The organism is Wenzhouxiangella sp. XN24 (genome assembly GCF_011064545.1).
In the GTDB taxonomy this organism is placed as follows: Bacteria; Pseudomonadota; Gammaproteobacteria; order Steroidobacterales; family XN24; genus XN24.
Genome location: NZ_JAAMFG010000032.1, coordinates 1 through 45,253 on the forward strand (window position 1 = coordinate 1; position 45,253 = coordinate 45,253).

At 67.9% G+C, this 45,253-nt stretch carries 50 protein-coding genes; 41 read left to right on the plus strand and 9 right to left on the minus strand.

Features of this window, described 5'->3' with window-relative positions:
- The 9 genes from G6032_RS07490 to flgA all read right to left on the minus strand — a co-directional run.
- A partial coding sequence (locus G6032_RS07490) for a Tar ligand binding domain-containing protein (protein WP_165281528.1) occupies positions 1-1,418 on the minus strand: 1,418 nt, incomplete at its 3' end.
- Between the two features lie 42 nt (positions 1,419-1,460).
- Positions 1,461-1,952, minus strand: a complete 492-nt coding sequence (locus tag G6032_RS07495) for a chemotaxis protein CheW (protein WP_165281529.1) — start codon at positions 1,950-1,952, stop codon at positions 1,461-1,463.
- A 34-nt stretch (positions 1,953-1,986) separates the two neighbouring features.
- Positions 1,987-3,990: a chemotaxis protein CheA gene (locus G6032_RS07500; protein WP_165281530.1), complete on the minus strand. Its 2,004-nt coding sequence runs from the start codon at positions 3,988-3,990 to the stop codon at positions 1,987-1,989.
- 4 nt (positions 3,991-3,994) lie between these two features.
- Positions 3,995-4,357 (minus strand): response regulator, encoded by a 363-nt coding sequence (locus tag G6032_RS07505; RefSeq protein ID WP_165281531.1) that lies wholly within the window; start codon positions 4,355-4,357, stop codon positions 3,995-3,997.
- Complete coding sequence (locus tag G6032_RS07510; protein ID WP_165281532.1) at positions 4,357-4,665, minus strand: STAS domain-containing protein; 309 nt, start codon at positions 4,663-4,665, stop codon at positions 4,357-4,359. The genes G6032_RS07505 and G6032_RS07510 overlap by 1 nt, the downstream gene beginning before the upstream one ends.
- 73 nt (positions 4,666-4,738) lie before the next feature.
- On the minus strand, positions 4,739-5,518 hold the full coding sequence (locus G6032_RS07515) for a flagellar brake protein (protein ID WP_165281533.1): 780 nt from the start codon (positions 5,516-5,518) through the stop codon (positions 4,739-4,741).
- 46 nt (positions 5,519-5,564) lie between these two features.
- Positions 5,565-5,993, minus strand: coding sequence for a flagellar protein FlgN (locus G6032_RS07520; RefSeq protein ID WP_165281534.1), 429 nt, complete (start codon positions 5,991-5,993; stop codon positions 5,565-5,567).
- Positions 5,994-6,012: 19 nt separating this feature from the next.
- On the minus strand, positions 6,013-6,318 hold the full coding sequence (flgM, locus tag G6032_RS07525; protein WP_165281535.1) for a flagellar biosynthesis anti-sigma factor FlgM: 306 nt from the start codon (positions 6,316-6,318) through the stop codon (positions 6,013-6,015).
- 82 nt (positions 6,319-6,400) lie between these two features.
- Positions 6,401-7,144 carry a flagellar basal body P-ring formation chaperone FlgA gene (gene flgA, locus G6032_RS07530; RefSeq protein ID WP_165281536.1) on the minus strand — a complete coding sequence of 248 codons (744 nt, stop codon included), beginning with the start codon at positions 7,142-7,144 and terminating at the stop codon, positions 6,401-6,403.
- Between the two features lie 158 nt (positions 7,145-7,302).
- Here flgA and G6032_RS07535 point away from each other — a divergent pair, with 158 nt between their 5' ends.
- The 41 genes from G6032_RS07535 to G6032_RS07735 all read left to right on the plus strand — a co-directional run.
- Entirely contained in the window at positions 7,303-8,217 is a 915-nt protein-coding gene (locus G6032_RS07535; protein WP_165281537.1) for a chemotaxis protein, read from the plus strand.
- 234 nt (positions 8,218-8,451) lie between these two features.
- Positions 8,452-8,856, plus strand: coding sequence for a flagellar basal body rod protein FlgB (gene flgB, locus G6032_RS07540; RefSeq protein ID WP_165281538.1), 405 nt, complete (start codon positions 8,452-8,454; stop codon positions 8,854-8,856).
- A gap of 3 nt (positions 8,857-8,859) precedes the next feature.
- Positions 8,860-9,291 (plus strand): flagellar basal body rod protein FlgC, encoded by a 432-nt coding sequence (flgC, locus tag G6032_RS07545; protein WP_165281539.1) that lies wholly within the window; start codon positions 8,860-8,862, stop codon positions 9,289-9,291.
- 5 nt (positions 9,292-9,296) lie between these two features.
- On the plus strand, positions 9,297-9,968 hold the full coding sequence (locus tag G6032_RS07550) for a flagellar hook assembly protein FlgD (RefSeq protein WP_165281540.1): 672 nt from the start codon (positions 9,297-9,299) through the stop codon (positions 9,966-9,968).
- Between the two features lie 57 nt (positions 9,969-10,025).
- Positions 10,026-11,243, plus strand: a complete 1,218-nt coding sequence (gene flgE, locus G6032_RS07555; RefSeq protein WP_165281541.1) for a flagellar hook protein FlgE — start codon at positions 10,026-10,028, stop codon at positions 11,241-11,243.
- A gap of 9 nt (positions 11,244-11,252) precedes the next feature.
- Complete coding sequence (locus tag G6032_RS07560) at positions 11,253-11,993, plus strand: flagellar basal body rod protein FlgF (protein ID WP_165281542.1); 741 nt, start codon at positions 11,253-11,255, stop codon at positions 11,991-11,993.
- A gap of 28 nt (positions 11,994-12,021) precedes the next feature.
- Positions 12,022-12,813 (plus strand): flagellar basal-body rod protein FlgG, encoded by a 792-nt coding sequence (gene flgG, locus G6032_RS07565; RefSeq protein ID WP_165281543.1) that lies wholly within the window; start codon positions 12,022-12,024, stop codon positions 12,811-12,813.
- 2 nt (positions 12,814-12,815) lie between these two features.
- The gene (gene flgH, locus G6032_RS07570) at positions 12,816-13,514 is read left to right on the plus strand and encodes a flagellar basal body L-ring protein FlgH (RefSeq protein WP_165281544.1); all 699 of its coding nucleotides are present in this window, start codon (positions 12,816-12,818) and stop codon (positions 13,512-13,514) included.
- A 17-nt stretch (positions 13,515-13,531) separates the two neighbouring features.
- Entirely contained in the window at positions 13,532-14,647 is a 1,116-nt protein-coding gene (locus G6032_RS07575) for a flagellar basal body P-ring protein FlgI (protein WP_165281545.1), read from the plus strand.
- Between the two features lie 13 nt (positions 14,648-14,660).
- Positions 14,661-15,647 (plus strand): flagellar assembly peptidoglycan hydrolase FlgJ, encoded by a 987-nt coding sequence (gene flgJ / locus G6032_RS07580; protein ID WP_165281546.1) that lies wholly within the window; start codon positions 14,661-14,663, stop codon positions 15,645-15,647.
- Positions 15,647-17,302: a flagellar hook-associated protein FlgK gene (gene flgK, locus G6032_RS07585; protein WP_165281547.1), complete on the plus strand. Its 1,656-nt coding sequence runs from the start codon at positions 15,647-15,649 to the stop codon at positions 17,300-17,302. Before flgJ ends, flgK begins: the two co-directional genes overlap by 1 nt.
- A gap of 4 nt (positions 17,303-17,306) precedes the next feature.
- Positions 17,307-18,551, plus strand: a complete 1,245-nt coding sequence (gene flgL / locus G6032_RS07590; protein ID WP_165281548.1) for a flagellar hook-associated protein FlgL — start codon at positions 17,307-17,309, stop codon at positions 18,549-18,551.
- 239 nt (positions 18,552-18,790) lie between these two features.
- Positions 18,791-20,272: a flagellin gene (locus G6032_RS15930; RefSeq protein WP_165281549.1), complete on the plus strand. Its 1,482-nt coding sequence runs from the start codon at positions 18,791-18,793 to the stop codon at positions 20,270-20,272.
- A gap of 114 nt (positions 20,273-20,386) precedes the next feature.
- Positions 20,387-21,727 carry a flagellar filament capping protein FliD gene (gene fliD / locus G6032_RS07600; protein ID WP_165281550.1) on the plus strand — a complete coding sequence of 447 codons (1,341 nt, stop codon included), beginning with the start codon at positions 20,387-20,389 and terminating at the stop codon, positions 21,725-21,727.
- A 36-nt stretch (positions 21,728-21,763) separates the two neighbouring features.
- Positions 21,764-22,171 (plus strand): flagellar export chaperone FliS, encoded by a 408-nt coding sequence (gene fliS, locus G6032_RS07605; protein ID WP_240902080.1) that lies wholly within the window; start codon positions 21,764-21,766, stop codon positions 22,169-22,171.
- On the plus strand, positions 22,168-22,503 hold the full coding sequence (gene fliT, locus G6032_RS07610; protein ID WP_165281551.1) for a flagellar protein FliT: 336 nt from the start codon (positions 22,168-22,170) through the stop codon (positions 22,501-22,503). Before fliS ends, fliT begins: the two co-directional genes overlap by 4 nt.
- The gene (locus G6032_RS07615; RefSeq protein ID WP_165281552.1) at positions 22,500-23,054 is read left to right on the plus strand and encodes a PilZ domain-containing protein; all 555 of its coding nucleotides are present in this window, start codon (positions 22,500-22,502) and stop codon (positions 23,052-23,054) included. The genes fliT and G6032_RS07615 overlap by 4 nt, the downstream gene beginning before the upstream one ends.
- 170 nt (positions 23,055-23,224) lie before the next feature.
- A complete protein-coding gene (locus G6032_RS07620; protein WP_206211877.1) occupies positions 23,225-24,709 on the plus strand; it encodes a sigma-54 dependent transcriptional regulator in 1,485 nt (494 codons plus the stop codon).
- Positions 24,710-24,840: 131 nt separating this feature from the next.
- Positions 24,841-25,818, plus strand: coding sequence for a sigma-54 dependent transcriptional regulator (locus G6032_RS07625; protein ID WP_165281553.1), 978 nt, complete (start codon positions 24,841-24,843; stop codon positions 25,816-25,818).
- A gap of 15 nt (positions 25,819-25,833) precedes the next feature.
- Positions 25,834-26,151, plus strand: coding sequence for a flagellar hook-basal body complex protein FliE (gene fliE / locus G6032_RS07630; protein ID WP_165281554.1), 318 nt, complete (start codon positions 25,834-25,836; stop codon positions 26,149-26,151).
- 64 nt (positions 26,152-26,215) lie between these two features.
- A complete protein-coding gene (gene fliF, locus G6032_RS07635; RefSeq protein WP_165281555.1) occupies positions 26,216-27,871 on the plus strand; it encodes a flagellar basal-body MS-ring/collar protein FliF in 1,656 nt (551 codons plus the stop codon).
- On the plus strand, positions 27,861-28,877 hold the full coding sequence (gene fliG / locus G6032_RS07640; protein WP_165281556.1) for a flagellar motor switch protein FliG: 1,017 nt from the start codon (positions 27,861-27,863) through the stop codon (positions 28,875-28,877). Before fliF ends, fliG begins: the two co-directional genes overlap by 11 nt.
- On the plus strand, positions 28,870-29,529 hold the full coding sequence (locus tag G6032_RS07645) for a flagellar assembly protein FliH (RefSeq protein ID WP_165281557.1): 660 nt from the start codon (positions 28,870-28,872) through the stop codon (positions 29,527-29,529). The genes fliG and G6032_RS07645 overlap by 8 nt, the downstream gene beginning before the upstream one ends.
- Complete coding sequence (gene fliI / locus G6032_RS07650) at positions 29,526-30,905, plus strand: flagellar protein export ATPase FliI (RefSeq protein WP_165281558.1); 1,380 nt, start codon at positions 29,526-29,528, stop codon at positions 30,903-30,905. The genes G6032_RS07645 and fliI overlap by 4 nt, the downstream gene beginning before the upstream one ends.
- A gap of 4 nt (positions 30,906-30,909) precedes the next feature.
- On the plus strand, positions 30,910-31,353 hold the full coding sequence (gene fliJ / locus G6032_RS07655; RefSeq protein ID WP_165281559.1) for a flagellar export protein FliJ: 444 nt from the start codon (positions 30,910-30,912) through the stop codon (positions 31,351-31,353).
- 172 nt (positions 31,354-31,525) lie between these two features.
- The gene (locus tag G6032_RS07660; RefSeq protein WP_165281560.1) at positions 31,526-32,848 is read left to right on the plus strand and encodes a flagellar hook-length control protein FliK; all 1,323 of its coding nucleotides are present in this window, start codon (positions 31,526-31,528) and stop codon (positions 32,846-32,848) included.
- Between the two features lie 203 nt (positions 32,849-33,051).
- Entirely contained in the window at positions 33,052-33,639 is a 588-nt protein-coding gene (locus G6032_RS07665) for a flagellar basal body-associated FliL family protein (RefSeq protein ID WP_165281561.1), read from the plus strand.
- Position 33,640: 1 nt separating this feature from the next.
- On the plus strand, positions 33,641-34,666 hold the full coding sequence (gene fliM, locus G6032_RS07670) for a flagellar motor switch protein FliM (RefSeq protein ID WP_165281562.1): 1,026 nt from the start codon (positions 33,641-33,643) through the stop codon (positions 34,664-34,666).
- Positions 34,663-35,103: a flagellar motor switch protein FliN gene (gene fliN / locus G6032_RS07675; RefSeq protein ID WP_165281563.1), complete on the plus strand. Its 441-nt coding sequence runs from the start codon at positions 34,663-34,665 to the stop codon at positions 35,101-35,103. The genes fliM and fliN overlap by 4 nt, the downstream gene beginning before the upstream one ends.
- A gap of 8 nt (positions 35,104-35,111) precedes the next feature.
- A complete protein-coding gene (locus G6032_RS07680; protein ID WP_165281564.1) occupies positions 35,112-35,546 on the plus strand; it encodes a flagellar biosynthetic protein FliO in 435 nt (144 codons plus the stop codon).
- A gap of 14 nt (positions 35,547-35,560) precedes the next feature.
- The gene (gene fliP / locus G6032_RS07685) at positions 35,561-36,295 is read left to right on the plus strand and encodes a flagellar type III secretion system pore protein FliP (RefSeq protein WP_346763778.1); all 735 of its coding nucleotides are present in this window, start codon (positions 35,561-35,563) and stop codon (positions 36,293-36,295) included.
- Between the two features lie 3 nt (positions 36,296-36,298).
- A complete protein-coding gene (fliQ, locus tag G6032_RS07690; protein ID WP_165281566.1) occupies positions 36,299-36,571 on the plus strand; it encodes a flagellar biosynthesis protein FliQ in 273 nt (90 codons plus the stop codon).
- A gap of 2 nt (positions 36,572-36,573) precedes the next feature.
- On the plus strand, positions 36,574-37,356 hold the full coding sequence (gene fliR / locus G6032_RS07695; RefSeq protein WP_165281567.1) for a flagellar biosynthetic protein FliR: 783 nt from the start codon (positions 36,574-36,576) through the stop codon (positions 37,354-37,356).
- A 4-nt stretch (positions 37,357-37,360) separates the two neighbouring features.
- The gene (gene flhB / locus G6032_RS07700; RefSeq protein WP_165281568.1) at positions 37,361-38,506 is read left to right on the plus strand and encodes a flagellar biosynthesis protein FlhB; all 1,146 of its coding nucleotides are present in this window, start codon (positions 37,361-37,363) and stop codon (positions 38,504-38,506) included.
- A gap of 2 nt (positions 38,507-38,508) precedes the next feature.
- Positions 38,509-40,605 (plus strand): flagellar biosynthesis protein FlhA, encoded by a 2,097-nt coding sequence (gene flhA, locus G6032_RS07705; protein WP_165281569.1) that lies wholly within the window; start codon positions 38,509-38,511, stop codon positions 40,603-40,605.
- Between the two features lie 24 nt (positions 40,606-40,629).
- Positions 40,630-42,015, plus strand: a complete 1,386-nt coding sequence (gene flhF, locus G6032_RS07710) for a flagellar biosynthesis protein FlhF (protein ID WP_165281570.1) — start codon at positions 40,630-40,632, stop codon at positions 42,013-42,015.
- Positions 42,002-42,892, plus strand: a complete 891-nt coding sequence (locus G6032_RS07715; RefSeq protein ID WP_165281571.1) for a MinD/ParA family protein — start codon at positions 42,002-42,004, stop codon at positions 42,890-42,892. Before flhF ends, G6032_RS07715 begins: the two co-directional genes overlap by 14 nt.
- Complete coding sequence (locus G6032_RS07720; protein WP_165281572.1) at positions 42,889-43,617, plus strand: RNA polymerase sigma factor FliA; 729 nt, start codon at positions 42,889-42,891, stop codon at positions 43,615-43,617. Before G6032_RS07715 ends, G6032_RS07720 begins: the two co-directional genes overlap by 4 nt.
- Before the next feature lie 50 nt (positions 43,618-43,667).
- Positions 43,668-44,075, plus strand: coding sequence for a chemotaxis response regulator CheY (cheY, locus tag G6032_RS07725; RefSeq protein WP_346763777.1), 408 nt, complete (start codon positions 43,668-43,670; stop codon positions 44,073-44,075).
- A complete protein-coding gene (locus tag G6032_RS07730) occupies positions 44,072-44,674 on the plus strand; it encodes a protein phosphatase CheZ (RefSeq protein WP_165281573.1) in 603 nt (200 codons plus the stop codon). The genes cheY and G6032_RS07730 overlap by 4 nt, the downstream gene beginning before the upstream one ends.
- A 6-nt stretch (positions 44,675-44,680) precedes the next feature.
- A partial coding sequence (locus G6032_RS07735) for an Hpt domain-containing protein (protein ID WP_240902081.1) occupies positions 44,681-45,253 on the plus strand: 573 nt, incomplete at its 3' end.

The window sequence follows — 45,253 nt, forward strand, 5'->3', positions numbered from 1 at the left end:
ATCTCCTTGGCGGCGGTGTTGATCGCATCTGCCGAGCCCTTGATGCCGGAGATCAGGCTGTTGAGCTTGTCGATGGAGTCATCGACGGCTTCCTGCAGGACCTTGAAGTCGCCCTGGTAGTTGCCCTGGATCTTCTGCGTGAGGTCGCCCTCACTGAGCGCCACCATGACGCGCTTGACCTCGTTGACCGGCACGACGACCGCATCGAGGGTAGCGTTGACGCCTTCGACGATCTTGCGGAAGTCGCCTTCATGGCGCTTGGCATCGGCACGCGTCGCGAGCTTGCCGGCCAGGGCGGCCTCGGAGAGCATGTTGGCATCGACGATCAGCGCCTTGAGGTTCTCGCGGACCTTCTCGATGGTGTCGTTGATGAAGCGCTTCTTGCCGGGGAACTTCTCCAGCTCGGCTTCAAAGTTGCCGCGGCCGAACTCGGCGACGCAGGCCATGGCCTTCTTCTTCACGGCGATGTGGCCGTTGACCATGCCGTTCACGCCTTCGGCCATGGTGCGGTAGTCGCCCTCGAAGTCCTCGGCCGCGATCATCACGTCGATGTCGCCCTTGTCGTGCTCGGACGACATGTGGGACATCTGGCCGATGAAGCCCTGCACACTGTGCTGTACCGAGTTCACCGCGGTGACGAGCTTGCCGACCTCGTCCTCGCTGTTGGCCGCGTGGACCTCGAAGTCGAAGTCACCTGCGGCCATCTTGTTGGCCGCCGCCACGACTTCGTTCACGGGACGGGCAAAGGACCGGGCGATCACGACCCAGCCGAGGAAGCCGGCCAGCAGCACGCCGATCGTGATGGCGATGATGGTGAACCAGCGTTGCGCCTGGTATTCCTCCAGCGCATGCTCGTACTGATCGCCCGCGTATACCGCTTTTTGCTCGACCATGGCGTCGATCCTGGGAACGACCTCGCCGCGGAATGCCGGCAGCGTGCGTGCAATGAGGGCCCGGGAGGCGCGATCGTAGTCACCGTTCTCCATCATGGTGACCAGGGGCGCCATGTGCTCGTTGACGAATGCCTGGCGTGCGGCGTCGAGTTCCGCGGCGGCCTGGCGACCCGCGTCAGTTGCGACCATCTCCCGCACGTAGGTGTCGAAGATCTGGTTGATCTCGGCCGTTCGCGCTTCCATTCTGCCGACGTGGCGGTCGACGCCGTGGCCGTCTGCAAAGGTCTGCGCGAGTCTCGGATCATGCTGCATGCCGTCGAATATCTCGATGATGTTCTGGTTCAGCAAGACTTCGATCTCTCCGAGGCTCGCGGAGCCCTTGAGATTCAATTGATACATGTCTTCCATGTCGACCGTGAGCTTCTGCATGCCGTTGATGCCGGCCATGCCGACCCCGATAAGCGTCAGCGAGAGAATGCCCATCAAGCCGTAGAGGCGGGCGCTTATGGTCAGCTTCCTAAACATCGGATAATCCTCTTTATTACTTTTTATTCCCTGAGCGATTGTTCAGGCGGCTGCCTGGTCGACGAGGCCCATGTCCTCGGCGGTCATGAGTTTTTCGATATCGATGACGATGATCATGCGTTCATCGACGGTGGCGAGGCCGTCGATGTAGGCCGTGTCGAGCACGCTGCCGAAGTCGGGCGCCGGGCGGACCTGGTCGGCCTTGAGCGAGGTCACGTCGGAGACGGCATCGACGACCATGCCGATGACGCGACTGCCGATGTTGAGGATGATCACGACGGTGAACTCGTTGTAGGTGGCTTCACCGAGGTTGAAACGGATGCGCATGTCGATGATCGGGACGATGACCCCGCGCATGTTGATGACGCCCTTGAGGAAGGCTGGCGAGTTGGCGATCTTCGTCACAGCGTCGTAGCCGCGGATCTCCTGCACGTTCAGGATATTGAGGCCGTACTCTTCCTGGCCGAGCCGGAACGTGAGGTACTCGCGGGCATCATCGGTGGCAGCAATATTCGGGTTCAGATCCTGGCTCATCGTGGTCTTCCTTGCGTTCGGGTCCATCGGGTTTCTAGTGCATCCGCCGCAGGCGCAACAGCATGTCGACGTCGAGGATCAGGGCGACCTTGCCGTCTCCCATGATCGTCGCGCCGGACACGCCGGGCACCTTGCGGTAATTCGTTTCCAGGCTCTTGATGACGACCTGGTGCTGGGCGACCAGCTCGTCCACGAGCAATGCCGCGCGACCGTCGCTGGTGGCCACGACGATGACGATGCCGTCCTCGGCGCGTTGGGCCCTGGCATCGATGTTGAACGCCTCGTGCAGGGCCATCAGCGGCAGGTAGTCGCCGCGCAGGTGTACGACGCGGCCTTTGCCGGCAATGCTCGAAAGCTGCTCCGGTTTCGGCTGGATGCTTTCGAGGATCGCAGTCATCGGCAGGATGTAGGTCTCGTCGCCGACCCGCACGGACATGCCGTCCAGGATGGCGAGCGTCAGGGGCAGGCGCAGGATGATGCGCGTCCCCTTGCCGTAGGTGGATTCGATTTCCACCCGGCCGTTCACCGCCTCGATGTTCCGGCGCACCACGTCCATGCCGACCCCGCGGCCGGAGATGTCGGTGACCTTGTCAGCGGTCGAGAAGCCGGCGGCGAAAATCAGCGCCCACACTTCGCGGTCGCTCATATTCTCGCTGACCGCCATGCCCTGGCTTTCGGCCTTGGCCAGCAGCCTGGCGCGGTCCAGCCCGGCGCCATCGTCGGCGACCTCCACCACGATGTTGCCGCCCTGGTGGTAGGCCTTGAGCGAAATCTGCCCGGCGGCCGGCTTGCCTGCCGCCTTGCGCTGTTCCGTGGACTCCACGCCGTGATCGATGGCGTTGCGCACCAGGTGCGTCAGCGGGTCGGCGAGCTTCTCGATCAGGCCCTTGTCGAGCTCGGTCTCCTCGCCTTCCATGCGCAGTTCCACGCTCTTGCCGAGCGCCCCCGCCATGTCGCGCACCACGCGCGGGAAGCGGCTGAAGATGAAACTGATGGGCAGCATGCGGATGCCCATCACGCCTTCCTGCAGCTCGCGCGTCTGGCGTTCGAGTTGCCCCAAGCCTTCGCGCAACTGCTCGAGACGCAGCAGGTCGAACTCCCCCGGATCGTTGCCCATTTGGGTGAGCATCGACTGGGTGATGACGAGTTCGCCGACGAGGTTCACGAGCGAATCGACTTTCTCGACGGCGACGCGAATCGACCCGGCATCGGGGCGCTTGCCGCTCTCGCCGGCTGCGCCGTTCTTCGCGGCCGGCGGCTTGCCGTCGCCGTTGGCGCTGCCGCCCGCGGCCCCGCCCGGAGGCGGCGCGGATTCCTGTTTCGTCGCCTCGCCCGCGGTGGGCGAGAGCGGCGTCACGCTGAGCTCGCACTCGTCTTCCACCCACTCGAACACCGCCCGCACCTCTGCCTCGGTGACGGGGGCGGATAATTCGATATCCCAGTTCAGGTAACAGGCTTCGGGATCCAGTTCGCCCAGGGGCGGCAGGGCCGCGGCGTCCGCGACCACTTTCACCGGCCCGAGGCGCTCGAGCTCCGTCAGCAGCCGCAGCGGGTCGTTGCCGGTCTTCATTAACTCCGGGTTCGGCTTGAAGCCGACACGCCAGCCGGCGTTGGCGGCCGGCGCTGTCGCCGTCTCGCCGGCCGCAGCATCGGGCGTCTTGCCGAGCATGTTCTCGATCGCGGCCCGCGTGGTGACCACTTTCTCGGTATCGAGATCGCCGCCCTCGCTGGAGGCGCGCAGCAGTTCGCGGATGCAGTCCACGGCGGCCAGCAGGGTGTCGCCGGTCTCGGTGTTCATGCGTCGCTCGCCCTGGCGGATCTGGTCGAGCAGGGTTTCGGCGCCGTGGGTGAAGTCGCTCACCTCCCGGAAACCGAAGGTGCCGGCGCCACCCTTGATCGAGTGCGCGGCACGGAAAATCACGTTGACGGCCTCGGGGTCGTCTTCGCGGAAATCGATGAGGCCGGCTTCCATGATGTCGAGGCCCTCGAAGCTCTCCTCGAGGAACACGCCGACGAATTGCGAGACGTCGAGGCTCATGGCATCAACCCAGTACCCTTTGCACGGTGGCGAGCAGCTGTTCCGGGTTGAACGGCTTGACGATCCAGCCGGTCGCGCCCGCCGTCTTGCCTTCCATCTTCTTTTCGGGCGAGGCCTCGGTGGTCAGCAACAGGATCGGGGTGAAGCGGAAGTCGGGCAGCGCACGCAACGACTTGACGAGCGTGATGCCGTCCATGACCGGCATGTTCACGTCCGAGATGACCAGGTCCATGGCGGTCGTCTTGGCGAGATCCAGTGCCGCCTGGCCGTCACCGGCCTCGTGCACTTCGTGGCCGGCGTGTTGCAGCGTGAACGCGAGCATCTGTCGCATCGAGGTGGAATCGTCTACGGCGAGAATCGTTGCCATCAGTTTTTACCCTGCGACCGCGCACGGCCGCCTTGCTTGTCCGAATGGGAGAAAAAATCGTCGAGACCCAGGCGTTCGAGCCCTTCGGCCAGCGGGGCGCTCGGCGCCGCGAGGCGCAATTCGCGCCCCCGCCGTGTGGCCTCCTGTGCCGCGGCGGCCAGCAATTGGAGGCCCGCGGTGTCCAGCCGTGCCACGGCGCCGCCTTGCAAACGCAGGGGCCCGCTCCCTTCGAGCGCCACCGACAACCGGTCGCGCAACGCCGTTGCCGACTGGATGCGGAGGTCTGCCGGGAGCTTGAGGGACTTCATGCCGGGGAATCCAATGTACGGGTTCCTTAGACCTATCGGCATGGCGCGCCATCTCTTTAGGGTTGGCGTGTATCTACCCGGGCAGGCGGTGGCGCAGCTGCTCGCGCTGCAGCCGGGTGAGCAGTTTTTGCAGCCGCTCCGTCCGCTGGTCGGTGTCCTTGACGAAGCGGGCGCCGACTTTCAGTTCGCCGGTCAGCGGCGCAGGATGCAGGTGAACCAGTTCGAGACTGCATTCCACTTGCTGCTCGCCGAGGAAGTTCAGCAGGCAGCCGCTAATCACCGCGCCCGACTCCAGGCCCGGGTTGCGCGGAAACATCACGTTCAGCCCGCCGGCGGACAAGTCCAGCAACCGGCCGCGCAGGCCGCCACCGCCAGGGCCGAGGATCACCGTGGAATAGTCGTTCAGGTGTCCGGTGAGGACGCGGAAATGCCGGCGGCGCTGGTGATAGCGAACGGAGCCGGGCATGCGGGCCAGGTAGGCCGGGAGACGGTCGCCGGCCTGGACCTCGATGACCTGGGTGGCGAAATCGAGTTGCACGCCGCGCAGCTTGCCGTGCACGTGCATCACCGTGCCGGGCCCGATCCGGGCATGGCCATCCTCGGGGCTGAGTCCGTCCAGCAGCAGGCGCCCCCCGCTCGAGTTCACCTGCAACAGTGCGCTGGTATAGAGCCCGCGCACGCCGGGCAGCGCGACGTTGAGCAGCAGGGGCGGGAAAGTGATCGCACTCAGCAATCCGGCGATCCTTGCCGGGTCGCGCACCGTCTCCGCGGACTCGGCTTGCACGGCACTCGTGCGGCCGGCCTCGTTATCGGCGGGCTCGTCGCGGACGGCAGAAAATTCGCCTTGTTCCAAAGGAACCCTGTCCTCGAGAGAGGCCATGGACGGGCGCCGGGACCGATCAGGCCTGCGCGAGGGACCTGGACCCTCCCGCGGCGCGGGTGTCGCCATGGCTGTCGTACAACGGGACCGCGACGTGATCGCCCCGCAACAGGGCGAGCGCCTTCTCGGTCGCGCCGCGGCTGGCGGCCACGACGCCGCCGTTGATCTGGTTCAGTTGGCGGCAACGCGCGAATGTCGCCTCGAGGCGTTCCCGCAATGCAGGCGCAGCGCCAGGCAATTCCACGAGCGACGCCGCGATCTGCTGCAACTCGAGCAACAGGGCCCGCTTGCGTTCGGCGACGGCCAAGAGGACCTCGGGATCGCGATCGAGCAGCGCCTGCTGTTCATCCAGCAGGGTGGACTCGAGGGCATCGAACACGTCGGCGCAGCGTCGCAGCGAAGGTGAGCCCTGCTGGCGCTCGCCGCCGATCTCCGTACCGTCGCTCATGTCATTCTCCGTTATGTGGTCAGCCTGCCTTCTCGAAGCGGATCAGTGCATCGGCGATCGCGACCGGGTCCGGCTGGTACTGGCCGGAATCGATGGCGGAGCGCAGCTGCGCGACCCTCGCTTCGTCAACTTCCGAGCCCTTGGCGGCCTCGGCGGACAGGTTGGCGAATTTTTGCGCAGTTTCCGTCAGTGTGACTTTTTCGCCCGTGCCTTCCCGGCCGGCGGCCTCCGGCTGGCTCGCCGGTTTTCCGGCGCCTCCGCCATTGAGCACCCCGCCGCTCCGGCGCGGTTCCATCGGGTTTAAACCCTTGATGTCATTAGTCATCGGTACGGCCTCGAACTCGCATAAAATGCCTCCACGAGCATGGTATCGGCATTTTCCGAGATAACTTTAGCCGTCATGTCGATCACCGGACGCGGCCCAGGCCCGCCAGTCCCATGATCACGAGTCCTTCTCCGCCCACGGTGCCCTCCACGACCCGCCGGGTGGCCAGGTTGCGCACCCGCACCCGCTCGCCGAGCGCGCCGCTGGCCAGGGCCTCGCCCTCGACCTGCACGGCGATGGTGCCGCCGGCAGCCTGCAGGACCACGCGCTCGCCGCGCTGCACCAGTTCCGGCGCCGCCGCGATGCCGGGCAGCATCACCATGCCCGCCGACGCCGTGCGACGCAATTGCATGCCCACCAGTTCTTCGATGTCGGTCAGGTAGCCGCCGGGCAGCGTCGCCAGGTCGCGGTTCTCCAGCACCAGGTCGGCCTTGTCCAGTGTCGCGCCGCGATTTCGCGACACCGCCATGACCACCACCGGGCGGTTGACGCTCACGCGCGCGGGCACGAACAGCGACCAGGCCGGGGTGGTGCAGCGCACCCCCACCGCCACCGGCCCGAGCGGCCGCGCGCCGGGCGGCAGGTCCGTCTCGAGCGGAAGGGAACAGGCCGGCAGGCGCAGCCGGGCGTCCAGCCGGCCGACACTGACGCCGACGGTAACGGCGTCGTCGCCGCGCCAGTGGGCATCGGCTTCGGCATGCAGTCGTTGCGAGGCGGCCGCCGCGATCGAGTCCAGCGACTGGATCGCCGTCGCCGCGACGGCGCTCGCGGGCAGCACGGCCGCCATGGCGAGCACATATATAAGGAGGCTTCGGCAAATGTTCATCATGGCCTGCGTCGGTTTTCTGTCGCAACAAGACGTTGACCAGTGATCATGCAAGGTCCATACCAAGCGATTCCCGGCGCCATCCGTCGGCCCGGGCGAACCTCAAGAAATCGCCGGCCGCGCCGACACAATGAAGGCCCATCCATCTGTGAGGTCCCATGCCACGGTCGCTGTCCCAGGTTTCGCCGGAGACCCAGTCGCCGCCGCTGGAGCTGTTGCTGTTCCGCCTCGCGGACGAGCAGCTCTACGGCATCAACGTCTATAAGGTGACCGAGGTCGTGCATTGCCCGCCGTTGCGGCGCATGCCGGGCTCACATGAGGTCGTCGCCGGCATCGCGTCGCTGCGGGGCCACGCGGTGCCGGTGATCGACCTCGGCCATGCCATTGGCCAGGCGCCGGTCGAGCCGACCCCGGAGCGCTACGTGATCCTCACGGAATTCAGCCGCGCGCAGCAGGGCATGCTGGTCAGCGGCGTGGAGCGGATCATTTCGACGCGCTGGGACGCCGTCCGCGCCCCGCCGGGCAAGGGCGGGCCGGGTTTCGTCACCGCGATGACCAGCCTCGACGGCGAGATGGTCGAGATCCTGGACGTGGAGCGCGTCCTCGCCATGCTGTCGCGCGCCGAGGCGGAGATGCCGATCAGGACGGTCGAGAGCGCCCGCGACCGCCTGCCGGAGAACCTGCCGCCGGTGCTCGTGGTGGACGATTCCGCCGTGGCGCGCGGCCAGGTGCAGCGCGCCATGCGCTCCATCGGCGTGGACTGCGTGCTGAAGAACAATGGTCGCGAGGCCCTCGAGCAGCTGCGCACCTGGGCCGAGCTCGGCCCCCTCGAGGATCGCGTCAGCATCCTGATCTCCGACATCGAGATGCCCGAGATGGACGGCTACGGGCTCGTCTCCAGCGTGCGCCAGGACGGGCGCATGGCCAAGCTGAAGATCCTGCTGCATTCCTCGCTCAGCGGCCGCTCGAACGAGGATCGCGCGCGCAATTCCGGCGCCGATCGCTTCCTCGCCAAGTTCCGTCCCGAGGAGCTCGCCGCCGCCGTGATCGAGCACCTCGCACTCCCGGCCTAGCCTTCGCCGGGCGGCAAGCCCTTGCCGCCCCGGCGGCAAGCGCTGGTCACCGTCGCCGCCCCGCGCCGCCGCATTCCCGTCAAAAAACCGTCGCCACGCCGCTCCTGCGGCCCGCTCGCCCCGACTCGGCCTAGAAAAAACAACGCGTTCCGGGGGTTTCCGGGGCTTTGGCACGTCGTTTGCATCAGTTCCGCCGAGCCCGTCCGTCAACGGGCAGACCGGAGGACAGCGAGCATGAGTTCAATTACGGATCGCGCCCTAGGCATCCACACGCAGGCCCTCGAGGTCGCCTCGCGGCGCCTGGAGTTGCTGGCGTCGAACATCGCCAACGCCGACACGCCCGGCTACAAGGCGCGCGACCTCGATTTCCGTGCCCTGCTGAACCAGGCCAGCAACGACCAGGCCGCCGCGCGGATCACGACGACCCGGGCGGGGCACATCGCGACGACGCCCGCCGCCGGCGGACTCGGCGGTGATGCGCTGTACCGCGTGCCGAACCACGCCTCGCTGGACGGCAACACCGTGGACACCCAGCAGGAACACGCCGTGTTCGCCGAGAACGCCGTGCGCTACCAGGCCTCGCTCGATTTCATCAACAGCCGGCTCAGCGGGCTGCGTAAAGCGCTCAAGGGGGAGTAATCCATGAACCTCAGCAAGATCTTCGACATCTCCGGTTCGGCGTTGAGCGCCCAGACCACGCGGCTCAACACCATCGCCAGCAACCTGGCGAATGCCGATACCGCGAGCACCACCCCGGAAGCGGCCTACCGCGCCCGGCACCCGGTGTTCGCCACGGTGCTGCAGGAGGCGACCGGCGCGGGCCAGTCCACCGGCCAGCCCGCCGCCAGCGTCCGGATCGCGGGCATCGTCGAGAGCCAGGCGCCGGCCATTGCGCGCCACGAACCGGGCCACCCGCTGGCCGACGAGAACGGCTACATCTACCTCCCGGCGGTGAACACCGTCGAGCAGATGGCCGACATGATTTCCGCGTCGCGCAGCTACTCCAGCAGCGTCGACGTTTTGACCACCACCAAAGAACTGATGCTGCGCACCCTGCAGCTCGGACGGGGCTGAACGACATGGCAGGCATAGACGCAACAACTCTCGAACAGGCCGGGCTGGCGCGCGCGCCGAAGGCCGACGCCAAGTCGAACGAGGAGCTCGGCCAGGAGCAGTTCCTGGAGCTGATGGTCGCGCAGCTGCGCAACCAGGATCCCTTCAAGCCGCTGGAAAGCGGGGAATTCCTCGGCCAGCTGGCCCAGTTCGGCACGGTGTCCGGCATCTCCGACCTGCAGGCCTCTTTCGAGAGCCTGTCGGGCTCCATGCAGGGCAACCAGGCGCTGCAGGCGGCCGGCCTCGTGGGCCGTTCCGTCTACGTTCCCGCCCAGGAAGCCTGGCTGCAGCCGGGCGGGGCGGTGAGCGGTGCGGTGCAGAACCCCGCCGGGCTCGGCGAGGTGACGGTGGGCGTCTACGACTTCGCCGGCCGCCTCGTGGCGACGGTGCCGGCCGAAGGGACGGGCGAGCGCGCCGCGTTCCGCTGGGACGGCACCAACGACGCGGGCGAGCAGGCGCCGCCGGGCTTCTACGAGATCCGCGCGGTCGGCCGCTCAGGCGGCGAACCGGTCGCCCTCGAGGCGCTGGTCAGCGGCCAGGTCGAAAGCGTGAGCATCGATCGTTTTTCGGGTGCCCTGTCACTGACCGTGACCGGGCTTGGCGTCGTGGACCTCCAGAAGGTCCGCCAGATCGGCTGAACGGCCGCACATAGGTAGCGGGCCGTCACCGACGGCCGCCAACAGGAGTACAGGACTATGCCTTTCAGAACCGCCTTGAGCGGCTTGAACGCCGCCTCCGCCGACCTTCGGGTCACGGGCAACAACATCGCCAACGCCAGCACCACCGGCTTCAAGCAGTCGCGCGCGGAATTCGCCGACGTGTTCGCCGCGTCCTCCAGCGGCATCTCCAGCACGGCCATCGGTACCGGCGTGCGCCTGTCCGGCGTCACGCAGCAATTCGGCCAGGGCAACATCGACTTCACCGGCAACAACCTCGACCTCGCCCTCAACGGCCAGGGCTTCTTCGTCCTCACCGACGGCGGCAGCCAGGTGTTCAGCCGCGCCGGGGCCTTCCAGGTCGATCGCGACGGCTTCGTGGTCAATCCCTCCGGCCAGCGCCTGCAGGCCTATCCGCCGGCCAATGCCGAGGGCACGAGCTTCAGCACCGGCGTGCTGAACGATCTGCAGCTCGACGCCAGCGAGGCGCCGCCACGGGCCACCACCGAGGTCGATGCGACCTTCAACCTGAGCTCCAATGCTGCGGACGTCTCGGCGCTGCCCTTCGACCCCTCCGATCCGGAGACCTTCAACTACACGACCTCGCTGACGACCTACGATTCGCTCGGCCAGTCGCATACGGCGACCCTGTACTTCCGCAACACCGGGCCGCTGTCCTGGGAATCCCACCTGGCGGTCGATGGCGCGGCCGTCGGCGGCGCGGAGCCGCTCACTTTCAATGCCGACGGCACCGTCGCCACCCCGGCGGGCGCCGTCAGCTTCGGCACGCACGACCCGGGCAACGGTGCGGACCTGCTCGACATGGAGTTCGATTTCACGACCGCCACGCAGTTCGGCGCGGTGAGCAACGTCAGCGCGCTGCGCCAGGACGGCTTCACCACGGGGCGCCTGTCGAGCATCGAGATCAGCGACACGGGCGTGATCCAGGCGCGCTTCACGAACGGCCAGTCCACCGCGCTCGGCCAGGTCGCGCTCGCCAACTTCCCGAACCCGCAGGGCCTGCAGCAATTCGGCAACAACGCCTGGGGCGCGTCCTTCGGCGCCGGCGAAGTCGTGCTCGGTTCGGCGGGCAGCGGCAACTTCGGCGCGATCCAGTCGGGCGGCCTCGAGGGTTCCAACGTGGACCTCGCGGCGCAGCTCGTCGGCCTGATCACCGCGCAGCGCAACTTCCAGGCGAACGCGCAGGTGATCAGCACGGCCGACACCGTCACCCAGACCATCATCAACCTCCGCTAGGCGAAGTAAATGGACCGGATGATCTTTTTGGCCATGACCGGGGCGCGCGAGACGATGCTCGCGCAGGCGGGGGTGAGCCACAACCTCGCCAACGCCAACACCATCGGCTTCAAGGCGAGCCTGCAGCAGGCGCAGACCCTGGACGTCGAGGGGCCGGGCCATCCGGCCCGCGCCTACTCCATGGGCCTCGACCGGCTCGCGGACCTGACGCCCGGGTCATTGCAGACCACCGGGCGCGAGCTCGACATCGCCATCGAGGGCGAGGGCTGGATCGCGGTGCAGGCGCCCGACGGCGGCGAAGGCTACACCCGGGCCGGCGACCTGCGGGTGGATCCGCTCGGCCGCCTGACCAACGGCGCCGGGCATCCGGTGATGGGCGAGGGCGGGCCGATCGCGCTGCCGCCCTTCGAGAAACTCGAGATCGGCGGCGACGGCACCGTGACCATCCAGCCGCTCGGCCAGCCGGCCAATGCGCTGGCCACCATCGAGCGCATCCGCCTCGTGAACCCCGACCCGGCCACGCTGCGCCGCGGCGAAGACGGCCTGGTCCGTCCGGAGCCGGGCACGGTCGCGCCGCCGGACGCCGCGGTGCGCCTGCGCACCGGCGTGCTCGAGGGCAGCAACGTCAATACCGTCGGGGCGCTGGTGGACATGATCCAGCTGTCCCGCCAGTTCGAGCTCCAAGTGAAGATGATGACCGCCGCCGAAGAAGCCGATCGCGCCTCGTCGCAATTGTTGCGGATGAGCTGACGCGCCGGATGAACAGGAGAAAGAGGCTATGAACCAGGCCCTGTGGATTGCCAAGACCGGACTCGACGCGCAGCAGACGCGCATGTCCGTCATTTCGAACAACCTCGCGAACGTCAACACGACGGGCTTCAAGAAAGGCCGCGCCGTGTTCGAGGACCTCATCTACCAGAACGTTCGCCAGGCGGGCGCGCAGTCCTCGCAGGACACGCAGCTGCCCTCCGGGCTGATGCTCGGCACGGGCGTGCGCACGGTGGCCACGGAGAAGATGTTCACCCAGGGCAACCTGGTGCAGACCGGCAACTCGCTGGACGTGGCCATCGACGGCCGCGGCTTCCTGCAGGTGCTGATGCCCGACGGCACGCAGGCCTACTCGCGCGACGGCTCGATGAAGATCGACAGCGAGGGCCGCTTCGTCACCGCCAGCGGCTACGAGCTGCAGCCGGGCATCGTGCTGCCGCAGAACACCCAGAGCGTCAGCATCAGCCGCGACGGCATCGTCACCGCCGCAGTGCCGGGCAGCGTTGCCCCCGTGCAGGTCGGCACGATCCAGCTGGCCGATTTCATCAACCCGGCGGGCCTGCAGCCGACCGGCGAGAACCTGTTCATCGAGACGGCCGCCAGCGGCTCGCCGCAGGTCGGCAACCCCGGCCTGAACGGTCTCGGCGGGCTCATCCAGGGCACGCTCGAGGGCTCCAACGTCAACACCGTGGAAGAGCTGGTGAACATGATCGAGACGCAGCGCGCCTACGAGATCAGTTCCAAGGCGATTTCCACGGCCGACCAGATGCTGCAGTTCGCCAGCAGCCAGCTGGGACGCTAGCGATGGCCGCCCGGACCGTCCTGAAAGCCGCCGCCGCACTGTCCGCCGGCCTCGTGCTGACCGGGTGCGCCGCGACGCTGCCCCCGGTGACGCGCGGCGACCACCCGGAGTATCGCCCGGTGCAGCCCGCCCAGCCCGTGCCGGCGGAGGCCAACCACGGCGCCATTTTCCAGGCGGCCAGCGCGGCGACCCTGTTCGAGGATTTCAAGGCCCGGCGCGTCGGCGACATTCTCACCGTCATGCTTTCGGAGCGCACCGACGCCCGCAAGTCGGCGAACACCACCACCTCCAAGGACAGCGACCTGTCGATCACCGACCCGATCCTCGGCGGCAGTCCCGTGACGCGCGACGGCGTGCCGATCCTCAACAACGAGGTCGGCATGACGCGCTCCTTCGGCGGCGAAGGCGACTCGGCGCAGAGCAACCAGCTCGAAGGCTCGATCACCGTCACCGTGGCGGAAGTGCTGCCCAACGGCAATCTCGTCATCCAGGGCGAGAAGTGGGTCAAGATCAACCAGGGCAAGGAATACATCCGGCTGCGCGGCATCGTCCGGCCGGTGGACATCCGCCCCGACAACTCCGTGCTGTCCACCCAGGTGGCCGATGCGCAGGTCGCCTACGGCGGCACCGGCGTGGTGGCGCAGACCAGCTCACCCGGCTGGCTGACCCGTTTCTTCAGCAGTCCGATCTGGCCCTTCTGAGGCGCCGGAGGCATCCCATGAAAGCTTTTTGTTCCTCCCTTCTCCTGGTGCTGCTGGCCGGCTTCGCCGCGCAGCCGGCCCAGGCCGAAGAACGCATCAAGGACCTCGCCGACGTCGCCGGGGTCCGTACCAACCAGCTGGTCGGCTACGGCCTGGTGGTGGGCCTCACCGGCACCGGCGACCAGACCACCCAGGCGCCGTTCACGGCCCAGAGCCTGCGCAACATGCTCGGCCAGCTCGGCGTGACCATCCCGGGCAACGTCAATCTGCAGGTCAACAACGTCGCCGCGGTGGCGATCCACGCCGAGCTGCCGGCCTTCGCCAAGCTCGGCCAGAAACTCGACATCACCGTCTCGTCGATCGGCAACGCCAAGAGCCTGCGCGGCGGCGCGCTGCTGATGACCCCGCTGAAGGGCGCCGACGGCGAGGTCTACGCCATCGCCCAGGGCAACCTGGTGGTCGGCGGCTTCGGCGCTGAGGGCCGCGACGGCTCAAGTATTTCCGTGAACGTGCCCAGCGCCGGCCGGATCCCGGGCGGCGCCACGGTCGAGCGCATCGTGCCCTCGGGCTTCAACGCGACCGACAGCATCGTGCTCAACCTGCGCAGCGCCGATTTCACCACCGCCTTCCGCCTGGCCGAGGCGGTCAACGAGGCGCTCGGCGACAAGCTCGCCAACCCGGTGGACGCCACCTCCGTGCGGGTGCGCGCGCCGATGGACCCCGGCCAGCGCGTCGGCTTCATGTCCTGGCTGGAAAACCTCACCGTGCGCCCCGGCGATCCACCGGCGCGCGTGATCGTCAATTCCCGCACCGGCACCATCGTAATGGGCGGCGGCGTGAAGGTGCTGGCCGCGGCCGTGGCCCACGGCGGGCTTTCGGTCACGATTTCCGAGAGCTTCGCGGTGTCGCAGCCCGAGCCCTTCTCGCGCGGCGGCGAGACCGTGGTCGTGCCGCAGAGCGAAGTCCAGATCACCGAGGGCGACGGCCGCATGTTCCCCTTCGGCCCCGGCGCCTCGCTCGACGAGATCGTGCGCGCGGTGAACCAGGTCGGGGCGGCGCCCGGTGACCTGATCGCGATTCTCGAAGCACTCCACCAGGCCGGCGCGCTGCGCGCCGAGCTGATCATCATCTGAGCGCGGCCGCCCGATGAGCCTCCACGCGATCACCGACACGACCGGCACGGCGGACCTCGCCGAGCTCCGTCGTTCGGCGCGTGCGGGCGACGCCTCGGCGGCGCGCAAGACGGCGGAGCAGTTCGAGGCCCTGTTCGTGCAGATGATGGTCAAGCAGATGCGCGAGGCCATGCCGACCGACAGCGGGCTGTTCGGCGGCGGCGAAAGCCAGAAGCTCTACGAGGAGATGCACGACCAGCAGCTGTCGCTGGCCATGGCCCGGCGCGGCGGGCTGGGGATCGCCGATGCGATCGAGCGCCAGCTGCTGCCGCAGGGCATGGATCCCGCGAAGATGGCGCAACCGCTGCATTTTCCGACCGAGCGTTTGCCGGCACGTCCGGCGAATATCCAGGGCGCAGCGCCGTCCGGCGCCCCCGCCGAGCGCGGCGACCCGGCGGCTTTCGTGCAACGCCTTTTGCCACATGCGCAGCGGGCAGCGGCTCGGCTCGGCATTGCGCCAGAAGTCCTGATCGCCCAATCCGCGCTGGAGACCGGCTGGGGTCGTCACGAGATGCGTGATGCCCACGGCCAGCCGAGCAACAACCTGTTCGGCATCAAGGCGACCGGCGGCTGGGACGGCGCCCGGGTGAAGGTCTCGACCCTCGAATATCGCGACGGCGTGGCGCGTCGCGAGATGGCCGCATTTCGCGGTTACGCCGACGAAGCCTCCAGTTTCGCGGATTATGCCCGCCTGATCGGCGATCATCCGCGCTACCGCAAGGCGCTGGATGCGCCCACGCCCGAGGCTTACCTGCGTGAATTGCAGGCCGCCGGCTATGCCACGGACCCGGCCTATGCCGACAAGATCCTGGGGATTCTCGAGCGCGGCCTGCCCGGTCTGTCGGCCCCGGCCACCCCGGCGCCATTCAGTTTCGGTGCGAAGCCGCCGATAACCCCTGAAACGGGCGATCCCGGGATCGCGCGCGTCCGGCCGCACCCCGCCGGTGAGGAGACGACCTGATGACTTCCGGAGTATTCGGTATCGGTACCTCGGCCCTGCTGGCTTACCAGCGGGCGCTGTCCACGACCGGCCACAACATCGCGAACGTCGGCACCGAGGGCTACAGCCGCCAGCGGGTGGATCTCGCCGTGCGCACTCCGCAGTTCTCCGGCGCCGGGTACTTCGGCCAGGGCGTCGATATCGACGGCGTGAACCGGATCACCGACCAGTTCGTGCAGCGCCAGCTCATGGACAACACCTCCGGCGCAGGCCGCCAGCAGGTGTTCTACCAGTACGCCCAGCGCGCCGATAACCTGCTCGCCGACGCGGATGCCGGGCTGTCGCCGGTGCTGCAGCAGTTTTTTGCCGCCGTGCAGGATGTCGCCAACGACCCGACCTCGACCACCGCGCGCCAGGTGTTGATCAGCCAGGGCGAGGCGCTCGGCGATCGCTTCGCCTTCGTGCAGCGGCGCATGGACGAGCAGCGCCAGCTGGTGGAAGGCCAGATCGGTGCGGCCGTCACGGACATCAACAGCCTTGCACAGGGCATCGCGGGGCTGAACCAGCAGATCGCGGAGGCTTCGGGCCGGGGCAGCGCGCCGAACGACCTGCTTGACCAGCGCGACGCGCTGCTCGAGGAACTGGCGGGGAAGATTTCCGTGCAGACCCTGCCGCAGGACGACGGCTCGGTCAACGTGCTGATCGGCACCGGCCAGAGCCTGGTGGTGGGTAACCAGGCCACCACGCTGGTGGCGACCCGCACGGGCGCCGACCCGACGCGCACGGAGGTCGCCGTCACCAGCCCGAACTCCAGTATCCGCGTCACCGAACTGTTGTCCGGTGGCGAACTCGGCGCGCTGCTCGACGTGCGCCGCGACCTGCTCGACCCCGCGCAGAACGCGCTGGGCCGCACCGCGGTCGGCCTGGCGTTGTCCTTTAATGAGCTGCACGCCCAGGGCGTGGACCTCGACGGTGTCGCCGGCGGGCAGTTCTTCACGCTGCCCAACGCCGAGGTGCTGGGCGCGCGGGGCAACACCGCCACCGGCGCACCGACCGTGAGCTACACGGACGCCGCGGCGCTGACGACCAGCGACTATCGCCTCAACTTCGACGGCGTTGAATGGCAGGTCACGCGCGCCGGCTCGCCGACGCCGCTGGCCACCGGCGCGCCCGGCGACACGATCGCTGTGGACGGCCTGGAGATCGATCTTGCCGGGCTGGCCGGCGCGGCCGCCGGCGATACTTTCGAGATCCGCCCGACGCGCACCGCCGCCGCGCAGCTCGACGTCGCGATCAGTGATCCGCGGGCCTTTGCCGCGGCCCTCCCCCCGGATACCCCGGGCGCGAACGTGGCGGGCGATAACCGCAATGCCCTGGCGCTGGCCGGCCTGTCCACCGAGCGTGTCCTCGCCAACGGCACGAGCAGCATTGCCGGTTCCTACAGCGAGCTGGTGGCCAGCGTCGGCGTGAAGACGCGCCAGGCGGAACTGTCCGCCGCCGCCCAGGGGCGGATGCTGGAGGACTCGCAGGCCCAGCGCGACTCCGTCTCCGGCGTGAACCTTGACGAGGAAGCGGCCAACCTGTTGCGTTACCAGCAGGCCTACCAGGCCGCGGCGCAGGTGATCTCGGTCGCCAACAACATGTTCGACACCCTGCTCGGCGCGGTGAGGAGATAGGCCGATGCGCGTTTCCACCTCCCAGATCTACGGTACCGGGCTCGACTCGATCCAGCGCCAACAGGCCGAGGTCAGCCGGGTCCAGCAGCAACTGGCCAGCGGCAAGCGCATCCTGACGCCCTCGGACGACCCGGGCGGCGCGGTGCAGGCGCTGCAGTTCAAGGAATCGATGGCGCGCCTCGAGCAGTACAGCCGCAACGGCGGCGTCGCCGAATCGCGCCTGCGCCAGGAAGAGGCAGTGCTGGGCCAGGTGATGGACGGCATGCAGCGCGTCCGCGAGCTCGCCATCCAGGGCAACAACGCCTCCCAGACCCCCGAGACGCGCCGCGCTATCGCCACCGAGGTGCGCCAGCAGCTCGACCAGCTTTACAACCTCGCGAATACGCGGGACGGGAATGGCGAATACATGTTCGCCGGGATCGCCTCGCTCGACCGCCCGTTCTCGCCCACAGCAGCGGGCGCCGTCTTTAACGGTTCCGCGCAGACGCGCGACATCGCCCTCAGCGACATCCAGCGGGTGCGCCTCGGCGACTCCGGCGAGGCCGTGTTCATGGGCATCGTCGAGGGTAACGGCAGGTTCGTCGCCACAGAGTCGGCGGCCAACACCGGCTCCGGCGTGGTGCAGGAAACCAGCGTGCCGTCGCCCGCCCTGTGGGACGGTAACCCGCGCACATTGCGCTTCACGGCGCCGGACGCGTGGGAAGTGACCGCGGTGCAGCTCGATGTCGACGGCAACCCCGTGCTCGACGGCGACGGCAACCCGATCGAGGTGGTCACCGCCACGGGCAGCTACGCGCCCGGCGAGACCCTCGTGTTCGAGGGCCTGTCGATGCGCCTGAGCGGCGCGCCGGCTACCGGCGACACCTTCGAGGTGCGCCCGGCGGAGGGCCAGGACATGTTCGCGATCTACTCAAGCCTCGCCGATGCGCTGGAGCAGCCTGCCAGCACGGGCCCGGATCGCGCGCGGCAGGCCGGCGCGATCGGCCGCGTACTCGCCGACCTCGACCAGGCCGGGAACCGCATCTCCGATGTGCGTTCCAGTGTCGGCGCCCGGCTGAACACGATCGAGGCCCAGGACTCGCAGCGCGAGACCGAGATGCTCGAGATGAATCGCACGCTGTCGGAAATCGAGGACCTCGATTACGCCGAGGCGATCTCCCGTTTCAACCTGCGGATGGTCGGCCTCGAGGCCGCGCAGCAGTCCTACACGATGCTGGCGCGGCTCACGCTGTTCGACTTCATGCGCTAGTGCCCGCCGCTAAGGCTGCGGTGTCGCCGAGCAGGCCCTGTTCTGTGACGCCGGTCACGCGCCATAGCGGTAAATAACTAATCGAAGGCGCACAACGATGATCAAAGAACCCTCAAGTACTGCGCAGCAGCGCCGATAAGAACACTGACGCGGCGCAGTCACGCCGCCTGGAAGCCCCGCCCAGGGCGGCGGCCGACTGAAGCTGAAGAGTCAACTTTTTCTTTCTAAGGAGCACTAAAGTGGCACAGGTCATCAATACCAACATCCTGTCGCTGAATGCGCAGCGTAATCTGAACAGCACGAGCGGTGCCCTGCAGACTTCTCTGCAGCGCCTGTCCTCGGGTCTGCGCATCAACAGCGCCAAGGACGACGCGGCGGGTCTTGCGATTTCCGAGCGTTTCACGACGCAGATCCGCGGTCTCAACCAGGCCATTCGCAACGCGAATGACGGCATCTCCCTCGCCCAGACGGGTGAAGGCGCCCTCGCCGAGATCACCAACAACCTGCAGCGTATTCGCGAACTGTCCGTACAGTCCGTGAACGCCAGCAACTCGGCCAACGACCGCGTCGCGCTGAACCAGGAAGTGTCGCAGCGTCTCGCGGAGATCGACCGCATTGCGTCCCAGACCTCGTTCAACGGCCGCAAGATCCTCGACGGGTCCTTCGGCGACGCCGCTTTCCAGGTCGGCGCCAACGTCGGCGAAACCATCAACCTCTCGCTGGATACCAGCATGCGTCGCGACGCCGTGGGCGCCGTGGCGACGGCGACTTCTGTCGATTTGACGGCGTCGCTGATCACCGAGGCGAGCGACGCGACCCCGACGACTTCTGGCGAAAGCGGCTTTGATGGGGCCACAACCACTGAACTCGCTAACAGTGAAGTATTTAACCTGACTGTTGATGGTACGGTGGTCTTTACGGTAACAGGCAACGGTACTGACGGGCTTACGGCCGCCGATATCGACGCCGGCCTCGATACCTCAGGCCTTACGGGAATCACCTTCTCTGGCAGTTTCGAGGACGGTGATGCGCAGTTCACGAAGGCCGATGGAACGAACTTCACGATCGCTATTACCGGCGACTCTGATATTGCTGCGGGAGCCTTCGCTGCGGGTTTCGTCGCGGCCCAAACGAATGGTGAAGAAGCTGCGACTGCCTCCCCGCTCGAGCTAACTGCAGGACAGTTGTCGATCCAGCTCGGCACGGCCGATGCCGTGGACGTGGCTGCGGGTACTTATGACACCGCACAGGAACTGGTCGACGCAGTGAACACTGCGCTGGCCGGAAACGCGACTGCAACGCTTAGCGACGCCAACGTGATGAGTTTCTCCAGCGGCGAAGCCATCACGATCACCGCCGACGCACAGAGCGTCTTCACGGCGGGATCCTTCGCGACAGCCGGCAGTCTCGCCAGCGACAGCGCGAACGTGTTGACGGTGGAGAACTCCAACACGACCATCCAGCGCGTCGACGCGGCGTTGAGCTCGGTCAGCAATCTGCGCAGCACCTTCGGTGCTATCCAGAACCGCTTCGAGTCCACCATCGCCAACCTGTCGACGGTGACGGAGAACCTGGAGTCCTCGCGGTCACGCATCCTGGACGCCGACTTCGCGGCGGAAACTGCGGCGCTGACTCGCGCTCAGATTCTGCAGCAGGCCGGTATCTCGGTGCTGTCGCAGGCGAATGCCGCCCCGCAGAGCGTCCTGGCGCTGCTGCAGTAAGGCGATCGTAGTTCCCCGGTGACGGGGATGGGAACGCGGCCGGTCGGGTAATACCCCGGCCGGCCGCACCCACAACCCGGAGATTCCGGGCGCGATTCAAAGGAGACGTTTTCCATGGCTATCGCTTCTCTTGGTGTCGGTTCCGGACTTGACCTCGGGTCACTTGTCCAGAGCCTGGTGACCAGCGAACGGGCGCCTGCGGAGAACCGCCTCAATCGCAATGCGTCGAAGTTCCAGGCGCAGATTTCCGCTTTCGGCCAGGTCAAGAGCGGCCTGGCCACGCTGAACGATTCTCTCGTCAAGCTCCAGGAGCTGGCCGACGCGCGGACCATCACGGTCTCCGACACCAAGCTCCTGACCGCCACCGCCACGGCGGATGCCGATGTCGGCAATTATTCAGTCGAAGTCTTCAGCCTGGCGCGCGCTCAGTCGCTGGCCAGCGATGGCTTCGTGGACGCCGACGCCTCGCTGGGCGCCGGCGAAATTACTCTTTCCGTAGGCGACGGTGATCCGGCCACCATCACGCTGCTCGAGGGCGAGGACAGCCTGCGCGACGTGCGCGACGCCATCAACGCGGCTGAAGCCGGCGTCAATGCCACCCTGGTGCGCGACGGCGACGATTATCGCCTGTTGCTCAGCGCCGAGGAGACCGGACTCGCCAACACGATCAGCCTGACGGCTGGCGCAGGCGTCGATGCGCGCCTGGCTTCCGCGGCGATGACCCAGACGACCGCGGCGGCAGACTCGAGTTTCAGTGTAAGCGGACTGCTCCTCAGCAGCAGCACGAACGTAGTCGAGGATGTCTTGCCGGGCCTGACGCTCACGCTGAAGGGCGAGACCGAGGAGAATGTGCCTGTTGCGGTGACTGTCGCCCAGGACCGGGCAAGTGCCCGCAAGGCCGTCGAGTCATTCATCACCGCCTACAACGCGTCAATCGGCCAGGCTGACACGTTATCCAAATTTAACGCCGAGACCGGCACGGGCGCGGTCTTGACCGGCGACACCACCCTGCGCGCGATCCGCGGCATGCTGCCGAATTCGCTGGGCGCCAGCAACTTCGGCGAGTTCAATCTCGTCGAACTCGGCGTGACTTCGGACATTACCGGCAAGCTGTCGCTGGATACTGAGACCTTCGATGCATTGATGAGCGAGGATCCGGGCAGTGTACTCGCCTCGCTGAATGCTTTCGGCGAGCGGTTGGGCGCCGACGTGAGTCGTTACTCCGAGAGCCAGGGCCTGTTGGACACTCGCACCGAGGGACTGCAGTCCTCGCTCAAGAGCATCGACGCGCAGCGCGAGGCGCTGGACGCGCGAATGGAAAGCTTCGAGGCGCGGCTGACGCGCCAGTTCGGCGCGCTCGACCAGTTGGTCGCCCAGCTGCAGTCAACCGGCAATTTCCTGACGACGCAGCTGGAAAGCATCGGCAACATCCAGAATTTCAACCGGAACAAGTAGTCCGGTTCTCATACGGGGCGCGGAGGCCCCGAGGCAATGAACATGCAACATTATCGCGGCGCAATGAAAGAGTACGAACAGGTCAGCGCCCGCTCGCAGATCGAGGGCGCGCCGCCCGAGCGGCTGGTGCAGCTGATGCTGGACGGTGCGCTGGATCGCATCAGCGTGGCGCGTGGCGCCATGGTGAACGGCCAGGTGGCCGTGAAGTGCGAGCGCATCACGAAGGCCATCGGCCTGGTGGACGGCCTGCGCGCGTCGCTGGACCATGAGCGCGGCGGTGAACTCGCCGGCAATCTCGAGGCACTTTACGAATACGTCGGGCGCCGCCTCACGGAAGCAAACCTGCGCAACGACACGGCGATTCTCGACGAGGCCTCCACGTTGCTGGGTGAGATCAAGCAGGCCTGGGACCGGATTGTGGCGGACCAAGAGGCAGTCCAATGAAGCCGATGCCGCAACTGCGTAGCGAAGATCCCTTGCCCGCCACGGCGGTCCAGGCCCTGCTCGACGCCGCTTACGCGCTCGATGCCGCGGCCGCCGCGGATGCCTGGGACGAGGCGCTGGAAATGGAAACGCTGTGCCGCGAGCTGTTGACCGCGCTGCTGGCGGGGCCGCAGGACCTCGAGAAGGCGGAGGCCATCGAGACGGTGGCGATGATCTACCGGCGCGTCATGACGCTGGCCGAGCGTTGCCGCGATACGGTGGCGGGCGAGTTGAACCAGGTGCGCCAGGGACGGCGCGCCACACGCGCCTATGACGCGGAGCGCGGTGCGTGAACGGCAGCGTCCTCGAGGGCCGGCTTTGCTGGGACGGCAGGGTGCCGATCCAGTGGCGGGTGCTCGATCGGCTGCCCGACGAAGCCCAGCTGGCGCGCGCCGAGGAGCGCAACGTCGCCCTGCTGAATGCCCTCGCCCTGATCGAAGAGGGCACGCCGCGCGCGGACGAACCCTCGCCGCTGGTCGCACAGATGGAACGCCTCGAGGCCAAGTTCGACCTGGTCCTCACGCTGCTGACCGAGGTGGTGCTGCCCGATGCCATGGCGCCGCGCGCCGTCGCGGTGCGGCTGTGTTCGCGAGGCATGGCCTTTGAAGTGGCGTACCCGGCCGAGGCCGGGTCGATGGTCGAGCTCAGCATGCACCTCAGCGCCAGCCTGCCTCGACCCCTGATGCTCTACGGTGCGGTTCTCGAGCCATTGCCGGGTGAAGAGGCCCACGTCGCCGTCGAATTCCAGCACCTCGGGCCCGCCGTGAAGGAACGCCTGGAGCGGCTTGTGTTCCGCCGCCATCGCCGCAGCATCGCGCAGCAGCGTCCCCAGGTGGCTAAATAATCACCAGCCCGGCTTATCCGTATAAGCCCGCGTCGGAAATGTGACGCTATTCGCTTAAGCTGTTGAGCGGTCCGTTATTATGTCTCGCGACATCAACGCGCCCGCAGCATTGGCGCGGGCGTCGCCCAGACGCATAATAAAACAATACAAACGGAGTTGGCCCAGGCCCCATGGATTCGACCCGCCCAGCAACGACGGAGACTCCACCGTTCGATCGACTGGCCCCGGCGATGATCGTCGCGGAGCCGGAGATCGCGACCGAGGTCTCGGGGGCGCTCGAATTTCTCGGGCTGCGCAGCGAAGTCGTGCCTTGCGACGAGGTCGCGGCGCGCATCACCGATACCGAGTGGTCTGCCGTGATGCTGTGCAACGGGCAGGCGCACGGCCCGGCGCTCCAGGCCATCGACGCCGCGCAAGACGGCCCGCCGGTGGTCCTGGTGGGCAGCGAACACGCCGTGCCGGGGCGGCTCAAGAACCTGCATTCACGCCTGCTCGGCCGGGTGGAACGCCCCCTGCGGCATGCGCAGCTCGTGCCCCTGCTCGGCAAGCTGGCGCAGCGCCAGGCCAACACGCGCGACGTCGAGCTGTTTCGTTCGCTGGTCGGCAAGAGCGAGCCGGTGCAGCATATCCGCCGCATGATCCGGCGTGTCGCGCCCACGGACTCGACCGTGCTGATCCTCGGCGAGACCGGCACGGGCAAAGAGGTGGCCGCGCGCCACATCCACTATCACTCGCTGCGCCGCGACGGCCCCTTCGTCGCCGTGAACTGCGGCGCGATCCCGGCGGACCTGCTCGAGAGCGAGCTGTTCGGCCACGAGAAGGGCGCCTTCACGGGGGCGATCACTGCCCGCAAGGGGCGCTTCGAGCTGGCCGAGAACGGCACGCTGTTTCTCGATGAGATCGGCGACATGTCGCTGCAGATGCAGGTCAAGCTGCTGCGCGTCCTGCAGGAACGCCGTTTCGAGCGGCTCGGCAGCGGGCGCTCCATGCCGGCCAACGTGCGCATCGTCTGCGCCACCCATCGCAATCTCGACCAGATGGTCGCCGACGGGACCTTCCGCGGCGACCTGTATTACCGCATCAACGTGTTCCCCATCGAGATGCCGGCCTTGCGCGACCGGCGCGAGGACCTGCCGCTTTTGGCGACCGAGCTGGTCGCGCGGCTCACCGCCGAGGGCCAGAGCGTGGTCAGCTTCACGCAGGAGGCGCTGGCCGCGATGGCGCGCCACGACTGGCCGGGCAACGTCCGCGAGCTCGCCAATCTCGTCGAGCGTCTCGCCATCCTGAATCCCGGCGCCACGGTGCGGCCCCGCGACCTGCCGCGTCATATCCGCATTCATGCCCGGTCCGCCGAGGCGTCGGCGACACATGAAACCGGCTGCCACCCGGCCCTGGACATGGATTCGATGCTGGACCGGTCGAGCGACGGCGAGGAGCAGCTGGTGGTCGGGCCGGAGGATCCGGAATTCGGGCCTGGCCGGGGCTTGAAGGACTACCTCAACGACATCGAAGAGCAGCTGATCCGCAAGGCGCTGGCGGAAAGCGGCGGCATCGTGGCCGACGCCGCCAAGTCGCTGGGCATGCGTCGCACGACGCTGGTCGAGAAGCTGCGCAAGTTCGGCATCGACCGTCTCGGGTTCGCGACGGAATCTTGACGGCCCTCGGCCGACCGGCCGCCGTCTCAAGCTAACTCCCTGTTTCCTAACGTTCCGCTGCTTTAGGCACGGAATTTGCTTCCTCTTCGTTCGGCGGCCGTGGGGCCGTGAATTACGGAGTGGATTGACGGATGGAAGCCAAGTCGCAGCTGAACGGACACGACCACGACGGGCAGGCGCCCGTGGCGGCCGATCCCGTGAGCCGCGAGTTGCTGGCGCTGGCGACCCGCGTCGCGGGTTCAGACGCCGCCGTGATGCTCACCGGCGAGTCCGGGGTCGGCAAGGAGGTCTATGCGCGTTACCTGCATGGCGCCTCGAGCCGGTCTAAGCAACCCTTCGTCGCCGTGAACTGCGCGGCGATCCCCGAGAACATGCTGGAAGCCATGCTGTTCGGTTACGAGCGGGGCGCCTTCACCGGGGCTACCGAGACCCGCCCGGGCAAGTTCGAGCAGGCCGAGGGCGGCACCCTGCTGCTCGACGAGATCACCGAGATGGAGATCGGCCTGCAGGCCAAGCTGCTGCGGGTCCTGCAGGAACGCGAGGTCGAGCGGATCGGTGGACGGCGCGTCATTCCTTTCGACGTGCGCATCATCGCCACCTCGAATCGCGACCTGCGCAGCGCGGTGGACGCCGGCCTGCTGCGCGAAGACCTGTATTACCGGCTGAACGTGTTTCCCCTGCATGTACCGGCGCTGCGCGCGCGGCCCGGCGACCTGCTGCCATTGGCCGAGCGCCTGCTGGCGCGCCACGCGGGCGGGCGGACGATCCGTTTCGCCGCCTGCGCCGAGCGGCGCCTGCTGGCCCATGACTGGCCGGGCAACGTGCGCGAGCTGGAAAACGTCGTGCAGCGGGCGCTCGTCTTGTGCACCGGCGAGACGATCGACGCGGCCGCGCTGCACATGGAGGACGGCCGGGCGACCGCGGCCGGACACATGAACGGCGCCGGCCTGGACGCGGAAGTCCGCGGCCATGAAGAACAACTGATCCTGAACGCCTTGCGGGTCGAGGCGGGCAGTCGCAAGGATGCGGCCGCTCGCCTCGGTATCAGCCCGCGGACCTTGCGCTACAAGCTCGCCCGGATGCGCGAGCTGGGCCTGGCGATCCCCTAGGGGAGGAGAAAGACGATGAGCGATATGCAGATCCAGCAGGTCATCACCCAGATGCGCGCGCTCGCCGAGCGCAGCCCGGTGAAGCCGCCCACGGAAGCCCCGGAGGGCCCGCAGGGCTTTGCGCATCTTTTGAAGCAGTCGGTCGATAGCGTGAACCAGTTGCAGGCGCAATCGAGCAGTCTTGCGACAGCATTCCAGCAGGGCGACCCGAACGTGACGCTCGCCCAGGTGATGGTGGCCGGCCAGAAGTCCAGCATCGGTTTCGAGGCCACGTTGCAGGTGCGCAATCACCTGCTCAAGGCCTACCGGGACATCATGAACATGCCGGTCTGAGCAGCATGATCAACCTGAAATCTGCAACCCGTACAACTGTTTACACGATGGAGTCTGACAAGGCATGAGCAAGGCAATCACCCGCTCCGCAGGCGCGCCTCCCGGCGCCGCTCTTGACGGCTTCATGCGTTTGCCCGCGCAGCGCCAGATCGGCCTGCTGCTGAGCCTCGCCCTCGTGGTGGGCCTGCTCGGCGCGGCCTTCACCTACGCGACCCGCCCGGCGATGGTGCCCCTGCTGGCAGGGATGACGGAACGCGACACCGCCGACGCCATGGATGCGCTGAGCCGCAACGGCTTCAAGTACTCGGTGGACAGCACCACGGGCCGTCTGATGGTGCCCGCCAGCAGCCTGCACGAGGCGCGCATCCGCCTGGCCACCGAGGGCCTGCCCCGGGCCGCCGCCACCGGTTTCGAGTCGCTCGGCCAGGACTCGGGCTTCGGCACCAGCCGCATGGTCGAGAACGCCCGCTACCACCATGCACTGGAGGGCGAACTGGGCCGCTCGATCATGACGCTCAACGGCGTGGAGAGTGCGCGGGTGCACCTGGGGTTGCCCAAGCCGACGGTGTTCCTGCGCGACCGCGCGACCCCGACGGCCTCCGTGCTGATCAACCTGCACCCGGGCCGCAAGCTGGACGAGTCGCAGGTCGCCGGCATCGTGCACCTCGTCGCCTCCAGTGTGCCCGATCTCGATGCCGAGCATGTCACCGTGGTAGACCAGCGCGGCCGCCTGCTGACCTCGCCGCAGGATCATGCCGGCGCCGGCGTCTCCGGCCGCGATCTCGACTACGTGCAGCGCCTCGAAGAAAGCTACGTGCGGCGCATCACCGAGCTGCTCGCCCCGGTGCTCGGCATGGAGGGCTTCCGCGCCCAGGTCGCCGCCGCCGTGGACTTCACGCTGGTGGAGAGCACCGAGGAATTATTCGATCCGGACAATGCCGTGTTGCGCAGCGAACAGGTCTCCGAGGACCTGAACAGCCCGGCGAGCGCCACCGGCGGCATTCCCGGCGCACTGTCCAACCAGCCGCCTCCGGCGGGCGTCGCCGTGCCGGCCGGCGAGGGTGCACTGGCTGCAGTACCGGGCGGCGTGCTCGACCCGGTCCCGCCGCAGAACACCAGCCGCCGCTCGACGCGCAATTTCGAAGTGGACCGCACCGTCCGCCACACCAAGCAGGCGCCGACCAGCCTGCAACGGCTGTCGGTGGCGGTGGTGGTCGATCATCGTCCCGCCTCGGCCGATCCCGGCGCGGAGCGCATCCCCCTGACCGAAGCCGAGCTGACGCGCATCGAGGGGCTCGTGCGCGAGGCCGTGGGCTTCGACGCGACGCGCGGCGACAGCGTCAACGTCGTCAGCACCTCTTTCATGCCGCAGGCCGAGCTCGAGCCGGTCGATGCCATGCCGCTGTGGCGGGAGCCGTGGGTGGCGGACGTCGTCAAGCAGGGCCTGCTGGCGCTGCTGGCGCTGATCATCGTCCCCCTGGTGCTGCGCCCGATGCTGAAGAACCTGTCGGTACAGCCCGTGCGCCGCGCGCAGGCCTTGCCGGCCGGCGCCCAGGTGCCGGCGCTCGCCGGCAGCACCGCCGGCGGCAATGCCGCGGTGGTCGCGCAAAAGCGCGAAAGCGGCGAAGACCAGTTGAAGGTGGCGCAGAACATGGTGCGGGAAGATCCGAAACTCGTGGCACAGGTCGTGAAACAGTGGGTGGCCTCCGATGGAAACTAACAAGCAGCCTGCCGTGCTGACGGGCACGGACCGCGCGGCCGTGTTGCTGATGAGTCTCGGCGAGGACAACGCCGCCGGCGTACTGAAGCACATGGGCCCCAAGGAGGTGCAGCGCATCGGTTCCGCCATGGCCACGCTGCAGAGCATTTCGCGCCAGGACATGAACAAGGTGCTGCAGGATTTCGTGCAGACGGTCCAGGAACAGACCGCGCTCGGCGTGGGCAGCGACGAATACGTGCGCAAGGTGCTGATCTCGGCGCTCGGCGAGGACAAGGCCGGGGGCGTCATCGACCGGATCCTGACGGGGCGCAGCTCGAAGGGCCTCGAGGCGCTCAAGTGGATGGATCCGCGGGCCGTGGCCGACATGATCCGCCTCGAGCACCCGCAGATCATCGCGATCGTGCTCTCGTTCCTCGATCCCGACCAGGCCGCCGAGGTGCTGGCGCTGCTGCCGGAGCGGGCCCAGTCCGAGATCGTGATGCGCATCGCGACGCTCGACACGGTGCAACCCACGGCGCTGGAGGAGCTCGACCAGATTCTCGAGAAGCAGTTCACGCTGAACAGTTCGCAGAACTCCTCGGCGATGGGCGGGCTCAAGAACGCCGCCAACATCATGAACTTCCTCGATTCGAACAGCGAGATGCGCATCATCGACCAGATCCGCAAGTCCGATGGCGATCTCGGCAGCAGCATCCAGGAGCTGATGTTCACCTTCGACAACTTCGTCGAAATGGAGGACAAGGCCGTGCAGACCCTGTTGCGCGAGGTGCCGGGCGACCGCCTGGTGATCGCGCTGAAGGGCGCCGACGTCACGGTGCGCGAGAAGATCTTCAAGAACATGTCCAAGCGCGCCGCGGAAATGCTGCGCGAGGATCTCGAGTCGAAGGGCCCGGTGAAACTCAGCGACGTCGAGGCGGCGCAGAAGGAAATCCTGGCGACCGTGCGCCGCATGGCCGAGAACGGCGAGATCGCACTCGGCGGCCGCGGCGGGGACGAATATGTCTGACGATCCGCGCGAGACCACCCTGGCCAAGGCGGGTGGCATCATTTCCGGCGCCGAGGCCCGCCCCTGGTCCGTCCCCGCGGTCGGCTCCGGCGGTGGGGCGACGTTCGGCCAGCCGCTCACGGCCGGGCGCCTGCAGACGATCGAGGAGGAGGCCCGCGCAAGCGGCCGGGCGGCAGGGCACGCGGAGGGACTCGCGGCGGGCCGCGCCGAGATCGCCCGGCGCGCGAAGATGCTCGATACCGTGCTCGCCAGCCTCGCCCAGCCGCTCGCGCACATCGACGCACAGCTCGAGGAGGAAGTGCTCGAACTGGTCATGGCCGTGGCGCGCCGCCTGGTGCGGCGGGAACTGCGGTCGGATCCCGGCGAGATCATCGGCGTGGTGCGGGAAGGCCTCGCGTCCCTGCCCGTCGGCGAGCGCCAGGTGACCGTGCAGCTGCATCCCGAGGATGCGGCCCTCGTCAGGGAAGTCTTCAGCGCGAACGAGAACGGCCCCGCCTGCCGCATTCTCGACGACCCGGCGCTATCCCGCGGCGGCGCGCGGATCTCCACCGACATATCGATCATCGACGCCACGCTCGAGACGCGCATCAACCGCGTATTCGACCGCATGCTTGGCGGCGATCGCCAGACGGACGAGGAGGACGGGCGATGAGCCAGTCCGTCTCCCGCTTGTTGCCCGAGCAGCGCAGCACCCAGCTGCGCGACAGCCTTTCGCGGCGGCGGCGGCGCGTGGCACTGACCGACCCGATGATCGCCGAAGGGCGGCTCGTGCGGATGGTGGGACTGACCCTCGAGGCGGTGGGCTGCCAGGCGCCGGTCGGCGGACGCTGCGTGATCATCGGCGCCGGCGGCGCCCAGACCGAGGCCGAAGTGGTCGGCTTCGCCGGGGAACGGATCTTTCTCATGCCGGTGGGCGATATCCACGGGCTCACGCCGGGCGCACGCGTGCGGCCGATGTCGGGCTCGCGCAACACGCCGGTGGGCGAGGGGCTGCTCGGCCGGGTGGTGGACGGCGCGGGGAGGCCGCTCGACGGTCGCGGGCCCATCGAGTGCGACGCCTGGATGCCGCTGCGCGGCCAGGCCATCAACCCCTTGTCGCGGGCCCCGCTGGCCGAACCGCTGGATGTCGGCGTGCGCTCGATCAACGGCCTGTTGACCGTCGCGCGGGGGCAGCGCATGGGCCTGTTCGCCGGCAGCGGCGTCGGCAAGAGTGTCCTGCTCGGCATGATGACCCGCTACACCGCGGCCGACGTGACCGTGGTCGGGCTGATCGGCGAGCGCGGCCGCGAGGTGAACGATTTCGTGCAGAAGACCCTCGGGCCCGAGGGCATGAAGCGCGCCGTGGTGGTCGCCACGCCGGCGGACCATCCGCCGCTGATGCGACTGCACGGCGCCATGCTGGCCACGACGATCGCCGAGTACTTCCGCGATCGCGGCCTGAACGTGCTGTTGCTGATGGATTCGCTGACGCGCTTCGCCCAGGCGCAGCGCGAGATCGGGCTGGCCATCGGCGAACCCCCCGCGACCAAGGGTTACACCCCTTCGGTGTTCGCGCGCCTGCCGCAGCTGGTCGAGCGCGCCGGCAACGGCGAGCCGGGCGGCGGCTCGATCACGGCCTTCTACACCGTGCTCGCGGAGGGCGACGACACGAACGACCCGATCGCCGACGCGGCGCGCGCCGTGCTGGACGGCCACGTCGTGCTCTCGCGGCGCGTGGCGGAGGGTGGCCGCTATCCCGCCGTGGATATCGAGGCCTCCATCAGCCGTGCGATGAACGATATATGCAAGGTCCCGCATCGCGACGCGGCGATGCGTTTCCGGCGCCTGTACGCCACCTGGTCGCAGCACCGCGACCTGTTGAGCGTGGGTGCCTACAAGAGCGGCACCGATCCGGCAGTGGACGAAGCCGTTGCCTACCAGCCGGACCTCGAAGCCTGGCTGTCACAAGACATGCACGACAAGGTGCCCCTGCAGGCGAGTCTCGACTCGCTCGGCCGGGTAGTTGCACCAAAGGCCAAGGAGGCCTGAGACCATGAGCGAAATGCTGAGAAGCCGACGCCTCGAGCCGATCGCCAGGGTCGCGGACCATCGCGAGCAGGCCGCGGCCCAGGAGTTCGGCCGATTCCAGGAAGTCGTCGCCACCCAGGAGCTTCGCCTGGCGGAACTGCGCGCCTGGTGGCGCGAGTACGCCGACGGCCTCGAGGCGCAGGCGAACCGGGATTGCCGCGCGCTGCGCGAGGGCCGGCTGTTCCTCGCCCAGCTCACCGAGGCCATCGAGAAGCAGCAAAACGCCGTCGAGCATGCGCGCCGCGACCTGGAGGCCGCCCGGGCCCGCTGGGTGACTTCGCGCATGGATCACGAGGCCCTGGAAAAAGTGGTCGGTCGTTACCAGGACGAAGAGAGTCGCGAAGCCAGGCGCGGGGAGCAGCGCGAACAGGACGAGTGCGCCATGCGCGGCCGGCGGTCCGGGCCGTGATGTGCGGTTTCCGATCCGGTCTCGCGAAGTCCCGGCGTGGGCCGGGCGGCCTGGCCGCGGGGCCGCGCCGCGCCGCTGGCACGTTTTCTGCAAGGTCTGGCGGCATGAAGTGTTTTTTCGCCCCGGTTATTTCACCAGCCGCGCGCCGTGAGCGCGCCGGGAGACGACCCCGATGATGTCCAATATGCCTGCAGCACTTGCCGAATCCGGTGGCCCGCGGTTGCCGGGCACGCGCGGCGATTCCGCGGAATCCGGCCGCAGCGGCAAGGACAATGAATTCGCCAGTGTCCTGGCCGACAGCGAAAGCCGGGCCCGGTCCGCCGAAAAGCCCGCCGGCGGTGAGGCTTCCAACAGTGCGGCCCGCGAGGATGCCGATGCCGGCAAGGATTCCGCCGCCGGCAAGGAATCATCCGTTGCGGCACAGGACGAAGCAGGCAAGACGAGCGACAAGCCCGGCGCGACGCAACCCGACAGCGGGGCGGAGCAGGAGAAGGCTGCCAGTGGTGGAGCCGGGGCAACGGCGCAGGACCAGGCGGCCGGAACGCAAGACGGTGACGGGCCGACGGAGGACGCGCCTGGCGGCGAGCAGGACGATCCGCTCGGCGTCCTGGCCGGCCAGCCGGACCCGGCAACGGGTGATGCCGGCAGCGGCAATGTCCTGCCGCTCACCGGCGAGCTGTTGCCGCCCGGGGCCGTGAATCCGCCCCCCGGATTCGCGTTCCGCGCGCCCGGCTCGGGGCCGATGCCGGGGGTTCCCGATCCGCTGGCTGCCGCCACGTTGCTGAACGGCGAGTTGCCGGCCGGCGGACTTCCGGCCGGGACGGACGGGCCCGAATCGCTGACGCGCATGCTGGAGATGCTCCGCACGCTGAACGGCATGCCGGGACAGTTCAGGGAACAGCTCCAGGCGGCGATGCTGCGCAAGCCCGGTGCGGCCGGGCTCGAGCTGGTCGAGGCGCCCCGCAGCGGCACCCTCGCCGGCAACAGCAGCTTGCAGGCCGCGGTGAGCGCCTCGCCGCTGGCGAATCTCGCGGCCCAGGCGGGCACGCCCCCCACGACGCCGCCGAGCCTGCCGATCAATATCGCCCCCGGGCGGCCCGACTGGGGCGAGGCCGTCGGCCAGCGGGTCCTGTGGATGGTGTCCAACAAGGCCCAGGAAGCCGAGTTGCGCCTCAACCCGTCGGAGCTCGGCCGGGTGGACGTCAAGGTCCGTGTCGACGAGGACGGCTTGCGCCTGACCTTCGCCGCGGGCAACTCGGCCGTCCGGGAGGCGCTCGAGGCCGCGGCGCCGAGGTTGCGGGAGATGTTCCAGGCCGAAGGCCTGCATCTCGAGAACATGGATATCGGCCAGCAGCAGGCCGGGGCCGGCGAACGCGGTGACGCGAGCGCCGACGCGGAGGCGGGGCGTGGCGTCGGCGAGGCCGACGACGAGACCCTGCCGGGCGCCCAGGCCGTCGCCCGCGCCGGGCTGGGCCTGGTCGACCTGTTCGTCTGACGCCTGCCGGACCGCTCGACCGCTGCGCGTCTCCCGGCCTGCCGGACGATCCGTTGGCGCGACGCCCTCCATGGCGCGTCAAGAAGCTGACAGGGCGCGGACACGCGAATATAACCCCATGTAAATATTAATATTTTCTTTGTGGCACGGCTTTTGCTTCCGTCTTACGCGAGATAGTCGCGTTTGCCAGGAGTGCCACAGAGATGATCAATCCGGAAGTCGATGCCCCCGGGGATTTCGAAGCGCAAGGCTTCGAAGAAGAATTCGAAGAAGGGCTCGAAGAAGGTGTCGAGGGCGAGGCGCCGGCCGCAGCGCCGGGCAAGCGCGGGATCGGTCGCTGGATCCTGATCCTCGTGGTGGTGGCTGGCCTCGGTGCCGGCGGCTGGTTCGGCTGGCAGCAGTTCTCGGCCGGCAACACGGCGGGCGAGACCGCCGACGCGACCCCGGCCGAGCCGAAGCCCGGCGCCCGCAGCAAGGCTTCCTACCTGTCGCTGGATCCGCCCCTCGTCGTGAATTTCGCCGCCGGCGGCCAGCTGCGCTACCTGCAGGTTTCCATCGAGGTGATGACGCTCGGCTCCAAGGAGACCGAGACCATCCAGCGTCACATGCCGGCCGTGCGACACGCGTTGATTTCCCTGTTCAGCGAGCGCGACTACGAGGCGCTGCTGTCGCGCGAGGGCAAGGAGGCGCTACGCCTCGAAGCGCTCGAGACGATCCGCGCCGAGCTGACCATGCTCAGCGGCGAGCCGGCCGCCGAGGACGTCTACTTCACCAGCTTCGTGATGCAATGACATGAGTACCCAGGACCTCCTTTCCCAGGACGAGATCGACGCGCTGTTGCACGGCGTGGACAGCGGTGACGTCGACACGGAAGACGACCTGCGCGCCCACGACGGCGTGGCCCGGGCGGTCGATCTCTCCAGCCAGGACCGCATCGTCCGCGGCCGCATGCCGACGCTCGAGATGATCAACGAGCGTTTTGCGCGCCACCTGCGCATCAGCCTGTTCAACCTGCTGCGCCGCTCCACCGAGATCACCGTCGGCGGCGTGCGCCTGGAGAAATTCGGCGAATACATCCACACCCTGCCGGTGCCGACGAGCCTGAGCATGATCCGGGTGAAGCCACTGCGTGGTACGGCGCTGTTCGTGATGGATGCGCGGCTCGTGTTCACCCTGGTGGATCACTTCTTCGGCGGCGGCGGACGCTTCCACGCCAAGGTCGAGGGCCGCGAGTTCACGCTCACCGAGACCCGCGTGATGCGCATGGTGCTGGAACTGGCGTTCCGCGATCTCATCGAGGCCTGGGGCCCGGTGCTGCCGCTCGAGTTCGAATACATCAATTCCGAGGTCAATCCGCAGTTCGCCAACATCGTCAGCCCCAGCGAAGTCGTGGTCATCTGCAGCTTCAAGCTGGAGCTCGAGGGCGGCGGTGGCGAGATGCATCTCACCCTGCCGTACTCGATGATCGAACCGATCCGCGATCTTCTCGACGCGGGGATGCAGAGCGACCGCTCGGAGGGCGACGGCCGTTGGCTGAAAGCACTCCGGGAAGAGATCCGGCTCGCGCCGGTCGAGGTCACCTGCAAGCTGGTCGAGCTGGAGCTGAGCGTCGCCGAACTGTTGCGCCTCAAGCCCGGTGACGTCATCCCCATGGACATGCCGGAGCGCGTGACGCTTTACGCCGAGGGCATCCCCGCATTTCACGGTCATTTCGGCGCGTCCCAGGGCCGCCATGCCGTCCAGGTCACTGAGCCGGCGCGGCGTGAGCCCGTCGTCAAAGACATCAAGCAGGAACTCAAGCAGGAGCAAAGACGATGAGCGAACAGAACAGCGAAACGGGCATGGACGACTGGGGGGCGGCGATGGCCGAGCAGGCCGCCGTCGAAGCCAAGCCGCCCGCGCCGGCCGCCGGCGCGAAGACCGCCAGGAACGGTAACGGCGGCACGCCGGTGGCGCCGCAGCCGTTGCACGACGAGGCGGGCCTGGCGGGAGAGGACGTGAATCTCGAGGTGGTCCTCGACATCCCGGTCACGCTGGCCATGGAGATCGGTCGGGCCAAGTTGCCGATCCGTAATCTCCTGCAGCTGAACCAGGGTTCGGTCGTCGAGCTCGAGCGCCTGGTCGGCGAGCCGATGGACGTGCTGGTCAACGGCACGCTGATCGCGCACGGCGAAGTCGTCGTGATCAACGAGAAGTACGGCATCCGGCTCACCGACGTCATCAGCCCCGCCGAGCGCGTGCGCAAGCTGCGCTGAGCACGAGCATGAAGCGTCTCCTGCCACTGCTGCCCGCATTGCTGCTCGCGCCGCTCGCCGCGTTCGGCGCTGAGCCGCAGGCCGCACCGGAATTCACCGGCGCCGGCGAGGTCGGAAAGATGATCGCGGGCCTGTTGCTGATGATCGCCCTGATCGTCGGCCTCGCTGCCGCGCTGAAACGCGTCAAGGGTTTCCAGCGCCACCTGCCCGGCGCCATCAAGATCGTCTCGGTCGCCTCGGTGGGCGCGCGCGAGCGGCTGATGCTGGTGGAAGTCGGCGGCCGGCAGCTGCTGGTCGGCGCGGCGCCGGGACGCATCCAGACGCTGCTGGTGCTGGACGAGCCGGTCAGCGTTCCGCAGGGTGCGCCCGGGGGTGCCGGGGGCTTCGCCGAGCGCCTGCGCGAGGCGGTCGGCGCCTCTGCGTTGCGGGAGCCGCGCTCGTGAAGCGACTCTTCGCCGTGATCCTGCTGCTGGTCGCCGGGCTGGCCTGGACGGTACCGGCTTTCGCCGACAACAGCCTCGAACTGCTGTCCGTGAGCACTGCAGAGGACGGCACGCAGCAATATTCCGTCACGCTGCAGGTGCTGCTGCTGATGACGCTGCTGAGCATGCTGCCGGCCGCGCTCATCATGATGACCTCGTTCACCCGCATCATCGTGGTGCTGGCCATCCTGCGCCAGGGTCTCGGCACGCAGCAGACGCCGAACAACCAGGTGCTGATCGGACTCGCGCTGTTCCTGAGCCTGTTCGTGATGGCGCCCGTGCTGGAGCGCATCTACGTGGATGCCGCGCAGCCTTACCTCGAGGAGTCGCTGGACGCGCCGGCCGCGCTGCAGGCCGCCAGCGGGCCGATCCGCGAGTTCATGATCTCCCAGGTCCGCCAGACGGACCTGCAGGTCTTCGCCGACCTTGCCGGCAAGGAAGGGTTCGAGACGCCCGACGACGTGCCCTTTTCCGTGCTGGTGCCGGCCTTCGTCACCAGCGAGCTGAAGACGGCTTTCCAGATCGGGTTCCTGCTGCTCGTGCCGTTCCTGATCATCGATCTCGTGGTCGCCAGCGTGCTGATGTCGATGGGCATGGTGATGCTCTCGCCGCTGATCATCTCGCTGCCGTTCAAGATCATGTTGTTCGTCCTCGTGGACGGCTGGTCGCTCGTCATGAGCACGCTCGCCGCCAGCTTCCTGGTGGCCTGACCCATGTCCCCGGAACTCGTCATGGAGATCGGCCGCGGCGCACTCGCCGTCACCGTGTTCCTTGCGGCGCCGATGCTCGCCATCGCCCTCGCGCTCGGCCTGGTGATCGGCATGGTGCAGGCGGCCACCTCCATCCAGGAGATGACCCTGTCGTTCATCCCCAAGCTGCTCGGCCTGGTGCTGGTGCTGGCGGTTGGCGGCCACTGGATGCTCGGCGTGCTGGTGGACTACACCCGCGACCTGATCACCTCCATTCCAAGCCTCCTGGGCGGATGACGATGGATGCCGCACTGCATTTCAGCCAGGCGCAACTCGACGGGTGGATCACCGGCCTGTTGTTGTCGTTCACCCGCATCGCCGCCATGCTGATCGCCGCGCCGCTGTTCGGCGCGCGCACGATTCCCATGCAGGTGCGCATCTCGCTGGCGCTCGTGCTGGCCCTGATGGTGCAACCCCTCCTGCCGCCGGTGCCGCCGCTCGAGCTGCTCAGCTTCCAGATGGTTCTCGCCGTCGGCCGCGAGGTCCTGGTCGGCGTGATGGCCGGCTTCGTGCTGCAGCTGGTGTTCGCCGCGCTGGCGATGGCGGGCGAGACCATCGCGCTGGGCATGGGCCTGGGCTTCGCCTCGCTCGTGGACCCGGACAAGGGCATCCAGGTGCCGGTCGTGGGCCAGGCCCTGGTCATCATCGGCACGCTCTTGTTTCTCGCCATGAACGGCCATCTCGCCCTGATGCGTTTCCTCGTCGAAAGCTTCACGACGATGCCCATCGGCGGCGGCCTGCCGGTCGAGAACTTCACCGCGATCGTCGGCTGGGGCTCGGTCATGTTCAGCCACGCGGTGATGATCGCCCTGCCCGCGGTGGGCGCCCTGCTGCTGGCGAACCTGTCGATGGGCGTCGTCACGCGCGCGGCCCCGCAGCTGAACATCTTCGCGGTCGGCTTCCCGATGACCCTGATGCTGGGGTTCATCATGCTGTATTCCACGATCGGGGCGATCGACGGACGCTTCACGGAGCTGCTCAGCGAGGGTTTCTCGCTGATCGGCTGGCTGCTGGGAGGCTGAACGCATGGCCGAGCAGGACACCAGCCAGGAACGCACAGAACAAGCGACACCCAAGCGCAGGCAGGACTCGAAGAAAAAGGGCGAAGCCGCGCGCTCCAAGGAGCTCAACACCACCGCCGTGCTGCTCACCGGCGCCGCCACCCTCGTGCTGTTCGGCGGCAATATCGGCGCCGGGATCGCGGAAATCATGCAGAAGGGCCTGGCCCTGCCGCGCGAGCTCGCGTTCGACACCCGGATGATCACCACGGTGCTCGGGCACTCCGCCTGGCTCGCGTTGATGCTCGTGTTGCCGCTGTTCATGGCCGTGCTGGCGGCGACGTTGATCGGCCCCGCGCTGCTCGGCGGCCTGGTGTTCAGCACCGAGGCCATCAAGCCGAAGCTGAACAAGCTCAGCCCGCTCGCCGGCCTGAAGCGCATCTTCTCGGCGAACGGCCTGATGGAATTCGTCAAGACCCTCGCCAAGTTCGTCGTCGTCACGGGCGCCGGCCTGCTCGCCCTGAATCACCTCAAGCCGGACCTGCTGATGGCGATCGATACCCAGGTCGAGACCGCGGTGCCCGGGCTCGCGGCGATGGCGGCCTGGGTGCTGGTCGTGCTGGCCGCGGTCATGCTGTTGATCGCCGCGGTGGACGTGCCTTTCCAGCTGTGGAGCCACAGCAAGAAGCTGCGCATGACCCGCCAGGAAGTGCGCGACGAGCTGAAAGAGACCGACGGGCGCCCGGAGGTGAAGAGCCGCATCCGCCGCCTGCAGATGGAAATGACCGAGCGGCGCATGATGATGGCGGTGCCGGACGCCGACGTCGTGGTCACGAACCCGACCCACTACTCGGTCGCGCTCAAGTACGACTCGACCGGCATGTCCGCGCCGCGCGTCGTCGCCAAGGGCGCCGACGAGATCGCGCTGAAGATTCGCGAAGTGGCCGAAGCCCACGACGTGCCGCGCGTCGCGGCGCCGCCGCTGGCACGCGCCCTGTATTTCACCACGCGCATCGACGACGAGATCCCGGCGGAACTGTTCCTCGCCGTGGCGCGCGTGCTCGCCTGGGTCTACCAGCTCAAGGCGGCTGCACCCGGCATGGCGCCGCCGCAGCCTGAAGACCTCGACGTTCCCGATCACCTGACCCGCCGCCAGCCCGGCCGGAGAATCTGACCATGACCTCGACGCTGAAGAGCATGCTGATCTTCGCCCGCAACGGCCTGGGCACGCCGATCCTGCTGATCGCGCTGCTGGTGATGATCGTCCTGCCGCTGCCGCCGCTGGCGCTCGACATCTTCTTCACTTTCAACATCGCCCTCGCGCTCGTGGTCATCCTGATGACCATCTACTCGCCGCGCCCCCTGGAGTTCTCGGTCTTCCCGACCGTGTTGCTGCTCGCCACGCTGCTGCGCCTGGCGCTGAACGTCGCGTCCACGCGCGTGGTGCTGATGAACGGCCAGACCGGCACCGACGCCGCCGGCCAGGTGATCGAGGCTTTCGGCGAGTTCGTGGTGGGCGGCAACTACGCCGTCGGCCTGGTGGTGTTCTTCATCCTCGTCATCATCAACTTCGTGGTGGTGACCAAGGGCGCGGGCCGCGTCTCCGAGGTCAGCGCGCGCTTCACCCTGGACGCCTTGCCCGGCAAGCAGATGGCCATCGACGCCGACCTGAACTCCGGCCTGATCACGCAGGACGAGGCGCGGGCACGGCGCCTCGAGACCTCTGCGGAAGCAGACTTCTACGGCTCCATGGACGGCGCCAGCAAGTTCGTCCGCGGCGACGCGATCGCCGGCATCCTGATTCTCTTCATCAACATCATCGGCGGGCTGGTGATCGGCACCGTGACGCACGACATGCCGCTCGCGGACGCGGCGCGCACCTATATCCTGCTGACCATCGGCGACGGCCTCGTCGCGCAGATCCCGTCCCTGCTGTTGTCCACCGCGACGGCGATCATCGTCACCCGCGTGTCCGCCGCCGGGGACATGGGCACGGACATCGTCCGCCAGGTGTTCGGCAGCGCCCGCGCGATCGCCATCGCCGCGGTGATCATCGGCGCCCTGGGCCTGGTGCCCGGCATGCCGAACCTGGTCTTCCTGGGCCTGGGCGGCGCGTTGGGCTTCGCCGCCTGGATCCTGAACAAGCGCGCCATGCAGACCGAGGTGGAAGTGCTGCCGGAGGAGCCGGTAGCCGAGTCCAATACGCCGCGCGAACTGGCCTGGGACGACGTCAGCCAGGTGGACCCGGTCGGCATGGAGGTCGGTTACCGGCTCATCCCGCTGGTGGATCGCGCCCAGGGGGGGATTCTCCTCGAGCGCATGAAGGGCGTGCGGCGCAAGCTGTCCGAGGAGCTCGGCTTCCTCATTCCGCCGGTGCACGTGCGGGACAACCTGGACCTCGGGCCGAACGGTTACCGGGTGACGCTCAACGGCGTCCCCGCCGCGCGCGGCGAAATCCATGCGGACCGGCACCTCGCCATCAACCCGGGACAGGTCTACGGCACGCTCGAGGGCGTCGAGACCAAGGACCCGGCCTTCGGCCTGCCGGCGGTGTGGATCAACGCCGAGCAGCGGGACCACGCCCAGACGCTGGGCTACACGGTCGTCGATCCGGCCACGGTCGTCGCGACACACCTCAGCCAGATGTTGCGCGACCACGCCCACGAGCTGCTCGGCCACGACGACGTCCAGCAGCTGCTGGACCGCCTCGCCCGGAACCATCCGAAGCTGGTCGAGAACCTGGTGCCGAAATCGCTCAGTCTCGGCGTCGTCCTGCGCGTGATGCAGAACCTGCTGTCCGAGCAGATCCCGATCCGCGACATGCGCACGATCGCCGAAACTTTGGCGGACCACGGGGCCCGGAGTCAGGATCCCGTCGCGCTCACGGCCGCCGTGCGCGCCGCCCTGTCCCGCTTCATCGTGCAGGGAATCACTGATTCTTATGAAGATTTACCGCTGATCGCGCTGGATCCCGGGTTGGAACAAGTTTTGCAACGGAGTTTGCAGGCAACGGGTTCGGCGGGTCTCGGCATCGAGCCCAGGCTCGCGGAAAGACTCCAGCGCGGCGCCAGCGAAGCGGCGCAACGACAGGAGATCGCAGGTGAACCCGCGGTGCTGGTCACTTCGGCCGAATTGCGGCCCTGGCTGGCGCGCTGGTTGAGACCGATGGTCCGGGGGCTGCACGTGCTGGCCTACACGGAGATACCGGACAACCGGCCGGTGAGAGTAGTAGCGACCCTCGGCGCGGCCGAGGCACAGGCGGCGACCGCATAAGCGGCACAGGGATTGAGGAAGAACATGAAGATCAAAAGGTTTTTCGCGCCGGATATGCGCCGGGCCATCTGCCTGGTTCGCGAGGAGCAGGGGCCCGACGCGGTCATCCTCTCCACCCGGAACACGGCTGGGGGCGTGGAGATCGTCGCCGCAGTGGACTATGACGCGGAGCTCGTCAACGGCATGTTCGGCGAACAGCGCGAACAGCGCGGGCCGGGCGGCACGGCGCCGGGCGAGGATGCCGGCGCGCAAGCCGAGACGGTGAGCGAGGACGTGGTGGCAAAGGCCGACGATCCCGGCACCACGACGGATGCCGCGGAACGCCGCCCCGAGTCCGATGCGGCCGCCCGGGAGCGGATCATCCGGGCCGCGAACTCGCGTCGCTACGAGACGGCCGCAGACGATGGTGGCCGTGAGCCTGCCCAGGTCACGCCCGCCGCGTCCCGGCGGACGCCCGCCCCGCGCATCGAATGGACCCAGGACCCGACGCTCTCCGCGATGCAGGACGAGCTGAAATCACTGCGCGCCATTCTCCAGGACCAGGTGAGCCGGCTCGCGACCGCCGACTACGACCGGCGCGAGCCCGTCCGGGCCGAGATCGTACGCCGCTTCGTCAAGTTCGGTTTCGACGAGGCGGTGGCGCGCGGCGTCGCGGCCGCCACCACCGACCTCGCAACCCCCGGCGAGGCGTGGCGGGAGGCGCTGTTCGGCCTCGCGAAGCGCCTGCCGGTGGCCGCCCGCGACCCGCTCGAACAATGCAGCGCCATCGCCCTGGTCGGTGCGACGGGCGTCGGCAAGACCACCTCCGCTGCCAAGCTCGCCGCCCGGGCCTGCCTGCGCTACGGCAGCAACGCCGTCGCCCTGATCAGCACCGACGATATCCGCGTCGGCGCCCAACGCCAGCTCGCCTCCTTCGGCCTCCTGCTCGGCCTGCCGGTACGCCAGGCACGTTCCGCGGCCGAGCTGGCGGACCAGCTGGCCGAGTTCGACAACCGCCGCATCGTGATCATCGACACCGCCGGCATGGGCCAGCGCGACGTGCGCCTGATCGACGAGACGCGCAAGCTCACCCGGGTCGCGGATCTCCAGAGCTACCTCGTGCTGTCTGCGAACGTGCAGCGCGAGGTCATGGACGAGATCGTCAACGCCTTCGGCCGCGAGCAGCTGGCCGGGTGCATCCTCACCAAGCTCGATGAGGCGGCCCGCCTCGGCGCGGCCTTGTCGACCATCGTCAGCCACCAGTTGCCGGTCGCCTTCCTGAGCGAGGGCCAGCGGGTCCCCGAGGACCTGCGCCTGGCGCGCGCCAAGGACCTGGTCGGACGGGCTTTCGCACCACCCGGTGGCGGATCCCGGAGTCGCACGGCACCGCCCGCCGAGCCTTCGCGGGAGGTGCGCTATGAGTCAGCATGACGTCGCGCGCCAGGCGAGCGGCCTGGCTTCCTTCCGCCGCCCCCGCCCGGTCAGGGTGATCGCGGTCGCCAGCGGCAAGGGGGGAGTCGGCAAGACCAACGTGTCCGTGAATCTCGGCGTCGCCTTCGCCGCCATGGGCCGGCGCACCATGCTGCTGGATGCCGACCTCGGCCTGGCCAACGTGGACGTGCTGCTCGGGCTGCAGGCGCGGTACAACCTTTCGCATCTGCTCAGCGGCGAGCGTGAACTCGAGGAAATCATGGTGTCGGGGCCCGGCGGGCTGCGCATCGTGCCGGCGTCCTCGGGTGTGGCGCGCCTCGCCGACCTGGCCTCGGCCGAGCTGAACGGGATCATCGGGGCCTTCAGCAGCCTGTCCGAGGAGGTCGACGTCCTGATCGTCGATACGGCCGCGGGCATCAGCCCCTCGGTGCTGCAGTTCTGCGTCGCGGCCCAGGAAGTGATGCTGGTGGTCTGCGACGAGCCTTCCTCGCTCACGGACGCCTACGCGCTGGTCAAGGTGCTGGCCCGCGACCACGCGGTGCGGCGTTTCCACACGATCACCAACCGCGTGGACTCGGTCCAGCACGGCCGCAAGCTGCATAACAAGCTGCAGACCGTCTGCGACCGCTTTCTCGACGTCCCGCTCCAGCACATGGGCACGATTCCCGAGGATCCCCTGCTCCGCCGGGCCGTGCAGATGCAGTCCCCGGTGGTGACGGCCTATCCCTCGAGCCCCGCCTCGCGGGCATTCAAGGAACTGGCCGCCCGTGCCGATAAGCTTCCTGAACCCCGCGGAATGAGCGGCTGCATCGAGTTCTTCCTGGAACGACTTGCCGGCGCCCATTCACGGGGGGATGGACTGGAGGCGGTGGGATGAGTGTCTACGCCGCAGTCAGGGAGAACGATAGTGACCAGCTGGTCGAACAGCATCTCGGCCTGGTCAAGCGGATTGCGTGCCACCTGCTCGGGAGGTTGCCGTCGAACGTGTTACTGGATGACCTGGTGCAGTCCGGGACCATCGGCCTGCTGGAGGCTGCGCGGCACTACGACGCCTCGCAGGGCGCCAGTTTCGAGACCTACGCCGGGATCAGGATTCGCGGCGCGATGCTCGACGAGGTGCGACGCAACGACTGGACGCCGCGCTCGGTACATCGCAACGCGCGGCGGGTTTCGGCGGCCATTCGTGCGGTGGAAGGCTCCACCGGGCGGGAGGCGCAGGCGAGGGAGATCGCCGCGGCCCTCGAGGTGGGCCTGGACGAGTACCACGCGATGGCGCGGGACTCGGTGTCCAGCCGCCTCTTCAGCCTCAACGATCTCACCGAGGAAGACGGCAGTTTCGAGGACATGTTGCCGGGGAACGACCCCGGCCCGGCAGAGGAGTTCGACCAGGAGGCTTTCCGCCGCGAACTCGCGGTCGCCATCGGCGGTTTGCCGAAGCGGGAGCAGATGGTGATGTCGCTGTATTACGAGCAGGAACTGAACCTGCGGGAGATCGGCGCGGTGCTCGGCGTGACGGAGTCGCGGGTCTGCCAGTTGCATGGCCAGGCACTGGCAAGAATCCGGGCCCGGCTCGCGAACTGGACGGACGACGACGATATGTAAATACGGCGCGACGGCAGCGAAAGCGAGCCGTGGGCGCCCTGGAGGTTTGAGTGGACAAGGACATGCGCATCCTCGTGGTGGATGACTTCTCGACGATGCGTCGAATCATCAGGAACCTGCTCCGGGAGCTCGGTTTCCAGAACATCCAGGAAGCCGATGACGGCAATACGGCGTGGCCGATGCTGCAGGCCGGGAATTTCGACTTCCTGGTCACCGACTGGAACATGCCCGGCATGCCGGGCATCGACCTGTTGAAAGCCGTGCGGGCCGATGAGCGACTGAAAACGATGCCGGTGCTGCTGGTCACCGCCGAGGCCAAGCGCGAACAGATCGTCGAGGCGGCGCAGGCGGGGGTCAACGGGTACATCATCAAGCCGTTCACTGCCGAGACCCTGCGCGAGAAGCTCGACCGGATCTTCGCCCGCATCGAGGCCGCGCCGGCCGAGGCGGCGTCGTGAGCGCCGCGGCGAGCCGCGAGCAGCGGCTGGCGACGGCGAAAGCGCTGGTCGCGCACCTGGAAGCGGGCCGGGAGCAGGAGGCCGGGGCGCTGGCACGGGAGCTCGCCGATGCCGAGGGCCTGGCCGAGGATCTCGGCCGGATGACGCGCGAACTGCACGAGGCGCTGAATGCGCTGCGTGTCGATCCGCGGATCTCGGAGCTGGCCAGCAACGATATTCCGGACGCGCGGGAGAAGCTCAGCTGGGTGCTGACGCTCACCGAGCAGGCCGCGCACACGGTGATCAGCGCCGTGGAAGAGGGCTTGCCGGTGTCCACCCGGGTCGCCGAAGACGATTCGGCCAGCGACGCCGTCCGGGCGGCAGGCCAACGCATGCACGAGATTTTCTCCGACATTCTCATGGCGCAGAGCTTCCAGGACCTCAGCGGCCAGGCCATCCGCCGGGTGATCGAGGTTTCCGGAGAGCTCGAGCGGCGCCTCGCGAGCCTCGTGCAGCGCGCCGGCGGCAAACCGCCCGCCGCGCCCGTGGCCGGGCCGGGCGCGCAGCGCGTGCAGGGCCAGGACGAAGTGGACGCCCTGCTGTCGGGGCTCGGATTCTGAGGACGCATGGATATGCTCGACTCCAACGACGAGCTGCTGCAGGACTTCCTGGTCGAAGCCGGGGAGTTGCTGGACGCGCTCGGCGAGCAGCTGATGTCGCTGGAGCAGGCGCCCGATGACAAGGACCTGCTGAACGCCTTGTTCCGCAGTTTCCACACCATCAAGGGCGGCGCCGGGTTCATGGGGCTCGGCCCGCTGGTGGAGGTCTGTCATCGCACCGAGGACGTGTTCAACGGCCTGCGCTCCGACAAGCTGGCGGTCAACGCCGCGCTGATGGACACGGTGCTCGTGGCGGTCGATGCCGTCACCGCGATGTTCGATGCATTGCGCGCCGGACAGCCGCTGGAGCCCGCGGATCCCGATCTGCTGGCCGCGCTCGAGGCGGTCAACGCCGGCGAGACCGCGCCGGCCCCGGCCGCTCCGACGGCGCCTTCCGCCGAGGCGCCGCCTGCGACGCCGGCCGCGCCACCGCCCACGGCGATGCCGGCCCCCGCGATGTCGCCGACTTCGGACGACGAGATCACCGAAGACGAATTCGAACGCCTGCTGGACGAGCTGCAGGGCATCGCGCCGGCCGCA

Bases quoted from the DNA above. Each gene is read 5' to 3' on its own strand.
- G6032_RS07495 (WP_165281529.1), bottom strand. From the start codon at position 1,952: ATGAGCCAGGATCTGAACCCGAATATTGCTGCCACCGATGATGCCCGC.
- G6032_RS07500 (WP_165281530.1), bottom strand. From the start codon at position 3,990: ATGAGCCTCGACGTCTCGCAATTCGTCGGCGTGTTCCTCGAGGAGAGC.
- G6032_RS07505 (WP_165281531.1), bottom strand. From the start codon at position 4,357: ATGGCAACGATTCTCGCCGTAGACGATTCCACCTCGATGCGACAGATG.
- G6032_RS07510 (WP_165281532.1), bottom strand. From the start codon at position 4,665: ATGAAGTCCCTCAAGCTCCCGGCAGACCTCCGCATCCAGTCGGCAACG.
- G6032_RS07520 (WP_165281534.1), bottom strand. From the start codon at position 5,993: ATGAGCGACGGTACGGAGATCGGCGGCGAGCGCCAGCAGGGCTCACCT.
- flgM (WP_165281535.1), bottom strand. From the start codon at position 6,318: ATGACTAATGACATCAAGGGTTTAAACCCGATGGAACCGCGCCGGAGC.
- flgA (WP_165281536.1), bottom strand. From the start codon at position 7,144: ATGAACATTTGCCGAAGCCTCCTTATATATGTGCTCGCCATGGCGGCC.
- G6032_RS07535 (WP_165281537.1), top strand. From the start codon at position 7,303: ATGCCACGGTCGCTGTCCCAGGTTTCGCCGGAGACCCAGTCGCCGCCG.
- flgB (WP_165281538.1), top strand. From the start codon at position 8,452: ATGAGTTCAATTACGGATCGCGCCCTAGGCATCCACACGCAGGCCCTC.
- flgC (WP_165281539.1), top strand. From the start codon at position 8,860: ATGAACCTCAGCAAGATCTTCGACATCTCCGGTTCGGCGTTGAGCGCC.
- G6032_RS07550 (WP_165281540.1), top strand. From the start codon at position 9,297: ATGGCAGGCATAGACGCAACAACTCTCGAACAGGCCGGGCTGGCGCGC.
- flgE (WP_165281541.1), top strand. From the start codon at position 10,026: ATGCCTTTCAGAACCGCCTTGAGCGGCTTGAACGCCGCCTCCGCCGAC.
- G6032_RS07560 (WP_165281542.1), top strand. From the start codon at position 11,253: ATGGACCGGATGATCTTTTTGGCCATGACCGGGGCGCGCGAGACGATG.
- flgG (WP_165281543.1), top strand. From the start codon at position 12,022: ATGAACCAGGCCCTGTGGATTGCCAAGACCGGACTCGACGCGCAGCAG.
- flgH (WP_165281544.1), top strand. From the start codon at position 12,816: ATGGCCGCCCGGACCGTCCTGAAAGCCGCCGCCGCACTGTCCGCCGGC.
- G6032_RS07575 (WP_165281545.1), top strand. From the start codon at position 13,532: ATGAAAGCTTTTTGTTCCTCCCTTCTCCTGGTGCTGCTGGCCGGCTTC.
- flgJ (WP_165281546.1), top strand. From the start codon at position 14,661: ATGAGCCTCCACGCGATCACCGACACGACCGGCACGGCGGACCTCGCC.
- flgK (WP_165281547.1), top strand. From the start codon at position 15,647: ATGACTTCCGGAGTATTCGGTATCGGTACCTCGGCCCTGCTGGCTTAC.
- flgL (WP_165281548.1), top strand. From the start codon at position 17,307: ATGCGCGTTTCCACCTCCCAGATCTACGGTACCGGGCTCGACTCGATC.
- fliD (WP_165281550.1), top strand. From the start codon at position 20,387: ATGGCTATCGCTTCTCTTGGTGTCGGTTCCGGACTTGACCTCGGGTCA.
- fliS (WP_240902080.1), top strand. From the start codon at position 21,764: ATGAACATGCAACATTATCGCGGCGCAATGAAAGAGTACGAACAGGTC.
- fliT (WP_165281551.1), top strand. From the start codon at position 22,168: ATGAAGCCGATGCCGCAACTGCGTAGCGAAGATCCCTTGCCCGCCACG.
- G6032_RS07620 (WP_206211877.1), top strand. From the start codon at position 23,225: ATGGATTCGACCCGCCCAGCAACGACGGAGACTCCACCGTTCGATCGA.
- G6032_RS07625 (WP_165281553.1), top strand. From the start codon at position 24,841: ATGGAAGCCAAGTCGCAGCTGAACGGACACGACCACGACGGGCAGGCG.
- fliE (WP_165281554.1), top strand. From the start codon at position 25,834: ATGAGCGATATGCAGATCCAGCAGGTCATCACCCAGATGCGCGCGCTC.
- fliF (WP_165281555.1), top strand. From the start codon at position 26,216: ATGAGCAAGGCAATCACCCGCTCCGCAGGCGCGCCTCCCGGCGCCGCT.
- fliG (WP_165281556.1), top strand. From the start codon at position 27,861: ATGGAAACTAACAAGCAGCCTGCCGTGCTGACGGGCACGGACCGCGCG.
- G6032_RS07645 (WP_165281557.1), top strand. From the start codon at position 28,870: ATGTCTGACGATCCGCGCGAGACCACCCTGGCCAAGGCGGGTGGCATC.
- fliI (WP_165281558.1), top strand. From the start codon at position 29,526: ATGAGCCAGTCCGTCTCCCGCTTGTTGCCCGAGCAGCGCAGCACCCAG.
- fliJ (WP_165281559.1), top strand. From the start codon at position 30,910: ATGAGCGAAATGCTGAGAAGCCGACGCCTCGAGCCGATCGCCAGGGTC.
- G6032_RS07660 (WP_165281560.1), top strand. From the start codon at position 31,526: ATGATGTCCAATATGCCTGCAGCACTTGCCGAATCCGGTGGCCCGCGG.
- G6032_RS07665 (WP_165281561.1), top strand. From the start codon at position 33,052: ATGATCAATCCGGAAGTCGATGCCCCCGGGGATTTCGAAGCGCAAGGC.
- fliM (WP_165281562.1), top strand. From the start codon at position 33,641: ATGAGTACCCAGGACCTCCTTTCCCAGGACGAGATCGACGCGCTGTTG.
- fliN (WP_165281563.1), top strand. From the start codon at position 34,663: ATGAGCGAACAGAACAGCGAAACGGGCATGGACGACTGGGGGGCGGCG.
- G6032_RS07680 (WP_165281564.1), top strand. From the start codon at position 35,112: ATGAAGCGTCTCCTGCCACTGCTGCCCGCATTGCTGCTCGCGCCGCTC.
- fliQ (WP_165281566.1), top strand. From the start codon at position 36,299: ATGTCCCCGGAACTCGTCATGGAGATCGGCCGCGGCGCACTCGCCGTC.
- fliR (WP_165281567.1), top strand. From the start codon at position 36,574: ATGGATGCCGCACTGCATTTCAGCCAGGCGCAACTCGACGGGTGGATC.
- flhB (WP_165281568.1), top strand. From the start codon at position 37,361: ATGGCCGAGCAGGACACCAGCCAGGAACGCACAGAACAAGCGACACCC.
- flhA (WP_165281569.1), top strand. From the start codon at position 38,509: ATGACCTCGACGCTGAAGAGCATGCTGATCTTCGCCCGCAACGGCCTG.
- flhF (WP_165281570.1), top strand. From the start codon at position 40,630: ATGAAGATCAAAAGGTTTTTCGCGCCGGATATGCGCCGGGCCATCTGC.
- G6032_RS07715 (WP_165281571.1), top strand. From the start codon at position 42,002: ATGAGTCAGCATGACGTCGCGCGCCAGGCGAGCGGCCTGGCTTCCTTC.
- G6032_RS07720 (WP_165281572.1), top strand. From the start codon at position 42,889: ATGAGTGTCTACGCCGCAGTCAGGGAGAACGATAGTGACCAGCTGGTC.